Genomic DNA, 57011 nt, shown 5'->3' on the forward strand with positions numbered 1-57011 from the left:
ACGTAGTCCCGAACACCCCATACCAGCGCCTCGTAGACCACCGCCTCGGCGGAGAGCGACGGCTCGATGGCGCCCTCCAGCGGCGTCCAGCGTCCGTGGATGCACTCGACGTCCACTGGGTAGAGCCCGGTGTCGAAATGCGGCGCCCGCGACATGAGATCGCCGTTGCCGTCGAAGGCGCAGGAGCCGCCGTCGTAGACCACCTCGTCCTGGCCGCCGGCCATGTTGCAGTAGAGGATCGGCAGGCCAGTCTCGGCAATGCGGTCGCGCAGGACTGAGGCCCGGGCACTGCCCTTGTACTGATCAAAGGGCGAGGCATTGAGGTTGACGATGAGATCGGCACCGGCGGCGGCGGCCTGACCCACCGGCCCGGCATGCCAGGCATCCTCGCAGATGGTCACGCCCACCCGGCATCCCGCCACGTCCACCACGCAGGGCGCATCACCCGGGGTGAAATAGCGCAGATCGTCGAAAACCCCGTAGGTGGGCAGTTCATGCTTGGCGTAGTGGGCAACCACGGCGCCGTCCCGGATGACCAGGGCGGCGTTGTGCAGGTGCCCGGCCTCAAGCCGCGGTGCGCCGACGATCACCGTGATGCCGCGGGTCTGCGCGGCGATCCGGTCGAGGCCCCGTTCCACGGCCGCGATGAAATCCGGGCGCAACAGCAGGTCATCCGGCGGATAGCCGGTGAGCGTGAGCTCCGGGAAGAAGACCAGTTGCGCACCGAGGCGATCCCGCGCCTCGGTGGCCGCCGCGATCACGGCATCGGTGTTGCCCGCCACATCCCCGACGAGGAGGTTGAGCTGGGCCATTGCAAAGCGCAGGCGCTCGTTCATCCGAGCAGGATGCCTCCCCCGGTCATGGGCTGCCAACCCGTTGGCAGCGGGTGTCAATCAGCCGGTGAACGCGTCGCTGACGCGCTGGCCGATCTCCGCCGGTGAACGCACGGTGGCCACACCGGCCTTCTCCAGCGCCCCGAACTTATCCGCCGCCGTACCCTTGCCACCGCTGATGATGGCGCCGGCATGGCCCATGCGCTTGCCGGGAGGCGCCGTCACACCGGCGATGTAGGCCACCACTGGCTTACGCACATGCGCCTGGATGTACTCCGCGGCCTCTTCCTCGGCGGTACCGCCGATCTCGCCCACCATGACAATGCCCTTGGTCTGGCGATCGGCCTCGAACTGCTCGATGACGTCGATGAAGCTCATGCCCTGGATGGGATCGCCACCGATGCCCACGCAGGTGCTCTGGCCCATGCCGATGTCGGTGGTCTGCTTGACCGCCTCGTAGGTCAGGGTACCCGAGCGCGAGACGATGCCGATGGAGCCGGCTTTGTGGATATGGCCTGGCATGATGCCGATCTTGCACTCGTCCGGGGTGATGATGCCGGGGCAGTTGGGGCCGATCAGCGTGGCGTCATAGAAGTCCAGCGCGGCCTTCACCTTGAGCATGTCGAGGACCGGGATGCCCTCGGTGATGCAGGCGATGACCTTGATGCCCGCCTCGGCGGCCTCGAGGATGGCGTCGGCGGCGAAGGCCGCCGGCACGTAGATCATCGAGGCATCGGCGCCGGTGTCGTCCACCGCGTCACGCACGGTGTTGAACACGGGCCGCTCGAGATGCGTCTCGCCGCCACGACCCGGCGTGGTGCCGCCGACGATATTGGTGCCGTAGGCGATGCACTGCTCGGCGTGGAAGGTGCCCTGCTTCCCGGTGAAGCCCTGGACGATGACCTTGGTGTGCTTGTCCACCAGAATGCTCATGAGAATTCCTCGTCTGCTGTCCGGGTTGCGGGATCAGGCGCTGACCGCGCCGACCACCTTTTCTGCGCCGTCGGTGAGATCGTCGGCGGGGATGATGTCGAGGCCGCTCTCGGCGAGCAGCTTCTTGCCCTGCTCGACGTTGGTGCCCTCGAGCCGGACCACGACCGGCACGTTCACGCCCACCTCCTTGACCGCGGCGATGACGCCCTCGGCGATCATGTCGCAGCGGACGATGCCGCCGAAGATGTTGACCAGGATGCCCTGCACGTCGGGGCTCGCCGAGATGATCTTGAACGCCTCGGTGACGCGCTCCTTGTTGGTGCCGCCGCCGACGTCCAGGAAGTTGGCCGGCTCGCCGCCATGGAGCTTGATGACGTCCATGGTGGCCATGGCCAAACCGGCGCCGTTGACCATGCAGCCGATATTGCCGTCGAGGGTGATGTAGTTGAGGCCGTGCTCGGCGGCCTGCACCTCGGTCTCGTCCTCCTGGCTGATGTCGCGCATGTCGGCGATCTCGGCCTGACGGTTGACCTCGATGGCGTTGTCATCGACGTTGATCTTGGCGTCCAGCGCCAGCAGCTCGTCATTGCCGGTGACGATGAGCGGGTTGATCTCGATGAGGCTGAGGTCGCGGTCTTCGAAGCAGCGGTAGAGACCGCTCATGATCTGCGTGAGCTGCTTGATCTGCGCCGGTGTGAGACCCAGCGCGAAGCCCATCTGGCGGCACTGGTAGGGCTGTAGCCCCGCCACCGGATTGACGCGCACGGTGATGATCTTCTCGGGCTCAGTGGCGGCGACCTCCTCGATGTCCATGCCGCCGGCGGCGGAGCCCATGAAAACGACGCGCTTGCTGGCGCGGTCGACCAGGGCGCCGAGATAGATCTCGCGGGCGATGTCGAGGCCCTCCTCGATCATCACCGCGTTGATCGGCATGCCGTGCTCATCGGTCTGGTGCGTGACCAGCCGCGTGCCGAGCATCTCCTCGGTGTACTGCGTGACCTCATCAAGGCTTTTGGCGATCTTCACGCCACCGGCCTTGCCCCGGCCGCCGGCGTGCACCTGGGCCTTGACTACCCAGACCGAACCGCCGAGCTGCTCGGCCGCGGACTTCGCCTCGGCAGCGGAACGGGCCACGAAACCCTTGGGGATGGGAATGCCGTACTGGCTGAAGATGTGCTTCGCCTGGAACTCGTGAAGGTTCATGGACGCTCCGCCTCCTCGAATAAAATTGGCAGCATTCTCCACGATTCGCCGGGCCGATTCAAAAAAATGTCGCACTGCAATGTAATGGCGCCGTCCGGCCCCGGTGGGGCCGGCATCGAGACCGCCATCGAGACCGCCGTCCAACGGCGCCAGACCGCCACCGATCCAGACTGTGACCCAGCCCGCAATTCCGGGCCCCTGCCTCCGGCCCAATACAACCCGCGGGCCATCTCCTTCCGCCCGCGCATCAACACGGAGGTCCATTCATGCGGAATCGACAGAAGGGTTTCACGCTTATCGAGCTGATGATCGTAGTCGCCATCATCGGCATCCTCGCCGCCGTTGCCGTCCCCGCCTACTCGGATTACACGGTGCGGGCGAAGGTGACGGAGGCAATAACGGCCGCCGGCGCCGCCAAAACCAGCGTGGCGGATTACTTCTATGCGAACAGAGAGCTGCCTACTTCGAATACGGAGGCCGGTTTGGGCAGTGACTACTCAACAGACCTCATTAGCAAGATTTCTGTGAGGGATGGTTCGGCGACGAACGTTGCCGCGGGAACAATCATGATCGATTTCAAAGAGATTCAGGATGTTATCCCCGCTAATAGCAGTCTCGTCTTCATACCTGACACATCTGGTAACAACCTAAGCTGGACGTGCAGCGCGACAACCGGTGGTGGCGATCTCCCTGCAGAATATGCTCCCGCCAATTGCCGTCAGGCCAGTAACGACGGCACTTAAATCGCTCGCTCAGCCGTTCCGATCAGCCTGGCTATGAGCCCAACTCGCACCGGTGGCGCGATTCCGGCAGAAGGGGTCGCGCCGCCGGCGCCACCATGGAGGTGAGCGATGCTCTGGCCGAGGCGTCGCACACGATCCATCCGCACGGTAACTCCACACGATGACTCCGTACGCTAATGCCAAGAACGGTGCCGGATGACCATTTGCGTAGCCGGTGGCCTCATCGCGGCCGTGGCGATGTGTGTAAAGCGTGTGTATCGGGCATGTGCAGCCAGCCGGAGAGCCCTTCACTCATTACCCTGTCACGTGCAGCCTGCCCGACTCACGCGATCTACACGACCTGCACGACCTGCGCGACCTGCGCGCCACGGCAACATTGGCAGTGTCATGCTCGAGACGCTGATCGCGCTGCCAGTCGTTCTGGTACTCGGTCTATCCGTCGCACAGTGGGCGTTCATTCACGAGGCGCGGGCGGTGCTCGACCATGCAACCCTCATGGCCGCACGGGCCGGCGCCCTCAACAGCGCCGACATGGGGGCCATGCGCAACGCCTTCGCACGAGCGATCACGCCCATGGAACTCCCCAGACCGACCACCAGCGCCTTCGAGACCACGTTCATCCGGCAGGCCCTCCCGGACAGCCGGATCAACCTTGAGCTGCGCCTCCTCAATCCCACGCAGGAGGCGTTCAGCGACCATGCCCGCCGCGATCGGCAGGGCCGTCGCTATCTGCCTTACCGCCGTCTCGACAGGGCATCGACGCGTCGTGGCCGTCGCAGTGGTCTGAACATCCAGGATGCCACCCTGCTTCGCGTTCAGGCCCGCTTCGGTTACGAGCTCAAGGTGCCCTATGCCAATGCGTTCATCCTCCAGGCCGTCCGCGCGGCAACCCGCTGGACCAAAACGTATAGCCCCCGCGAGCGCCTGATGCTCGCCAACGGACGACTGCCCATCGTGACCACCGCCACGGTGCGCATGCAGAGCCGCGCCTACGCCGGCCGGCAATACCCGCGACGCGCCGATCTGCCCCGCATACGCGAAAAACGGCGGCAGACGCGCTGAACAAGGCGTTAATCCCTGCAGGATTCGGGCCATATCCGGGGTTTTCCCGTTTACTTGACCCCCGTCAACAGGCCGGGCTAGCGTAAAACCCGACTGTCACAATTCTGTGACGGCTGCCAATCGGCAAGTGACCGGCATTCCGCCGTCACCCGACACAGCAACAAGGAGACTTATACATGAAGTCATCCGCCATCTTTACGCGTGCCGCGGCCGGTGCGCTGGCAATGGGCCTGTCCACGGCCGCCTTCGCCGACACCTGGCGATACGCCCACGAGGAGTTCGAGGGCGACGTCCAGGACGTCTACGCCATGGCCTTCAAGGACTACATCGAGTCCAACTCCGACAACACCGTCGAGGTCTACCGCTTCGGCGAGCTGGGCGAGTCGGACGACATCATGGAGCAGGCCCAGGCCGGCATCCTCGAGTTCGTCAACCAGTCGCCGGGCTTCAGCGGCGCCTGGCTGCCTGCGGCGCAGATCTTCTTCGTCCCCTACCTGCTGCCCACCGATGAGCAGACGGTGCTGGAGTTCTTCGACGAGAGCGAGGCGATCCACGAGATCTTCCCCGAGCTCTATGCCGAGCACGGCCTCGAGCTGCTGAACATGTACCCCGAGGGTGAGATGGTCGTCACCGTCGACGAGATCGTGACCAGCCCCGAGGACTTCGATAACAAGAAGATCCGGGTCATGACCAACCCGCTGCTCTCGGAGACCTACAACGCCTTCGGTGCGACGGCCACGCCGCTGCCCTGGGGTGAGGTCTATGGCGGTCTGCAGACCGGCGTGATCGACGGTCAGGAGAACCCCATCTTCTGGATCGAGTCTGGCGGCCTCTACGAGGTCTCCCCGAACCTGATCTTCACGGGGCATGGCTGGTTCACCACCGCGTCGATGGCCAATAAGGATTTCTTCGACGGCCTGCCCGGTGATGAGCAGCAGCTCATCGTCGATGCCTCCGATCACGCCTATGACGTGACCATGGAGCACATCCAGGGTCTGGCCGATGAGTCCCTCGACAAGATCCTTGCGGCCTCCGATGAGGTGACGGTCACGCGGCTGACCGACGAGCAGATCGAGGCCTTCAAGGCCCGTGCGCCACAGGTCGAAGAGGCCTACCTCGAGATGACGGGCGAGAACGGTGAAGTGCTGCTTGAGCAGTTCAAGGCCGATCTCGAGGCGGTTCAGAGCAACTGATCAGCCGCCTGATGACCGTCGGTTCGGAGGGGGTGCGGTCCGCACCGCGGACCCGCCCCCTCTCTGTTTCCAGGGGGGCCTGTCCGGATGAGTGTTGAAGAAGACGAAGCCGCCGAGAAAGCCTATCGCTCGGACCTGCCAGGTCCCCTTGGGCTGCTCGACACCTTTCTGGCCCGCCTCGAGGCGGTCATCCTGGCTCTGGGTGTCCTGCTCATGGCCACCAACACCATCGCCAACGTGGTCGGGCGCTTCGCGCTGGGTCAAAGCATCTTCTTCTCCGGCGAGATCAACCGCATCCTGATCATCATGATCACCTTCGCGGGCATCGGTTATGCCGCCCGGCACGGCCGCCACATCCGCATGTCGGCGATTTACGACGCGTTCCCGGTGTATGGACGCAAGGTCCTGATGATCGTGATCGCCCTGTTCACCTCGGCGACCATGTTCTTCCTGCTCTACTTCTCGGTCTGGTACATCATCGATGTCCGCGAGAGTGGACGCGTCCTGCCGGCCCTGGGCTTCCCGATCTGGACGATCTACGTCTGGGTGCCGCTGGGTTTCGGGATCACCGGCATTCAGTACCTCCTCACCGCCATCAAGAACCTGCGCGAGAAGGACGTTTATCTGTCCACCGCCATGGTCGATGGCTACAGCGATACCGAGACCGAGGTGTAGGCGATGAGCATCATCATGTTCAGCGCGATGGTCATCCTGCTGCTCCTCGGCTTCCCGATGATGGTGCCGCTGATCACCGGCGCCGTGATCGGTTTTACGATGATGTTCGGCGGCTTCGGCCAGATGGAAACGCTCATCCAGCAGGTGCTGGCGGGCATCCGACCGGCCTCGCTGATCGCCGTACCCATGTTCATCCTCGCCGCGGACATCATGACCCGCGGCCACTCCGCCGAGCGGCTCATCAACATGGTCATGAGCTTCATCGGCCACATTAAAGGCGGCCTGGCGGTGAGTACCGCCGCCTCCTGCACGCTGTTCGGCGCGGTCTCGGGTTCCACCCAGGCCACGGTGGTCGCCATCGGCTCGCCGCTCCGCCCGCGCATGCTCAAGGCCGGCTATAAGGATCCCTTCACGCTGGCACTGATCATCAACTCCAGCGACATCGCCTTTCTGATCCCGCCGAGCATCGGCATGATCGTCTATGGCGTGATCTCGGAGACATCGATCGGCGAGCTTTTCATCGCCGGCATCGGCCCCGGCCTCATGATCCTCGCCATGTTCTCGGTCTACTGCATGATCTATGCGCGGGTCATGGACGTCCCCACCGAAGAGAAGGCGAGCTGGGGTGAACGCCTCTCGGCGGTGCGCCAGGCGCTCTGGCCGCTCGGCTTCCCGCTGATCATCGTCGGCGGCATCTATGGCGGCGTCTTCAGCCCCACCGAGGCGGCGGCGGTCTGCGTGCTGTACGCACTGATCCTCGAGTTCGTGGTGTTCCGTTCACTCAAGGCGAGCGAGATCTGGTCCATCGCCAAGTCAACGGGGCTGATCACCGCGGTGGTATTCATCCTGGTCGGGGCCGGCAACGGCTTCTCCTGGATCATCTCCTTCGCCCAGATCCCGGATGCCGTACTCAGTGCGGTGGGGATCAACGAGGCGGGACCGGTGGGCGTGCTCATCGCCATCTGTGTGGCGTTCTTCATCGCCTGCATGTTCGTTGACCCGATCGTTGTCATCCTCGTGCTCACGCCCATTTTCATGCCGGCGGTGGAAGCCACGGGCCTTGATCCGGTGCTGGTGGGGATACTCATCACCCTGCAGGTGGCCATCGGCTCGGCGACGCCGCCGTTCGGCTGCGACATCTTCACGGCCATTGCCATTTTCAAGCGGCCCTACATGGAGGTGATCCGCGGGACACCGCCGTTCGTGCTCATGCTGGTGGCAGCGGCGGCCCTGCTGATCATGTTCCCGCAGATCGCCCTGGGGCTGCGCGATCTGATGTTCAACTAGGGGCGGCGAATGGCGGTATTCAATCGAATCCTGGTTCCCGTGGATGGCTCCAGTGGCGCAATTAAAGCGCTCGAGAAGGCCATCGGGCTGCAGCGGCTCACCGACGCCGAGATCCTTGTGATCTGTGTGTTCAAACACCACAGCCTGCGTGAAGCATCACTCTCCATGGTCCGGCCCGGGCGGCTGGACCTGCCCGATGACGCACTCAAGGAGTACGCCACCGACATCGCCATGTCAGCCAAGCAGTACATCATCGATCACGATGTACCCAAGGAGCGCCTGAGAGCCTTCGTCAAAGGCGGGCGGCCGGCGAGCACCATCGTGCAGTTCGCCCGCCAGCGCGAGTGCGACTTGATCGTGATTGGTGCCCAGGGCACCACGGACGAGGCGAGCGTGCTGCTCGGCAGCGTCGCCCATCGCGTGGCCGGCGCGGCTCACTGTCCGGTGCTGGTGGTCTGATCAGCCGATGGCGAGGAGCACGCCGGCGGCGACCAGCGCCAGCCACACATAGAGGGTGCGCCGCAACAGCGCATGTCCATCCGCCACGGCATCGGCGGTGAGATCCCTCGGCGCCCCGGCCCGCGGAATACCGAGCGCGGCCAGCCCGGTCTCGGCCAGCCGGCGCGGCGCTTGCTCGCCGGCGGTCTGCTCCCAGACGCCCCAGGCACCGCCAAAATGCCCGGCAAGGGCAAGCGCCAGGGCCATCAGCCGATCCGGCAGCCAGTCGAGCAACGCCACCAGCGCACCGGCGCGAGCGCAATAGCCTGGGCCGGCATTGTCATGACAGTCGCCAAATCCTCGTGCCAGCACCGCCAGACGATAGCCGAATGCTCCCAACGGACCGAGGAGCACGAACCAGAAGATCGGTGCGAAGAGCCGGGTCCGTGCCCGAAGCACCAGATGCCCGGCGGCGGCCTCGGGCATGTCCTCGAAGGGCATCTCACCGGCCTGCCCACCGGATAGATCATTCAGCGCCGCCGCGGCGGCCGCCTCGTCGCCACGGCGCCAGGCGGACGTGAAGGCCGCCACCTCGGTCTCCAGCGTCTCGCCTCCACCAAAGGCAAAGCACAGCGCAGCGATGCCGAGCACCAGGCCCGGCAGGCCGAACAAGGCATCCCCCAGCGACCACTGCAGCAGTGCCACCGGGGCGAGCAGCGGCACGAGGAGCAGCGCCAGTCCACCGGCATGATTCCAGCCACGCAGCGGCATCAGCCGAGCCTGCAGCCAGGCCGCATAGCGATAGAATCCCCGGGCGCTACGCCAGCCACCCGGTGACAGGTGGCTGTTGATGAGGAGCGCGACGATGAGCGCGATCAGTTTCACGTCGCCAGCACCCGGCGCTGGGTGATGGGTCGGGTAATGCCGAGGTTGCGCTGCAGCCGCCCCCAGTCGAAATCCGGGCCGGGGTCGCTCTTGCGCCCCGGAGCGATATGGCAGTGCCCTACCACGCGATCGGAACCGATCCGGGGATAGACCTCACGAAGCAATCGAATGACCGACTCCAGCCGCTCGTACTGGATATCCCGAAAGCCGGATGCATCGGTCCCCTCCAGCTCGATGCCAATGGAGAAGTCGTTGCATTCGTGGCGGCCCTGGAACACCGACTCGCCGGCATGCCAGGCACGCTCGTCAAAGGAGACGAATTGGGTCAGATGCCCATCCCGGGCAATCAGTAGATGCGCGGATACCTGCAGGCCTGCCAACGCCGCGAAGCGCGGATCATCGCGGGTATCGAGCTGATTGGTGAAGAGCTTGCCGATATAGCCACCGCCGAACTGTCCGGCCGGCAGGCTGATGCCATGCACCACGATCAGCTCGGGCTCACTGCGCTTCGGTCGCGGGCTGCGATTGGGTGACTCCATGAAAGAAACGCCGGCGATCAACCCGGTTGACGCATCGACCTGCATCCAACTCCCCTTCCTCGGTAAGACCCGCCTGACCAGCGGATGATAGCATCCTGCGTTGAACAGGCATCTGCGGGATCGAACCATGCCCCCACCGGCCACCAACACCAATCGCCTCGGCGGCGCCACCAGCCCCTATCTGCGCCAGCACGCCGATAACCCAGTGCACTGGCAGCCCTGGGATGAGGCCGCCCTTGCCGCCGCCCGCGAGCGCGATTGCCCGATTCTGCTGTCCATCGGCTACTCGGCCTGTCACTGGTGCCATGTCATGGCCCATGACTGCTTCGAGCATCCCGCCATCGCCGAGCAGATGAACCGCGATTTCGTCAACATCAAGGTAGACCGCGAGGAACGCCCGGATCTCGACCGCATCTACCAGACCGCCCATCAACTGCTGGTGGGACGCGGCGGTGGCTGGCCCCTGACCGTCTTCCTCACCCCCGAACAGGTGCCCTTCTTCGCCGGGACCTACTTCCCGGCCGAGCCCCGCGAGGGGATGCCCGGCTTCGGCGATGTCATGGACCGCATCATTCGGGTCTGGCAGGACCATCGCGACGAGATCACCGAGCAGAATGCCGATCTGCAGCGGGTCATGGACCGGTTGAGTGCGGGCACCGCCGGCGCCGGGCTGCCCGGTAGCGATGCGCTGGAGGCCGCCCGCGTGCAGCTCGGCGAGCGTTTCGATCCGGCCCACGGCGGCTTCGGTGATGCGCCCAAGTTCCCTCAGCCGGTGGCACTGGAGCGGTTGCTGCGCCATTACGCCCGCAGTCAGCAGCGCGGCGAGGCCGACCGCGGCGCGCTGCACATGGCCTGCCACACCCTGCGGCGCATGGCGCTCGGCGGGATTTATGACCAGGTGGGTGGCGGCTTTGCGCGCTACTCGGTGGATGGCGAGTGGATGATCCCACACTTTGAGAAGATGCTCTCGGACAATGCCCTGCTCATCGGCGCCGCCACCGACGCCTACCGTGCCACCGGCGACCGGTTTTTCCGCCGTATCGCCCGCGAGACCGCCGAATGGGCCCTGCGCGAGATGCAACTGCCAGAGGGTGGCTTCGCCACCTCGCTGGATGCCGACACCAGCGCCGGCGAGGGAGCGTTCTACCTGTGGACCCCCGAGGAGATCCGCGCCGTCGTCGATGCCGAGGAGGCCGAGCTGGTCATCCGCCGCCTGGGCCTGGACGAGAAGCCCAATTTCGAGGGGCGCTGGCACCCCCAGGTGCACATGGCGTTCTCGGAGCTTGCCAAGGCCCTCAAGACCCCACGGGAGACACTCGTCGAGCGCTGGAAATCCGCCCAGCAGAAACTCCGCGCCGCCCGCGACCAACGCGAGCGCCCCGGCCGCGACGACAAGGCGCTGACCGCCTGGAATGCCCTGATGATCCGCGGCCTCGCCCGGGCCGGCCGTTTCCTCGATCTACCCGAACTCATCGACAGCGCCGAGCAGGCGGAGCAGTTCGTGCGCGAGCATCTCTGGCGGGACGGTCGGTTGCTGGCGAGCTGGCGTGACGGACATGCCGATCTCCCGGGCTATCTCGATGATCATGCCTTCATGCTCGCCGCGCTCATCGAGCTGCAGCAGGCGCGCTGGTCCGCCGGCCGGGCCGACTGGGCCATGGCGTTGGGGGACGTCCTGCTCGAGCAGTTCGAAGACCCCGAGGCCGGCGGCTTTTATTTCACCGCCGCCGATCATGAGCGACTCATCCAGCGCCCCCGGGCCTGGACTGATGACGCGCTGCCGGCGGGCAACGGCGTCGCCGCCCTCGCCCTCAACCGGCTCGGCCACTGGGTCGGGGACCAGCGCTATACGCAAGTCGCGGAACGGGCGGTGGCCGGCGCCGCCGACGGCATCGACAAGGCGCCCGCCGCCCATTGCGCGGTGCTCGACGCCCTCGATGAACTGCTGGCGCCGCCGGAGCTGGTGATCATCCGAGACGAGGGCGCCGGCGCCGAGACTCTCCGCGAGGTGGCCGAAACCGGCTACCACCCCCAGCGGCTGGTCTTCATGCCGGGGGCCGGCGAGTCGGCGGCGGCCGCTCCGGCGGATGGCCATGGCGCCTGGGTCTGTCGCGGACATGCCTGTCTGCCGGTGGCACGAACCCCCGCCGAACTCGGCGATCGGCTCGCCGAGCGCGATTGATGCGCCACCAGGCCCGTCCCGCACGGGCCTGACACGCCCCCACTGTCTCGCTTCCGCCACACAGGGCCGGCGGCCCGTTGCCATTCCGCAACGGATGTCGTGCGGAAGACTGAAAAATGTCATACGACTGTCATCGAAACCTCATCGACTCGTCACATCTTCCGGGCATTGTCACGAGCAGTCGCGAACGCGGCCAACGCGGCCGGGTGTCGCGCCAACGCAACGACACTGTCAAATGAGGAATCACGTGATGAAGCACGCATCCAAGCTGGCCTTTCTCGCCGCTGCAGGCATGGCCACCGCCGGCGCCCAGGCCGCCGATTTCGAAATCGCCGAGGGCACGACACTCACCCTCGGTGGCGAGGTGGTGCTGAACTACCTCTATGAGAAGTACGACAACGGCGACAATGACACCAAATTCGTCGACGATGGCTCCCTGGTGATCCTGGGCGGTAGCCATGACCTCGGGAACGGCATCACGGCCTACGTCGAGACCGAGTTCGAGTACAACGCGCTGGGTAACAACGATGACGTCAAGCGCGACGCCAGCATCCTCGGCTTCACCGGCGAGTTTGGCGAATTTGCGGTGGGCGCCAGCGACAACGTGTTCGAGGATCTGATCTCCGACGCGGTGGATCCGTTCGAGAACGCCACCCTCGACCAGGTCAGCCTGACCGACGAAGACAGCATGGTCACCTACTACAGCCCCGATATGGACGGATTCTCCTTCCGCCTGCAGGGCCGTCACAATAATCGTGGCAAGGGCGAGAGCGCGGAGATCAGCCTAATCGGCGCCGCCGAGTACGACTTTGGGCCGGTTGCCGTGGCGGCCGCATACGACAGTCGCGGCTCGGTCAACTCCGGTGACAACGAGTTCAAGTCGCAGGATCATGTCGTCGGTCTGGCGATCACCGGCCAGCTTACCGAGCGTCTGGAGGCCAGCGCCCGGTTCGCCCAGGAGAATGACCAGGCCGGTAACGACAAGGACTTCACCGCCATCGCCATGGTCTACAACTACGGCGGCGGTGATCTCTACGGTGCCGCCCAGAACTATGACCCGAGCGGCGGTGACAGCAGCACTCAGGTAGCGGCGGGCATCAATTACGACATCGCCGACAGCCTGATGATCTTTGCCGAGTACGGTGATCTGGATCGCAAGCTCACCGATGGTGATATCGTGGACGCTGACACTAATAAGCTCGGCGTCGCGGGTCTGGTCTACGAGTTCTAATCCAACTCGACGTCAGTTCCGACTCGAACCGTCCGCCGGCAGAGACCGGCGGGCGGTTTTTCTTTTTCAGAGGTCCAGCTCACCCTGACCCGGTGTCTGCCGGCGCTTGCGCCGCGGCCGCTCGGGACTTGGCGTGCGGCTGGCGTGTTTGTGGCGTACCCGATCGGACTCGCGCCGCAGATCGCGACTGGCGCGATGGGCCTTGATCCGCTCGCGGGCCTCGCGGGCAGCCTGCTCGTGATCCACCACCGGCTCGGGATAATCGCGGCCGAGTCGGACCCCGTAGCGCTGCTGAAGCCCGGCGGGCATGCGCCAGGGCTCGTGAATCCACTCCGCCGGCACCGCGGCGAGCGCCGGAATCCAGTGACGGATGTAGTCGCCGGCGGGATCCTGATCGCGGGACTGTTTGACCGGATTGTAGATCCGCAGGGTGTTGATGCCGGTGGTGCCGGACTGCATCTGGAACTGGCAGTAATGGATACCCGGCTCGTAGTCGGTGAACAGCCGGGCGAGCGCCCGCGCCGGCTCGCGCCAGTGCAGCCACAGGTGATAACTCGACACCGCCACCAACATCGCGCGCATGCGAAAGTTGATCCACCCCTCGGCGCGAAGCTGGCGCATGCAGGCATCGACGAAGGGCAATCCCGTGCGCCCCTCGATCCAGGGAGCGAGCCGGGCCGGGTCGGTGTTCGTCTCATCCCGCAGCCCGTCATAGCCGCGATGCATGTTGCGGTACTCGATCGCGGGCTCGTCCTCGAGCTTCTGGATGAAGTGACAGTGCCAGTGCAGGCGCGACTCGAACGACTTCAGTGACTGCGCCCAGCGCGAGCGGGGAGCCGCGGCGCGGACCTCGGCCCAGCGACGCCGGTGGGTCTGCACGATCTCGCGCAGCGAGAGCGTGCCGTAGGCGATATGCGGGGACAGTCGCGAGCACACCCGCCACGCCGAGACCGGGCTCGCCATGCCCTGGCGGTAGGTCTCGGCGCGCTCGGCGAGAAAGCTCGCCAGCAGATCCTCGCCGGCGGCACGACCGCCGGTCTGCCGCCCGGGACAGGGCGTGCGCCCGACCCCGCGTTCGGCGGGCAGGGCCTGCGGGTCGAGGGCGTGGGCGCGGATCGCTGCACCGGGCTCAACCGCCTGGGCCTGCGCGGGCCGTGCCACGGGGGAGGCCTTCATGCGCCGCTCCCAGTGCCCGGCCCATTCATCGCGACTGGCGAGGGGACGCACCACGCCGAACTGCGGCGTCTGCTCAAAGGCGACACCGGCGCATCGGCACCAGGCCGCGACGGCCCGGTCACGGCGGTAGGTCCAGCCGTTGCCGGTCTCCTCGTGAGCATGGATGGCAGAGAAACCGATCCCGGCATGCAGCCACTCGAAGACCGCGGGTAGTTCGGCCTCGAACACCCAGAGCCGCAGGCCGAGCGCCTGCAGGGCCGCATCGAGTTCGCGCAGGCTGTCGCGGATGAATGCCCAGTGGCGGAATGCCGTATCCGGCTCCGCCCAGTAGCCGGGCTCGATGACATACACCGGCAGCACCGGGCCCGCCGCCACCGCCCGGGCGAGCGGGGCATGATCGGCGACGCGCAGGTCGCGCTTGAACCAGACGAGCTGCGGGCTCATCGCCGGCGTTTCCGCCCACTGGGCACGGCCCGCGGTGTCTCGGCCGCGCCCTCGGTTTCGGCCAGCCGGCGGTTGCGGCGACAGCGCTCCGAGCAGTAGCGCACGTTCTCCCAGTCCTTCGCCCACTTGCGCCGCCAGTTGAACTCGCGGCCGCAGACCGGACAGGTCTTGCTGGGCAGCTCGCCGGGCATGGCCGAGCTAACCCTCGCGGGCGGCACTGGCCGCATCGATCCGCGCGGCCAGTGCCGCGAGCCCCTGGCGCAGGGGCGCCTGCCAGTCATCGGCAAAGCCGGGATCATAGCGCGCTGTGTCCATCGGACCTCCGATTGTTGCATCCACCGTCATGCCAACGGGGCATTGGGAACGTTCCATCACCCGGTTAGTATGCCGCCTTGACCCCGGTTTCGGAGACCCCGCCACCCATGGCCCAGCGCCGCTATACCCTCACCCATGATCGACCCGGGCCCGAGGACCGATTCTTCGTCGAGGCCCTCGATCCGGCCCAGTGGGCGCCGGCGGCGGGCGGCGACTGGCACACCCGCTGGCAGGTGGGCATGCCCCGCCCGGAGACCTTCGCCCGGGTCATCGGCGGGCGCAGCATCAATCACATTCCCGGCAACCATTGCCTGACCGTGAAATCCGCTCTGGCGGACACCCTCGCCGGCCTCACCGGGCGGCTTGCCGCCATTCATGGCGAGGACAGCCCGATCGTCCGGCGCAGCCGATTCACCCCGCAGACCTTCTGCATGCCCGATGATCACGCCCGCCTGCTCGCCAAGGCCGCCGCCCATCCGAGGCGGCTCTGGCTGCAGAAACCCGCCAACGGTGCCCGCGGCGAGGGCATCCGGGTGCTCCGCGACCCTGCGGAGGCCCCGACCGGCGAGGACTGGGTGGTCCAGCACTACCTCGATGACCCGCATCTGATCGACGGGCGCAAATACGTCCTGCGGCTTTATGTCCTCATCAGCAGCACCGAGCCCCTGCGGGTCTACCTCTACCGGGAGGGCTTTGCCAAGCTCGCCTCGCATGCCTACACGCTGGATGACCTCGCCGACCCCTTCGTCCACCAGACCAATCCGGACATCAATGCCGGCAATACCGGCATGGCCGAACCGGTGGTCTTCATCGAGCTGGCCCGCTATCGCGAGCGCCTGCGGGCCGAGGGCCGTGACCCGGAGGCCTTGTTCCGCCGTCTGCGCGAACTCATCACCATCACCGTCATCGCCGCCCGCGAGACCCTGCGCAGTGCCACGCTCGCCACCGGTGCCGACCCGCAGGGCTGCTACGAGTTCCTCGGCCTGGACTGTCTGGTGGATGCCGACATGAATCCCTGGCTGCTCGAGTGCAACCTGAACCCGTCGCTGGGCGTTTACGCCGGGGCGGGCGGCGGCGGCGATGCCGAGGGTCGCATCAAGCGGGCCATGGTCCATGACCTGGTCTCGCTGCTGGGACTGAACGCCCCCGACCGACCCCGGGCCGATGCGCGCGCCGAAGCGGGCCCGCTCGCCGCCGCGGCAGATGCCGAGCTGGCGGCGGCCGGCGACTTTGAGCGGATCTTCCCTGACGCCGACGCCGCGCGCTATTGGCCGTATTTCCCGGCGCCGCGGCCGGCGGATCTGCGCCTCGCCGGGGCGCTTGCCGACACGGCCATCAAGCCACCGCCACTGCGGCCCTGGCAGGTCGAGGAGGTGTTCGGTGATGACGGGCTGCGGCTTTTCGCCACCGAAACCGGGCAGTGGCTTGCGCCCAATCCTACCGCGGCACTGATCTGGCTGCATGTCGCCGACGGCCTCGACCCCCTTGGCATCGCCGCTGAGCTCGCCGCGCTGCCCGGCGCCGGAAACCGCGCAGCGATCGAATGGGATGTGCTCACTACGCTCGCCGACTGGGCGCGCGACGGACTGCTACGACAGGTCAGCGCCTGGCGAGTGCGTCGGTGATCGCCATCAGTCCCTCCGCGCAGTCCGCGGTCAGCCGCCCGCTCGCCTCGGCATCTCCCCGGGTGATGCCCAGACTGAGCAGATAGACGGGCTTACCAGCGGCGGCCGCGGCACGGACAAACCGGTAGCCCGACCAGACCATCAGCGACGAACCCACCACCCAGAGCGCCGGCGCCGCCGCCAGTGCCGCGAAGGCGCGCTCGACCCGGGCTTTCGGGACCGTCTCGCCAAAGAAGGTGACCGCCGGCTTGAGCAGGCCGCCACAGGCCTCGCAGGCCGGCACCACGAAACGGCCATAGTCGACATCACCGAGTTCGACATCGCCGTCCGGTGCCGTCTCGCGCTGCTGTGCGGCCTCGGCCCAGCCGGGGTTGGCCGCCTCGAGCTGATCCTGGTGGCGGGCGCGTGGAATCACCCGGCCGCAGTCCAGACACTCGACCCGATCGAGCCGGCCATGCAGATCGAGCACCGCCGGGCTGCCGGCGGCCTGATGCAGACCGTCGACGTTCTGGGTAATGAGCGGGCCGACAATGCCCTGGCGGGCCAGCCGGGCCAGGGCACCATGGGCGTCGTTGGGCCGCGCCCGCTCCACGGTGCGCCAGCCCACCAGGCTGCGGGCCCAGTAGCGCTGGCGGCCATAGTGACTGCCGGTGAACTCGGCAAGCTGCATGGGTGAGCCGCGCTTCCAGCTCCCGGCATGGTCGCGGTAATCGGGAATGCCGGATGCCGTGGAGACGCCGGCACCGGTGATCACCATTGCCGGGGCCCGGCACGCCAGGGCGTCCGCCAGTTCGGCGGCGGACAGCTCAATGGCCGGTTCGGGCAGAGGCCGGGCACTCGCCACTGCGATGGAACTCCTCGCGTCGAAAAACCTCAATCACCGCACAGGCCGAGCCCCGCGGTCAACCGCGGGCGGATGCCGCTACGCTACAATGCCGTGGTCGCACCGATCACCTGACCGGCGCACCCAGCAACGAGAGGTCACCCTTGCTCGCACCCCTTCACCCAGCCCGTCCCGACGGCGTCGCCATGATCTTCATCCTCGGCGTCATCACCGCCTTTGCGCCGCTGTCCATCGATCTCTACCTGCCCGGCCTGCCGCTGATCGAGGAAGACCTCCGGGTCAGCGCGGCACTCACTCAACTGAGCCTGTCGCTGTTCTTCGTCGGGCTGGCCAGCGGACAGTTCCTGTACGGACCGCTGGCCGATCGCTATGGACGTCGTGGACCGCTGCTCGCCGGCATTCTCATGTATCTGGCGGCGACGCTGGTCTGTGCGCTCGCGCCGACCATCGAGGTGCTGCTTGGCGGGCGCCTGGTACAGGGCTTCGGTGCGGCCGCCGGCCCGGTGATTGCGCGGGCCGTGGTGCGCGACATCTACGCCGGTCGTCGGGCGGCCCGGGTGATGTCGTTCGTGATCCTGGTCATGACCCTGGCGCCGTTGATCGCGCCGGTTCTGGGGGGCTGGCTGAGTGCGGGCCTCGGCTGGCGGGCGACCTTCTGGGCGCTGACCGGTTTCGCACTCCTGTGCACGGCGATGCTCCTGATCGGCCTGCCCGAGACGCACCCGCGCGAGCGGCGCCCGACCGGACGCCTCACGCGACTTTTCCTCGGCTATGTCCCGATCCTGCGGGATCCGCTGAGCCTCGCCTACCTGGGCGCCGGCGGTATGGCCTTCGGCGCGCTGTTCGCCTATGTGGCGGGCAGCCCGTTCGTCTACACCCGCGTCTTTGACGTGCCGCAGGCGCAGTTCGGGTACTTCTTTGCGCTCAACGTCGTTGGCCTGCTGATCGGCAACCTCACCAACGGCCAACTGGTCATGCGCTTCGGCCATCGCCGCATGCTCACCGCCGGCGTGCTGACCATGGCCGTGGCGAGCGCCATCATGCTGGGCATGGCCGCCAGTGGCGTGACCGCGCAGTGGCTGATCACGCCGGTGCTGTTCGTCGCCCTCGCCACGGTGGGGATCATCGCCGCGAACACCGTGGCGGGACTGCTCGACCGGCACCCGGATCATGCCGGCGCGGCCTCGGCGCTGTTCGGCGTCGCCCAGTTCGGTCTCGGCGCCCTGAGCGCCGGGCTGGTGGGGCTGATCGGCGGCCATCCACTGCTCACCATGGTGAGTGTCATGAGCCTCGCCGCCACCCTGGCCGCCCTCTCGGTGATGGTGCTCTGGCAACAGCAGCGCCGCCTGGCGGCGGCGACCTGAGCCATGGCCCGCGAAGACGACCGCATTGATAACCGCATCGCCTGTCTGCGCACCGATCGGCTGCCGGCGACGCTGATCTCCGATGCCGGCTATCACTGCGAGGTCTGGCGCAGCAGCGGCAGCGTGATCCGCGATGGCGAGCGGCAGACGCTGGACCGGGTCATCAAGATCCCGCGACTGCCCATTCCGGCCATTGAGGTGACCATCCTGCATCGCGATCACCAGAGGCTGCAGGCGGCGCTGGGCGACATCGTGCCGCGAACGGTCTACGTGCGCACCGTGATTGATGGCCAGCCCAGTGCCATCGCCATGGCCCCTACCATCCGGCGCTGGTTTGATGTGGCCAACCCCATCAATCAGTCCGAGCTGGCGCCGATGATCGCCCGCGACGAGCGCCTGCACGACGCCCTGCGGCATTTCATCGCCACCGCCGAGCAGTGGTACGAGCGCGAGGATCGGGTCATCGACCTCTACGGGGTCGACAACCTGGTACTCGATCGCAATCACCACCTGCACTATATCGACAGCTTCGGGGTATTCTTTCATGCTGATCTGCTCGAGATCCTGCCGGACCCGGATCCGGGGCTTGCTGAGAGAATCCGGCTGTCCAGGACGCGGCTCGAGTATCTCAATCACCTGCTGGAGATCGCCGATGAATGCGCCTAAAGCCCTGACCCTGGCCATCGCCCTGCTGCTGCTCGGTCTGCTGCCCGCCAGCGTTGCCGCCAGTGCCAATGCCGCCGGCGAGCCGGCATCGCCCGAAGAAGTGGTGCACGAGGTCGTCACCGAGGCGCTGCAGACCATTGCCGAGGAGCGTGACACGCTGGCCACGGACCGGGCAGCGGGTGTCGAGCTCTTCAATGAGCAGGTGCTGCCTTGGGTGGATACCAATCTGATGGCGCGATTCGCCATGGGGCCGGCGGCACGCCAGGCCGATCCGGCGGATATCGAGCGCCTGAGAGCCGCCCTCACCAACCGGGTGGCCAATCTCTATGCCGGTGCCCTGCAGCGCTATGCCGAGGAGGCGGCGGACTTCGCCGAGGAGGGTGAGGTCACACTGCGCACGGTCTCCCAGAGCGACAATCGGGCCATTGTCTCAGCGCAGGTGCGCGGCCCGCATGTCGATGACCTGACGCTGCGCATTCAGCTCTACCAGCGCGACGATCGCTGGCGGGTCTTCGATATCGAGACCAGCGGCGTGAGTATTCTGCTGGTCTTCCGCGATGCCCTGCAGGCGGCAAGCCATGGCGGCGATGTTGATGCCATGATCGCCGCGCTCGAGGAGGGCTCAGTGAATGTCGAGGAGGCCTGGGAGGAGGAAACCGCCGACTCCGCCGATGCCGCAGACTCCTGAGCCAGCCCGGCTTGCCCGGCTCAGTAGCCGGTCATCTCCAGATAGCCGACGCCGGCCGTGCTGCCTGCCACCGCCACGGCGCCCTCCCAGTAGCGCACGGTGGTGGGCATCTCCTGGGCATCAAGACGGGCCTCGATCTGCAGATCCAGCCCCTCGTCTGGCAGTTGTAGCCGCCATGCCACCGGGTAGCGGGAGCCGGTGCGCGGGCTCTCCCAGAAGCGCTGCGGCGTCAGCCGGAAATCCTCGCCGTCGAGCACCCGACTCCCGCCCTCGGCGTCGACCAGGATCCCGGCGGAGTTCGGGTCGGTTCCGCCATTGGTTCGGCGCAGGCGGTAGACCATGAGATCGCGGCCGTCATCGAGCTGGAGGGCGAACCAGTCCCAGCCCTGCTGATTGGCGTCCAGGGCGCTGGTGCTCCACTCCCGATCCAGCCAGGCACTGCCGGTCACCGCCGCGCGCCGGCCATCAAAGCCGACCTCACCCTCGGCGGTCAGCCGGGTGTAGGAGTAGTAACGTGAGGCATTGGCCGGATCCGCGCCTTTGCGGCTGTAGCCGGCATCACCCTGGAGGACATGCGGCTTGGCTGCGGTCAGCGTCAGGTCGACGGCGATGCCGGTATCGGGATCCTCGGCCTGCACGGTGAGCGGGAAAAGCCGGGTTGGCCCCTCACTCTCGATCCGCCAGTCATCGAGCCAGACGCGAACGGGCCGGACACGGGCGCCCGCCAGCCCCAGGGCACCGCGCTGATAGCGCTCCGCGGCCCGGTGCTCGCCGGCGGCGAGATCGGTGACGGCGAAATGCCCCATCCAGGCCTGCCGCGTGGCCCAGTCGCTGTCACGCTCGGCCATGGCCGGGGCCAGCGCCGAGCGGAACAGGGTGAGCTGAAAGCCGTAGGCATCGCCGTTATCGGCGGTGAGGTTGCCGGTGAAATACCACCACTCGGTGCGATGGTCAGGATGGGCGCCATGGTCGGCCGGGAATTCCAGCGGCCGCGGTCCAGTGACCCTGGCGAAGGCATCGGCATCCGCCGTCGGCCCCATGACCTCGGCGAGGTTCTGGGCCTCCGGCGCGGGACCAGCCTGATCAAAGGCAAAGCGCACCACACCGATCATGAGCCCGCCGGCCAGCAGCGCAAGCAGCCCGAGAAGACCGGGATCCATCCGTCGCATCATTCCCCCTTGAGTCCTTCGGCGAGGCGCAGGCGGGCCGCCCGCCAGGCCGGATAGAGCGCGGCGAGCAGCGCGGCGATCACCGCCAGTGCCACGCCCTCGAGCACCGGACCCGCCTCGAGTTCAAAGCCCATGGTCCAGCCATAGGCCCGGCGATTGATGACAAAGACCAGCAGCGCGGCGAGTGCGATGCCGAGCGGCACCGCCCAGAGCCCGGCAATCAACCCAAGCAGGCCACTCTGTCCGCCTACCAGACCGGCCAGACCGCTGCGGCCAAGGCCGATGGCCCGCAATACCGCGAATTCCCGTAGCCGGTCGAGCTGCAGTGCCATGAGCGCGGAGACCACACCGACGAAGGCCACCAGCCCGGCGAGCCAGCGCAAGACCTCGGTGATGGCAAAGGTACGATCAAAGATCACCAGCGACTGCTCGAAAACCGCGGCGTTGTCGGTCACTCGAGCGCCGGGCACGCCGGCCAGGCGGTTCTCCAGCCGCTGGACCATCGCATCGCGCCCGGCATCCGCCCCGGCGTGTACGCCGATACCGGCGAGTGCCGGATCGTCGTAGAGGTCGAGGTAGAGTCCGCGTCGCATCAATACCGCCCCGGTGGGCGAGGCATAGTCGCGATAGATGCCGGCGACATGGAAGTCGACCCGATCGCCGTCCACCGGCAGGCTGAGGGTGTCGCCGGGCGCCAGATCGCGGCGGGCCGCGAACGGCTCGCTGACCAGTACGGCGCGGTCATTGGCGTAGCCCTCGAGCGCTGTATCGTCCGCTGGACGGCGGATATCCACCGCCGGCGTCTGCCCCGCCGGCAGACCCAGCGCCCAGATCGTCACCGGACCGTCCGCCGTCGCCAGTTCCACCCACTGCGAGCGACTGACGAAATCCACCGCCGGGAGTCCGGCCAGGTGATCGGCCTGGGGATCGGTCAAATCGCCAGGTGCCGAGATATAGAAGTCCGCCGCGAGCGAGCCATCCAGCCAGTCGATGACGCTGGCCCGGAAGCTCGCGATCATCACCGCGACGCCGATGACCGCCGCCACCGCGACGGACAGCGCAGCAACGGCAACGCCAGTGCGGCTCAGCGACGCCACCGCTCCCTCGACGATCAGTCCACCCACGGGCCGGCCGCGCATCAGCGGCCGCAGCAGGGCCCCGGTGGCCAGGATCATCGCGGGCGCCAGCAGCGCGGCGCCGAGAATGAGGGCAAACAGCCCGACGAATGCCGGCACTAATCCCGAGCTCAGCGCGATCATCGCCGCGCCGAGCACCACCACCACGATCCCGCTCCAGCCGCCGCGGGTGGCGAGCTGTCGGGCCCGTGTCTCGAGATCCGCCCGAGAGAGCGCCGCCCGCGGCGGGGTGGCCGCCGCCTCGCGCGCCGGCGCCAGGGCGGCCCCCACCGAGCCGGCGAGGCCGACCAGCAGGCCCGCCGCGAGGCTCCAGGGGGAGAGGACCAGCTCGCCGGCGGCGCGCTCGAAGTACACGTCATTCACGGTCTGCAGCACCAGTCCGACCAGGCCATGGGCAAGGGCAAACCCCAGAACAAGCCCGATCAGGGTGCCGACGATGCCGATCAGCAGGGCATCACCGAGAATCTGCAGGAGTATCTCTCGGCGCTGGACGCCCATTGCCCGGAGGATGCCGATGGTGGGGCGTCGTCGAACCCCCAGGAAGCCCAGCGTGTTGAACACCAGGAACGCACCGACCACCACCGCCAGCAGCGACAGGGCCGTGAGGTTGATATGGAACGCCCGGCTCATCTGCAGGACGGACTGCGCACTGGCTGCCGCAGGGACGATACGTGCGGCATCAGCAAGTCGCGCCGCCAGGTCTTCAGCACGCGCATCATCGATGATCAGGTCGATGCGATCGAGCCGTCCGGTCTGCCCCAGTAGCGACTGGGCCGCGGCAATATCGGCCAGCAAAAGCCCGCGGCTCTGGTCATCGGGATCATCCACCACCGCCACCACGGTGACCGGTTTGCGACGGCCGTTGATGCTCAGCGCCAGGGTATCGCCGGCGGCGACGCCCAGCCGCTGCGCCTCGCCACTGCCGAGGGCCACGGCATCGTCACGCAGCAGGAGTGTATTGAAGGCATCCCCCAAGGCATCACCGCCGCCCAGCGGCCGCTGGAACGGGCCCTCGGCGAAGGCATCCAGGCCCAGCAGTGTAAGCGGCCGCTCGTCGGCATCCGCCAGCGTCACGCCGCCCTGCACCACCGGCGCCGCCTGCCGCACGCCGAGCTCGGTGCGCAGGCGGGTGTAGAGCGCCTCATCAACACCACCGGGCCCGGCGACGACCTGATGCGTGGCCCGCCCGGTCACCGACTCCAGCGACACCCGCATTGCCTCGCGCGCCGAATGATTGGCCAGGTCCACCGCCACCACCACCGCCACGGCGATGGCCACACCCAGTATGGCGAGCCCGGTCTGCAGGGGATGGCGGCGCAGATCAGCGCGGCCGATACGGCCGAGCAGGCGAGTCATGGCGCAGCGGCCTCCACGAGCCGGCCATCCCGGATAGTGAGCAACTGATCGGCCAGCCCGACCACCTCGCGGGCGTGGGTCACCATGATCAGCGTGCGCTGCTCGGCGCGGCAGAGTGAGTCCAGCATCGAAACCACCCGTTCGGCGTTCTCAAGGTCGAGGTTGCCGGTGGGCTCGTCGGCCAGGATGAAGTCGGGCTCATGGATCAGCGCCCGGGCGATGGCGACGCGCTGCTGCTCGCCGCCGGAGAGCCGGTCGGGCCAGTCCTCACCGCGGCCCTCCAGCCCGACCCGCTCGAGCCACTCTGCGACTCGCCCGTCATCCGCCATGCGGTTCAGGCTCAGGGGCAGGCGCAGGTTGTCGGCCACCGACAGGGTGGGAATGAGGTTATAGGCCTGGAAGACGAACCCCATGCGGTGGCGGCGCAGGGCCGTCAGCTCGCGATCGGCGAGCCCGGCGAGGTCAGTACCACCGATACGCACCACGCCCGCGCTCGGCCGGTCCAGGCCGCCGAGCAGATTGAGCAGGGTCGACTTGCCGGAGCCGCTGCGGCCGACCACCACGACAAACTCGCCGGCGCGGATCTGCCCGGACACCCTGTCCAGCACCCGGCGCCGCGGCGTCTCGCCGTACCAGCGGCTGAGCGACTCGAAGGCGATATCGGCCATGCGGCCCCCTGTTGAATGAGTGATGCGTTAGCGTGACAGAGCCGGTGTCATCGCTTCCAGTCCGGCCTCTGTTATCCTCGAAGACCGAAAATCGCCGGAGTAATTCCATTATGACCGACTCCGAGGAGCCAATCGTCGGCCCGCGCCTCTACCAGGTGCCAGAGGGGGATGACCGCGAACGGCTGACCTGTCCCGAGTGCGGCTTCATCGCCTACGAAAACCCGCGCATCGTCGTAGGCGTGGTCGCGCGGGCCGAGGACGAACGCATCCTGCTCTGCCGCCGGGCCATCCCGCCGCGTATCGGCTACTGGACCCTGCCGGCGGGCTACATGGAACTCAACGAAACCGCCGAGGCGGGTGCCTGCCGCGAGGCCTGGGAGGAAGCCCGGGCCCGCCTCGAGCTCACCGGCCTGCTCGCGGTCTACAGCCTGGCCCGCATCCATCAGGTCCAGCTCATCTACCGGGCGATCCTCACCGACCCGCACGTCGAGGCCGGCCCGGAGTCGCAGTCGGTGGGCCTTTTCCACTACTCCGATCTGCCCTGGGACGAGCTCGCCTTCCCGACCGTGGAATGGGCGCTGAAGCAGGACCATCAGGCGCATATGGAAGGTCACGGTCAGGCCTTCGCCAATCTGCAGTCATAAGGAGAACCCCATGGCAACGGCAACCCTGGGCGGCGGCTGTTTCTGGTGTCTGGAGGCGGTATTCCAGCGCCTCGCCGGCGTTAACGCCGTGACCTCCGGTTACGCTGGCGGCCACACCCCCGACCCGGACTACCGCAGCGTCTGCACCGGCCGGACCGGCCATGCCGAAGTGGTGCGCGTCGACTACGACCCGCAGACCATCGACTTCGATACGCTGCTCTCGGTGTTCTTCACCATCCACGACCCGACGACGCCGGATCGCCAGGGCGCGGATGTGGGGCCGCAGTATCGCTCGATCATTCTCTATGAGGACGATGATCAGCGGGCCATCGCCGAGGCGCATATTCAGCGACTGACCCGGGAAGGGGCCTTCCGCGCGCCCATCGTCACCGAAGTCGTGCCGCTGACAGCGTTTTATGCGGCCGAGGACTACCATCAGGACTACTATCGGCAGAACGCGCCGATGCCCTACTGCCAGATGGTGATCGAACCCAAGCTGGCAAAGACCCGGGCCGAGTTCGGCGACCACCTGGCCGACTGAGTGCGCCGTGCGCCGCTCAGGCCTCCTGGACCAGCACCCAGGGGGCGGCCACCACGGCCCAGAGCTCGGGATCACGCGCATGCCAGTCCCGGGCATCGTCGGCGACCGCCCGCCAGACCTGGCCGGCGGTCATCAAGTCCATGACCGTCGCCTCATCATCGCGGACGAAGGCCGCCGCGACGGCGACCAGATCCAGCGCCGGATCCACCCGCACGACCACGCCACGGGCGAAGTGCCGCTCGAGTTCCGTCCAGCGGATACGGCCCGTTTCCGCGTTCAGATGCGTCTCAATGGAGAGTTCAGATTCCGTCATGGCTGACGAGGATACCAATTCCCATGCCTTGCGGGCGTTCGACTCGGCAACACCCGCAAGGTAATCTGCGCCGCCATGAGCGCCCGCGACTGGTTTTTACTGATCATCCTGTCCACCGTCTGGGGCGGATCGTTTTTCTTCTTCGAGGTGGCGCTGCAGACACTGCCGCCGTTCACGGTGGTCCTTGGACGGGTCAGCCTGGCGGCCGCCGCCCTGTTGCTCATCGCCCGCGCCCGCGGTGCGTCACTCCCCTTCTCCGGCACCATCGTCCGTCGTTATCTGCTGCTCGGTGCCATCAGCAATGCCATGCCCTTTTCCTTCATCGTCTGGGGTCAGACCCAGATTCCCAGCGGACTTGCCTCCATCATCAATGCCATGACGCCGATCTGGGCGGTCCTGGTGGGGCTGCTCATCGGTAGCGACGAGCGGCTCACCCCCGCCCGCGCGATGGGCGTTCTGCTGGGATTTGCGGGCGTGGCGGTATTGATGGGGCCCGATCTTCTCCGCGAGCTCGATCCCTACAGCCTGGGTCAGCTCTCGGTACTGGGGGCGACCATCTGCTATGGGTTTGCCGTCCACTACGGCCGGCGTTTCGGCGACACGCCGCCGCTGGTCAACGCCGCCTACATGCTCACGGCCGCCGCGGTGTGGCTGACGCCGGTGACCCTGATCGTCGATCAACCCTGGACGCTTTCCCCGGGCCTGCAGGGGTGGGCGGCCCTGGCCGGGCTTTCCCTGCTCTGTACTGCCTTCGCCTACCTGCTCTACTTCCGCATCCTGGCCTCGGCCGGCGCCACTAACATGTCGCTGGTGACCTTCATCGTGCCGGTGTCGGCCATCAGCCTGGGGGCGGTGTTCCTCGGAGAACGTCTCGAGCCCACGGCCTTCCTTGGCATGGGCATCCTGTTCCTGGGTCTGGCGGTGATCGACGGTCGGCTCTGGCGGTTACTGAGGCACCGCAGGAAAAGCGACCGCCTGACCTCGCGCTCCTGAAGGCCTTCAACCGGCCGAATTCGCCGACTCGGCGTCGGTGGCAGAACCCGGGTCCGGCGATTCCAGCGGCTGGAAAAGCCGCTTGACGGTGTCCGTATCCAGCATGTCGGCACCCGCCCTGCCGGCATCACCCAGAAGCCGCTCGCCCAACTCGGCCTTGTCCCGCTGCAGGGCCATGATGCGGTCCTCCACGGTATCGCGGGTGAGCAGGTGATAGACGAACACGGGCTGATCCTGGCCGATCCGATGGGCGCGGTCGGTGGCCTGGCGCGTCACCGCCGGGTTCCACCAGGGATCGTAGTGGATCACGGTATCGGCGGCGGTGAGGTTGAGGCCCGTGCCGCCGGCCTTGAGGCTGATCAGAAAGATCGGCACCTCGCCGGCCTGGAACCGGGCCACCTGGGCCTCGCGGTCGCGGGTCTCGCCGGTGAGCTTCGCCCAGGTGAGGCCCCGCGCCTCGAGAGCGGTCTCGATGAGCGCGAGCATGCGGGTGAACTGCGAGAAGACGAGCACCCGACGGCCGGCCTGGCGCAGGTCATCGATGAGCTCCAGCAGCAGATCCAGCTTGGCCGAACTGGTTATGTCGGCCGGCGCATCCTGCACAAGCCGGGGGTCACAACAGGCCTCACGCAGCTTGAGCAGGGCATCGAGGATGCGTACGCGGTTCTGCGGCTGACCCGGCTGGGCCAGCGCTTCCTGGACACGCGGCGCCTGAGCGATTCGGAGCTGCTCGTAGAGATCGCGCTGGCTACCGGTCAGCTCGGCATAGAGCGGGATCTCGGTTTTGGCGGGCAGATCCGAGGCAATGGCCTGCTTCGTGCGACGCAGCAGAAAGGGGGCCACCCGCTCACGAAGGGCCTCGAGCCGGCTGTCGTCGCCCTCCTGCTCGATGGGCCGACGGTAGACCCGCTTGAAGGCCGAGGCATTGCCGAGCAGCCCCGGGGCGACGAAGTCGAACTGCGACCAGAGCTCGCCGAGATGGTTCTCCAGCGGCGTCCCCGTGAGACTGAGCCGCTGGCGGGCCTCCAGGGTGCGCACCGCGCGGGCCGCCTGGGCCCGGGGATTCTTGACCGCCTGCGCCTCGTCCAGCACCAGCAGGTGCCAGGACTGCGCCCGGAGCCGCTCGATATCGCGCACCAGCAGGCTGTAGGTGGTCAGCACCAAGTCATACTCGGCCAGCTGCGCATAGGCGACATGCCGCTGCGGGCCGTGCAGGCGGAGCACGCGCAGGCCGGGGGCGAACTTCTCGGCTTCCCGGGCCCAGTTGAACATCAGACTGGTGGGCACGACCACCAGGCTCGGGGCGCGGGCGCGGCCGGACTCCTGCTCCAGCAGCAGGTGAGAGATGACCTGCAGCGTCTTGCCAAGGCCCATATCATCCGCCAGCACACCCCCCAGCTCGAGCCGGGCAAGGCGCTGAAGCCAGGCCACGCCCTCGCGCTGGTAAGGGCGGAGGACGCCATGCAGCCCATTGGGTGTGGGCACCTCGGCCTGACCGTCAATGCGGTTGATAGCGCGGCCCAGCCGGCGTAGCTCCGCGTCGCCGACCCAGTGCAGGGCGGCCCCCTCGACGTCGTCCAGGGTATCGAGGACCGTGCTGCGCCCCAGCGGCAGCGTCAATCGCCCGTCGCGCAGGCGGGCGGCGGGGTCATAGAGCTCGGTGAGGCCCTTGAGCAGCGGCACCAGCCGGCGGGCCGGGACGGGCACAAGGCGTCCATCCCCCAGGTCCACCAGCAGACTGCTGGCCGGGTCGATGGCATCGAGGTAGGCCGGCGACATCGCCGCGGGGTTGTCATGGATCAACGCCAGCAGCAGCGGCATGAGGGCATGACGCTCGCCATCCACCTCGATATTGAGCGCAAAACTGAACCAGCCGGGCTGCTCGGGCATCCGCTGCACCTCGGCCTGCCAGCGCTCGGCCTCCGCCAGGCGCCAGGGGAAACAGGGCTCGATCACGATCCGCCAACCATCAGCCCGCAGCGCCGGGACATTCTCCGCCACGAACTTGCGCCAGTCGCGGGTGTGGTCGGGCACGAGGCGGCCTTCCGCCATTGCCCCGGCCGGAGACAGGCCGGCATCTGTCAGGCGCTGCCGGGCCCGGGACTCGTCTCTCGGTCTGCGTGGATAGTCGTGCAGCTCGCCGGCCTCGAACACGGAGAGGTCCTCGCCACTGGTCTCCGCACTGACGTAGTGACCCGCGTACTCGAAGCCGAACTCGGCGACGGCCTCGCCTCCCTCACTTCGGCCGGGTCGGTTGGGGTCGCCGAGGCGGGTAAGGCGCAGGACCGGTACCGGCATGACATCGTCGATCCGGCGTCGTCGCGGCGCCTTCGGCACGGGAATCGGTAAATCCCGATCGGCCAGCGCTTCCACGACTGCCGGCAGTTCGGCCGGGGCAACTATCGGCCCGGCCTGGAGCCGGGCCGCGAGCGCGTGGGAGACACCGGTATCGATCACGCCAAAGCCACCCTCCACTGGATCCACCCACATCGGGGGGTGCCCCGTGAGCGCGACGCGATCGTCATCGACCCTGACCGCGAGACGCTGGCTGCCGTCGGCCTGGACCTGCCATGCGAACTCGCCATGCATCGGTCCGGCCTCATGAATGCGCGGCGCATCGCTGGTCCGCCAATGGGCACGGCCAGTCTCGGCGAGGGCCCTGAGTATGAAGCGAAGATCATCCCGCTCAACCGCCTGACCGGTCTCCGGCAACAGCCGCAACAGCCGTCGGTCCGCGGCGCCCAGCAGCCCTGCCGGCGACCGCCGCACGCCGGGGAAGGGCATCAACCGCCCGTAGCCGCCACGACGACGGCGCCGGGCTCGACGCACGGCGACACTCAACTGCCCCTGGGCATCGACATCGAGCAGATAAACCAGGACCTCCTCGTGCCGGCGGGTTGAACCGGTATCGTGGGTGCCGAGGGCGATCGCCTCGGCCTCACCCAACCACTGACAGATGGCTGGGTTGGCCCTGACCATGCCCGCCGGCGCCTTGCGCCCCAGATAATGGAGGAGTGCGGCCACCGCATGTTCGCATCCACCACCCGCGTCACAGCTGCAGAAGGCGGTAACGGGTTTCGGTGATGGCAGGGGATGGATACGGATGTCCACCGAATGGACATGGCGCCGGTCCGCCTGGACGCGGGCGAAGAAACCCTGGCCACCCGGGCTGCAGTCGAGTACGGCCTGATCACGGATCAGCCGCTCACCCGCTTCCAGGGCCTCGCGCGGGAAATCTGCCCAGATGGCCGCTTCGCCACGCGTCGCGATCCATTCCTGCAGGGGGTCGGTCAATGCAGTCACTCCGGCGGTCGCCCATGGACAACCTGACAGCATACCCTCTTCGAAAGTCGTTAGGGTGAAAAGCGACCGCTATCCGCCGCTGACAGGGGGCAGCAGCACGAGTGTCTCGCCTGCGTGGATCTGATCCGTCCGCGAGCGCATCTCATCGCCCACCGCGCAGGCGACCCGTGGCAGGTGGGAGGTCAGCGCCGGATAAGCGGTCGTCAGTGCCTCAAGGACCTCGCCGATGGCGAGCGGCGGCTCGAGGTCAAGCGTTAACACACGGTCGCCCGCGGCCTCGCGGAGGACACCAAAGAGTTCAATTTCCATCGTCGAACCTTCCAGCTTCAGACGCTGACGCTCATTTATCCACAAAAAACCCCGCCAGGGGCGGGGTCCTTTTTGAATGGCTGGGGGACCAGGATTACTCGGCCTGCGGCCTCGCCCTTCGGGCCGACACGCGCTGCGCGCGGTCGTTCTGCTCCCTCACGGTCGCAGTCGAACCTTCCAGGTTCGAACCCTGCTGACCAATTATTCATAAAAAAGGCCCCTCGCGGGGACCTTTTTATGAATGGCTGGGGGACCAGGATTCGAACCTGGGTTGACGGAGTCAGAGTCCGCAGTCCTACCGCTAGACGATCCCCCAAAAACCGTTTTTTAGCGCTTGGAGAACTGGGTGGCGCGGCGGGCCTTGTGCAGACCGATCTTCTTGCGCTCCACCATGCGCGCGTCGCGCGTGACATACCCGGCTTTGCGCAGGCTCGTCTTCAGTTCTTCGTCGTAATTGATCAGCGCCCGGGTGATGCCATGCCGGATGGCGCCCGCCTGTCCGCTGGAGCCGCCGCCGAAGACGCTGACCTTGATGTCCACCTTGTTCGTGGTTTCGGTCAGCTCGAGCGGCTGACGCACCACCATTCGGGCGGTCTCGCGGCCGAAGTAATCATCCAACGGCTTACCGTTGACGATGATGTTTCCGCTTCCCGGACGCATGTTGACGCGTGCCGCTGAGGTCTTGCGCCGGCCGGTTCCGTAATACTGTTCAACTGCCATCGGTCAGTCCGCTCCGATTCAGATTTCCAGCGCCTGAGGCTGCTGGGCATGGTGCTGATGTTCGCTACCGCTGTAAACCTTCAGCTTCTTGATCATCTGGCGGCCCAGCCGGTTCTTCGGCAGCATGCCCTTGACGGCATGCTCGATGGCCCGCTCCGGATGCTCCTGAATCAGCGTCTCGAAGTTCGTCGACTTCATGTTGCCGACGTAGCCGGTAAAGCGATGGTAGGTCTTCTGCTGCGCCTTGCGGCCGGTCACGGCCACCTGCTCGGCATTGACCACGACGATGTAGTCGCCGGTGTCGACGTGCGGCGTGAAAGCCGGCTTATGCTTGCCGCGTAGGCGGAAAGCGATTTCCGAGGCGAGCCGCCCCAGGGTCTTGCCGGCGGCATCGACGACGTACCAGTCGCGCTGCACATTTTCCGCCTTGGCGCTGAAAGTCTTCATGGGTGTCCTGTCTCCGAAGCCGACGCTCCCGAATTAAGATCGGGAATGCTACACAAACCTCTCACGCCAGACAAGCGATGACGGCATGATCCCGGCTAAACGGCCGCACAGAGATACTTGATCTCGAGGAAGTCATCGATGCCATAGCGCGATCCTTCGCGACCGAGCCCGGACGCCTTGACGCCGCCAAACGGCGCCTCGGCGGTGGAGATGAGACCGGTGTTCAGGCCAACGATGCCATATTCCAAGGCCTCGGCGACCCGCCAGCTACGCCCCAGGTCGCGGGTATAGAAGTAGGCGGCGAGACCGAATTCGGTGGCATTGGCCATGGCGATGACCTCCGTCTCGCTATGGAAACGCACCACCGGCGCGATGGGGCCGAAGGTCTCCTCAACCAGCAGCCGCGTATCCGGCTGAATATCGGCAAGCACGGTGGGTTCGAAATAAAGCCCGCCCCGCTCGCTGCGCCGCCCGCCAACGACCACGCGGGCACCCCTGCTCACCGCGTCATCGAGGTGGGCCTGAACCTTGTCCATGGCCGGCTGATTGATCAGTGGTCCAATCTGATTGGCCTCATCAAGGCCCGGGCCAACCTTCATCCCGGCGACGGCCTCACCGAGACGCTCGATGAAGGCATCATGGACACCATCCTGGACGTAGATCCGGTTCGCGCAGACACAGGTCTGCCCGCCATTGCGGTATTTGGCCATGATCGCCCCTTGTACCGCCGCCTCCAGATCCGCATCGTCGAAAACGATGAACGGCGCGTTGCCACCCAACTCCAGCGAGAGCTTGGTCACGTTCTGCGCGCATTGCCGCATGAGGATCCGGCCCACCTCGGTAGAGCCCGTGAACGTGAGCTTGCGCACCTTCGGGTTACGACAAAGCTCGCCCCCCAGCCCGGCCGCATCCGCACCGGTCACGACGTTCAGGACGCCTTCGGGCAGCCCTGCCTCACTGCCCAGCCTGGCCATGGCGGTGGCCGACAGGGGGGTCGACTCAGCGGGTCGACCGACAAAGGTGCATCCCGCTGCCAGCGCCGGCGCGACCTTGCGGGCGATCATTGCATTGGGGAAATTCCATGGGGTGATGGAGCCCACCACACCGATGGGCTGCTTGAGCACCATGATGCGTTTGTCGGGCTGATGACCCGGGATGATGTCACCATAGACGCGTCGCCCTTCCTCGGCGAACCAGCGAATGAAACTCGCGCCATAGGCGATCTCGCCACGCGCTTCGGCAATCGGTTTGCCCATCTCCGCGGTGAGTATTCGGGCCAGGTCTTCCTGATTATCCAGCAACAGGTCATGCCAGCGCATGAGGATATCGGCGCGGTCGCGGGCCGTGCGGGCTGCCCAGGCCGGGCCGGCCTCGTGGGCGGCATCAATGGCCTCGCGCATCTCCGCCACGGTCAGGTCCGCAGCATGGGCGATCACCTCGCCGGTGGCGGGGTTGGTCACGTTGGACTGGTTCTGCCCGGCAACCCACTCACCCGCGATAAATGCACGGGGCTCGAGCAGTTCAGGGCGCACAAGATCAAGCGACATGGGAATGGCTCCCGATCACGGGTTGAGGAAACGGCCGATCAATAGGCCGCCTGGTAGATCGCCAGCGCATCGGCCTCGGTGACTTCCCGAGGGTTGTTCACCAGCAGTCGGGTCTGGTTCATCGCGTCGCTGGCCAGCTGCGGCAGCACCGACTCGGGGATATCCATCTCTCTGAGGGTCTGCTGCAGGCCGCAACGCCGGGAGAGCGCCGCCAGCGACTCGCAGAAGGCGCTCGCGCGCTCCAAGCGGTCCAGGGACTCAAGTTCGGGGAATAGGATCGGTGCCAGCTCGGCGTAAATCCCGCCGTGCGTCTCGATATTGAAGCGCAGCACATGGGGCAGGACCAGGGCGTTGGAGAGGCCATGGGGGATATGAAAATGTCCGCCGAGCGGATAGGCCAAGGCGTGGACGGCAGCCACCGGGGAGTTGGCGAAGGCCTGCCCGGCGAGCATCGAACCCAGCAGCATGTCAGCCCGCGCCTCGATGTCCGAGCCGTCATGGACGGCCCGCTCCAGCGCCGGCCCCATCAGGCCCAGCGCCAGCCTCGCCAGATGGCGGGAGACCGGGTTATTGTTGGGACTGGCCGAGGCATAGGCCTCGATGGCATGGACCATCGCATCGACACCAGTGGCCGCCGTGGTCGCTGCCGGCAGCCCGAGCGTGAGTTCGGGATCCAGAAGGGCGATATCCGGCAAGAGCACCGGCGAGACGACGCCCATCTTCTCCTCGCTCGCGGTGGTGACGATGGAAATCGGGGTGACCTCAGAGCCCGTCCCCGCGGTGGTTGGCACCAGCACCAGCGGCAGCCGCGGGCCTTGCGCGTTGCCAACGCCATAGCATTCGTCGAGCGGCTGGTCGCTCGCTGCCAGCAGCGCCGCCAGCTTGGCCACGTCCAGGGACGAACCGCCACCAACGCCGATGACGGCCTCGGCGCCGGCCGTTCTGGCAGCCGCGAGGGCAGCATGGATGACCTGTTCCGACGGATCCGCGGACACCTCGGAGAACAGGGTGACCGCAACGCCAGCATGCTCGAGACTCTGACGGCCACGGTCGACGATGCCTGTGGCCATCATGCCGGGATCAGTCACCAGGAGCACGCGCTCGGCGCCCAGGCCCGAAGTCAGCACCCCGAGCCCCGAAAACTTGCCGTTGCCGAACTGGATGCTGGCGGATGTGTTGAAGATGAAAGGCGTCATGAATCAATACTCCTCGGACTCGATGGCCAACTAGCCGCCGAAACTCCAGATCACCAGAAGGATTACGCCGATGGCTGCCACGGCCGCAATGATCAGGCGCCGAAGCCGCTCGGCCTCGGCGCTGACCCGGTCATGCCGCAGCGACGGTATCTCAGCTCTCGGCTCGATAGCGGGCTGCTCCGGTGAGGCCATGGCCATGCGATAGCCGAGAAACCACACGAGCACGAGGCCGAGCAGCCAGAAGAGGACAGACCAGGCCCAGAGCGAGGGCACGCTGAGGACCCATGCCCCGGTTGCATCGACAAAGGCGACGTTACCGAAGATCGTGCCCGGCCCGACCGCCAGAAACGCCCAGGCGAGCACGATCGACCACGCCAGCGAATTCAGCCAAGGCGGCGTGCGGGCCGCGAAGTGTCTGGCGATGAAAGCGCGGATTTCTTCGGCATTCGCCCTGCGGCCACGATGGCGGCTGACCGCTGAGATCACCATGATCGCGACGACATTGCAGAACAGCCCCCAGCCGGCGGCATGAATCGTCCACGGATATCGACCCCAGGGCAGTTCCAGACCCAGGTAACTCAGGATGTAGATGCCGGCGGCATCGGTGAGGAATACCGCGGCGATGCCAAAGCCGAATCCCACCACCGCCGCCGGCGGCGTGATCCAGCGGAACCACAGCAGCCCGACCAGCGGCCCCATCAACTGAGCCGACAGGGGTAGCGCCATGGCACCCAGCGCGGAGAGCGCCACCGGCGTGAGGAACGCCATCAGCAGCGAGACCACGGCGAGGATAACCACAACAATGCGGGTGAGGTTGACGGTGGCCCGACGCGACAGCTCGCTGTGGAACCAAGGCTTGTAGAGGTGGCGCACGACTGTCTCGGCGGCAACCAGTAGGGCGAGCCCGGCGAAAAGCTGCATACCAGCGACCAGGCCGAAGACAATCCAGACGCTGAACCATGGGGACGTCGCGGACAACAGATCGGCCAGGGTGGCACTCGCCTCTTCGCCGCGGAGCAGGCCGAACGCTCCCAGCAGCCCGCCGAGCGTGATGATCAAGGCACCGAAAAAACCGGCGAGCACCCAGGTCTGCCCCGCCGCAACGCCGGTGGCGCTGCGGCTCGAGAGCAGGATCTTGAACAGCACGGGGCTGCAGGCCACGCCCAGTACCGCCATGCTGGCGCTGAGAATCATCGCCGCACTGCCCGGGTGCTCCAGGAACGCACCACGGCCGAAGCCGGGCACGAACTGCACCACGCCGGCCACGCTGAACCATTGCGCCCCCCGCTCGCCAGCCGACGCCGCCAGCGCATCCATCAACAACAGCGGATCGCCGACATTGGCGAGAATGACACCCCCCAGCGTGAGCGTTGCACTTACCAGTGCGACTGTCTGCAACATCCCGAGGTAGGCCACAGCGCGAAGCCCGCCGATGACCACATAAGCGAACAGAATCAGGGTGAGCAGCGCCCCGCAGAAAAGCGGCGAGAGAGCGCCGGCGGTCATGGCCGAGAGCAGATCGGAGAGCAGCCGCAGCTGCATGCCCGCGAAGGCGACGGCGAACAGCAATGCGATCACCGCGCAGCTCACGGCCAGAAACTCGCTGCCGTAGTAAAGCCGCAACAGCTCGATCTGCGAGGAGACACGGAAACGCTGGGCGACAAACCAGGCCCGCTTGTAGAAGAGCATGCCCGGAATGGCGAGCAGGACACCGGCCTGCAGAGCCGCCACCGATGAGAAACCCCACCTGGCGACGGCATCTGCCGTTCCCAGCAGGAACCATACGGAGACGCTGGCCCCGGCCCCCACCAGCGCACCCATCCACGGCGCGATGGAGTGCCCCGCCGAGAACCAGGTCTCGACATCGTGGTTGGCCACCGCCGACTGACGCGCCCAGAACAGGGCGAGCGCCATGTAGATCAGGGTGAAAAGGCCCAGCCACAGAACCATCGAATCGATCATCGCGCGTCCCCGCCGGCGTCAACGTCAGTGCTGCCCTCGGGCTTGTGATGGAACGTCGAGTAGGCGCCCCGCAAGCCGTACCGGGTGACGAGATAGCTGAGGAAGCCGACCACCAGCACCGCAACCAGACTCAGACAGGCCAGAAAGTCCCGCTCGTCGAGCCGGCCCGTGGCGAATCCGATCACCACCAGGAGCGCGACGACACCGAATGCCGCCAGCCCCAGTGCCGTTTCCCCAGCGGTATAGCCCGTCCGGTAAAGCGCGTTGATGACCATATGCGCCACGAAAGCCGCGATCACCAACAGAATCCCGGCCAGGGCGGTGCCATACTGGTTCGCCTCCAGCCCCTGCAGGAACAGCGCCAGACTGAGCATGCCCAACGCGGTCCAGGTAGAGAACACCAGTACGCTGCGCTCAATGACCGGATTCGTCATTCACCCGTCTCCAGCTACTTGTCGCGCTTCGGCTTGCCGGCCGACTTCGGCCGATCGCTGGCAGAGGTCGGCTCGGTGTAGACCACCTTGGAGAGGTCCTGCAGCGCCTCCGATCGGTGGATGTTGTCCGCCGACAACCCGATTTCGCCCAGCAGCTGATCGACGAAGGGCGCGTGCGAGCGATAGCGGAGCGCGGAATTCACCACCTGATCGGCGAGGTTGCCCTCGCGATCCGTACCGGTGCCGGCACTGCCGGTACCCTCGCCGCTGCCCTCGCCGTCGGAGCGGCCACTGCCGCCACCGGAGAACCCGGGCAGCCCCTCGACGTGCATGATCTTGATCTCGTCGATGCGCTCCATGGGCTTGACGCTCTCGCGAATGATCGACGGCAGGTTGTCCACCAGGCGCCGATGCAGCGCGCTGCGCCGACTGGCATCCGAGCGCAGGTTCTCGGCCTCGTTGAGCTGCGTATTGCCCTCGGCTTCGACGCGGTAGCGCTCGGCCTCGGCAGCGGCCTCGATGCGGACCGCCTCGGCGCGGTCGTTGGCGGCATCCTTCTCCGCCTCGGCCAGCGTGCGCAGACGCATGGCCTCCGTTTCGACATCCTTGGACGTCTCGATGAGCCGGATTTCCTTGTCGCGATTGGCGATTTCCTTGTCACGGATGGTCAGCACCCGCTCCCGGGCTTCGGTCATGGCCGCCCGGGCGCGCTCGGCCTCGGACTGCGCCTCGGAGCGCTCCTGGGACTTGCGGGCAATGGTGATCTCGCGCTCCTGCTCCTCGACATCCAGCGCCTCACGGCGCTTGATCTGCATCGACTCGATCGACTTCTCGGTATCGATGCGGGCACGCTCCACCTGCTCGCGCTCGCGCAGCTTGATCTCCTCGATCTCGCGCTCGCGGGCCGCATCCTCGTGGGCGATTTCCGCCTTGCGCTGCGCTCGCTGAATGGCGATTTCCGCCTCATGGGCGCGCTGCGCAAACTCGGAGTCGCGCTTGATGTCGAGTGACTTGACCTCCGCGTCGAGATTTTTCTGGCGCACGGCCACCGCGGTGTCCTGTTCGATGTCGTTACGCTTCTTGCGACGCGCCTCGATCTGCTCGGTGAGCGCCGTCAGACCATCGGCATCGAATGTGTTGGACGGATTGAACAGGCCGATATCGGTCTGATCCAGCGAGGTGAGCGATACCGACTCGAGCTCGAGGCCGTCCTTCTCCAGGCTGTCGGCCACCTCACGGCCGACGAGCTTGTTGAACTCGTGGCGCTTTTCGTGGATGTCCTGGAGGGTCATGACGGCGGCCGCGCTGCCCATGGCATCCACGAAGCGACCCTGGATGAGTTCCTTGAGCTCCTCCGGGTGCAGGGTGCGGTTACCGAGCGAACGCGCCGCGGTCGCCACCGACTCATCCTCGGGTCGGACCCGCACGTAGAACTCCACCGTCAGCTCGGCACGCATGCGGTCATGCGTGATCAGCGATTTCTCCCGCACCCGGCTGACCTCCAGGCGCAGGGTATTCATGTTGACTTCGGTGATGTCGTGGACGATCGGCAGCACGAAGGCGCCGCCCCCCATGATCACCTTCTCGCCTCCCAGACCGGTGCGCACGAAGGAGATGTCCTTGGTGGAGCGCCGGTACAACCAGTGCAGCAGGTAGGCACCGACCGCGATGATGATCGCGATCAGGATGATGACGGCAATGATGTTCGCACCACTCATGATCTCTGTTCCTCGTTGTCGCCTGCGGCCTGCGTTTGGGAATGCCGCGTTGCCATGATGGCCGTTGCCAGGACTGCCACTCCGAAAGTCATCCGATTGAGGAAGTCAGCCACGTTGTAGGTCACGCTGATCGCTCCTCCGTCGATGAAGCTCCCGAAGCTCATGATGAAATTGCCGAGCGGATAGATCGCCCAGCCCACCGTGACGATCAGTCGCAGCCAGAAGTAGCCGCGGCGGATCGCATCGTGGTCGGATTCGCGCACGGCGGTATCCATGCGCCCGAAAAAGAGTTCGCCCAGGATGTAGAGCCAGAAGGCGAGCCCGATGAGAAAAGCCAGCGCTGCATGCATCAGCTGGGCCTCGCCCAGGTAGCGCACGAAGACCATCAGCACCGCGGCGACCACCAGGCGCCAGAACAGACCGATGCGCTGGCGGCCGGCGGCATTGGCGAAGAAATACAGCGCCAGCACCTGCAGCGGCATGGAAATGATCCAGCCGGCGTAGTGATAAAGAATGGGCACCGACCCCGTGGTCCAGGCCTCGCGGCCCTCGAACATTGCTCCGGCGCCCACGACGGCAGCGCAGGCGCAGAGCGTGACCGTGATCTTCCAGCGCTGGCCGACCCAGGCCGTCCCCAGCAATAGCAGGATGCTGGTGGCCACCAGTCCGAACAGGGCCGCCGAGAAGCTTGCGGCCGTCAGATCCGCCGACTCAAAGACCATCATCACTCATGCCTCCAGTTGTTGTTCATGCGCAGCCCTAGATTTGCGTTCGTATGTGGGGGGAGCGTGCGTAGAGGGCGACCATCGGGAGAATCAGCAGGCCGAAGATGAACTGCTGCCACTCGAAATTGAGGCCGATACCGATCAGGAACGACGCCAGCACCTGGAGGACGAAGACACCGATGACGGTAAAGCCATAGCCGCCCTGCCCCCCCAGCAGCGAGGTACCACCGACCACCACGGCCGCCAGTGTCAGGAACAGATACTGATCGCCCACGCCGATGAACCCCCCGCCCGACCAGCCGAGCAGCAGGGCACCGGTCAGCGCGGAGAAGAAACCCGAGATGGTGTAGGCCAGCACCCAGTACTTTAGCTCGGAGATCATCACCCGGGATGCCGAGACACGATTGACACCGAGCGCGTAGAGATTGCGACCGTAGACGGTGTGACGCATGCCGATCACGAGCACCAGGGCGATCAGCGCCCAGATCACGATGACCGGCGGAATCGGGATCCCGAAGGTCTTGCCGTTCATGGCCGCGAGGTTCGACAGCCACATCGGCACCACCCCCATAACGTTGCCGCTGTAGGCACTGCCGATGGAGGTAAGGATCTGCACGGCGCCCGAGATGGCGAAACCCGTCCCGAGCGTGAGAATGAGCGCCTGTCCCTGCAGCCGGTAGCTGAGCAGCCCGTTGATCAGACCCAGGATTGCCCCGGTCAGCAGGACCAGGCACATGGCCAGCCACGGCGGCACACCCAGACCGATGAGATACAGCATGCCGACATTGGCAGAGCCGATGATGAAAGGAATCGAGAGATCAAGGCCGCCGAGCATCGCCACGAGGGTCTGCCCCACGGCCGCGATACCCAGGAACGAGGCGAACAACAGCATCGACTTGACGTTCCATAGCGAGGCGAAGCCGTCGATCTGCATGGCCCCCACCAGGAAGAGCCCCAGCAGCACCATCAGACCGATGAATGCCGAGCGGTTCTTCTCGAAGAACGGGCCGATGGTTCGGGTAATGACGATGATCGCCAGCAGGATGAGCAGCGAGAGGATGTTCCAGACGTTCCAGAACCCCTCGATGGCGGCCGCCAGGATGAGGAAGCCAAGCAGAATGATCGCGAGCCCGATCAGGCTCGCGCGAAAGCGCAACCACACGAGCCGGAAGGGCCCTGGCCCCTCCGCCGAGGGGCGGCGCTCGAAGCGGAACTGGGTGAGGATGAAACGCCACCCCCAGTAGAAGAGCGCCAGGGTGGCAATGGCATAGAGGATGACGAGCTGGATGTCGGTCCCCTGAACGAGGCCGTAGATCACACCCAGCAGCGTCAGCAGGCCGCCGACACACAGGCCCAGAATACGCCCGGCCAGGCTCAGCTCGGTCGATGCCGCTTCGGACGACGGGGTCATCGCGACGTCTCCTGTTCTTGGGTGGGCGGATCGGAATCGCCGCCCACATCGCTGATGACATAGGCGACCAGCAGCATGAGGGCGGCTGCGATGGCCAGGACCACCACGTTCCAGTCACGTCGCTGTCCGGCAGTGGTGATCGTCACCCGCAGCAGCAGCGCCACTGCGGCCAGCAACAGGACGCCATGGATGAGCGGACGCGCGAATTCCCGCAGCGTGGCCGCCGCTTCGCCGCCATCCGCCACCTCCAGCGGTCCGGTCAGCACCTCGCCGGCCGGCGGGCGCTCGAGCTGCATCATCGCGGGCTGCGATGCGGACTCATCGGTGGCGACGACCGCGTCGGCCGGCGCCCCGGCATAATCGAAAGTGGCATGCATGATCACGCCGAAGACGACAACGCCAAGCACCACGAAGTAGAGCAACGGCGAGAAGCGCCGGATATAGCGCTGCAGCACCGGCAGGAGCAGCGTGACCAGCAGCGAGCCCACCAGGATCGCCCCGTAGGCCAGATCGGTGACGAAGCTCTGGACCATGCCGAAGCTGAAGGTGGCCAGCACATAGGTAATCAGATAGAGATTGATGGCGCCCAGTGCCGAGCCGAAAACGCCCGCCCGACCGCCCGCCAGCGAGGCGCCGCCAAGCACGAGGGCCGTCACCGCGATCAGCGTATAAGTCGTACCCTGGGTGGGATCGCCGGAGGAAATCAGTGCCGTGAAGGTGATCGCCGCCAGCGCCGCGAACAGGCCCGAGATCAGGTGGCCGCCGATGCGCACCAGCGCGATGCTGACACCCGAGGTGTAGGCCGCCCGCTCGTCTGAGCCCATCAGGCGGAGATGGGTGTAGAAGGCCGAGCGGGTGAAGGCCAGCCACGCCAGCGTAGCCAGCACGAGAATCACCAGCACCGGCGAGAAAATCGTGGTTCCCGCGCCCCAAGTGGACATCCACTCCGGGGCGACACCGCCCGGACGCGGCAGGATGACCAGGTTGATGCCGGAGAGCGCAAGGTAGCCGCTCAGCGCGACGATGATCGGCTGGACCCGCACGAACACCACGATCAGCGCGAACAGCAGGTGATAGGCCATGCCCAGCGCGAAAGCAAACAGGAACAGGCTGAACGGATTGGTCAGAAAACCGGCGCCATGCGCGACGATCACGGTGACGTTGATGAACCCGATCAGCGGGCCGATGGAAAGATCCACCGTGCCCCGTCCCGTAATCACCGAGGCCATCAGGGCATAGGTCGCAAGAATCAGCGGCGTCGCGACGATGATCGCACTGCCGATGCCGCTTGGCGTGACCAGCGACGGTGATCGCAGCACCGCGATGATGAGCAGCAGGAAAAACAGCGAGATCGGGACGATCATGAAGGGGTTGGAACGCCCGCCGCCGCTGGTCTCCACTGCCTCGGGCAGGTTGCGCTCCGTGACCGTGGCCATCAGCCTTCAGCCTCCGGTGTCATGGGGCGTCGCGAGAAATCGACGACCCGTACGGTGCCCTGCTCGGCGCGACGAATGATGTCGTCCGGCGTCTCCACCACCCGGATCGGCGGTACGGCAAGCGATTCGTCGTCGTACTCGACATGGCCGGTCGCCGCCGAACGCGGCGCTTCCCGCGGCGCCTCCGCCTCGACGCGGGCATGCAGCGGCGAGAGTCCATGACGACTGGCCAGACCGCCGCCGTCGGTCTGACCGAACATCGATTCCAGGATGGTTTTCGGCTCGAAGCCGCGCCCGTCGAAGGCGTCGAACGGCGCGCCGTCGCGGAACACGATAATGCGGGTGGCGAACCCTACGAACTCCTCGATCTCCGAGGAGAGGTAGATCACCGACTTGCCAGACTCGGCGAAGGCCCGGAGCTGCCGATAGAGCTCGGTCTTGGCCCCGACATCAATGCCACGGGCGGGATCGTTGAGCACGATCAGGTCCGGGCGCATGGCAAAGCCGCGGCCGATGAGCACCTTTTGCTGGTTGCCGCCGGACAGCGAGGTGATGCGATCGCTGTGCTGACCGAACTTGATCAGCAGGTTGTCAGCCTCGCGATCGAAGATGGTGCGCAGCCCCGCCCAGTCCACAAAACCCAGCACGCCGCCGCGCCGCTTCTCGCGGTAGAGCGGCATGACCAGGTTCTCCATGATGGACAGGCGATCGAAGATCCCTTCGCGCTTGCGATCGCCGGAGACATAGACCACCCGGCTGCCGACGGCGTCGGCCAGGCGCCGGATCGGCTGCGCGACCCCTTCGCGGTCGTAGGCGAGAATCTCCCCGGCCAGCGGCGGCTGCACCCCGGAGAGTGCGCGCACGAAGTCATCCTGGCCCTGGCCATCAAGTCCGACGATGCCGATCACCTCGCCCCGGCGCACCTCCAGATCGAAGCGGCGTGCCCCCGGCCATAGCTGCAGACCGCGGGCCTGCAGCGCCAGCTCCTCGACCTCGGGCATCGGCGCCTCGTCATGGGATTCGCCGGTGCCCTGATCCTCGCCAGTCATGAGGGCCAGCAGGTTTTTCTCGGTGATCGCCTCGCGCTCGAGGACGCCGACATCGCGCCCGTCACGCATGACCGTCGCCCGGTCGGCGATGCGCACCAGCTCGGCGATGCGGTGCGTGACGATGAGGATCGTCGTGCCGCGATCGCGTAGCTCGCGCATCTTGGTGAACAGGCGCTCGGTACTGTCGAAGTCGAGCGCCGCCGAGCTTTCATCCAGGATCAGGATGCGCGGCTCACTGAGCAGCCCGCGGGCAATGGTGATCCACTGCTTGAGGCTCAACGGCAGTGTTCCGGCCAACGCATGGGGGTCAACCGTCTCGCCGGACAGATCCCGCATCAGCGCGGCGGCACGACGCGTCTTGTCACGCAGGTTCAGCCTCTTGGTGAAGAGCCGGTCGGCCCCCATGAAGATGTTGTCCACCACCGAACTCTCATCGGCGACCAGCACCTCCTGGTAGACCGTCGAAATCCCGAGCGCGCGGCTCTCCGCGGGGGTCGCCGGCGTCTCGCCGAGCACCGACACCGATCCGGCATCCACGGGCAGAATGCCGGAAACCACCTTGGCAAGCGTCGACTTGCCGCAGCCATTGCCGCCCACCACCGCATGGATCTCACCGGCACGCGCCGAGAAACTCACTCCATCCAGCGCCCGGGTCGGGCCGAAGTGCTTGCGCACGTTCTGTAGTGAGATCGTCTCGCGCCTGACGGCAGGCTTCGGATTGTCAGCAGGACTCTGCATCTCGGTTTCCAGAGATCCCGAGGGGTAGCACCCCCCGGGACCTTCAATACCCCTTTGGTTCAGTCCGAGACCGGATGCGACGCCGGGTCGTACTGCGTCGGATCGGCAGGACGCAGGAAGAACTGATCGATGTAGGCCGGATCAAGCCCCCACCGGTCCGGTCCGACGGCCAGCCACTCGGCACTCTGGACGTTGCAGTCCTCATCCATGACCTCGACGAGATCCTCGTAGGTGAATTCCACCGGATCGACGAGCACCGACTGGATCTTCGGCCCCTGGCCCTGGAGCGTGCGCATCATGATGTGCCAGATGAGCCGGATCTCGTCCTGGGGCGGCCACACCTGATAGGTGGTCGAAATGTAGTCCGGATTCTTGCGCCAGTAGCACAAGGCACCGAGCTCGCCACCGATGGAAGTCGGCACATCCTCGCGGCCGGACTGCTGCAGGGCCCGCAGCACGCCGAGTTCCGCGGCCGACTGCACCGTGATCCCATCCACACCACCGGGGTTCGTGGCGAGCCACTTCTGCACCTCTGCCTGAGCGACCTGGTCGGTCCACATACCGGCGATACTGCCCACTACCTCGATACCATCCGCTTTCGCCAGACCGGCCTTCACGCCACGGTCCTGGCTATCGGAACCGGAGGTGCCGGGAATGCCCTCGACCACCAGCACACGGCCCTCGCCATCGAGCTCATCAGCCATCCACTGACCGATCTCGAAGCCGGCCAACTGATAGTTCACCGACGAGTTCACCGAGTAGGGCGAAGTCAGGTAGCCGGTAAAGGAGAAGGTGGGCACGCCGTTGTCATAGGCGTACTTCACCGACTGATTGAGCGCGGTGGGGTTGGAGCAGCACACGAAGATGGCGTCGACGCCCTGGTCGACGAGCTGGCGCATCTGCTGGATCTGCGTCGAATCGTTCAGGTTCGACTGCGTGACGATGACCTCGTCAATCAGCCCCAGCTCCTGCCAGCGCGGAATGATCTCTTCCTGGAGCTCTCGCATGGCAGCCGCCCGCCATGTGTTACCCGCATAGGAGCTCGCATAGCCAATGGTCCACGGGGGCGGGTTCTCGGCAACGAAGTCCCGATACGCGCTGGCGCCGATCGGCTGCGATGGATCGAGCATATCCGGGTTGTAAAGACGCTCAACGACGGACGGATCCAGCTCGTCGAGTCCTTCAGCCTGGGCTGTGCCAAACGACACCATGCCGGCAAGCAGTGCAGCGGACGCTGCTTGAATGATCTTCATCTCTCGACTCCTCCTCATGAGACCTGAAAACCGGGGGTTGCCCGCCGGGTCAGGTGTAGAAAGAAGACGGCGCTTTTCGCCAGTCTTCCCACTGCACGGGGTCGTGGCCGGTTACGACCATCGCCCCGGTCTTCTCGGCAACCCGGTGGAGCTTTGCCACCGAGTCGGCCGCATCGGCCGAGGACACGACGAGTCCCGGCAATGCTTTGTTGTTCCAGTGATCCACGGTATAGGCGGCATCGATCGCGAGCAGGATCGGGCCGGTGTTCGGCAGAGTGACCAGAAACGACTGATGACCCGGCGAGTGGCCGGGGGTGAAGATCGTCTTGAGCACATCATCGCCAAACAGATCGAAAAAGTCGGTGGTCTCGCCGCCGAGGAACTTCCACTTCAGCCCCGGACGGTCGAAGTCCGCCCGGATATAGGCTGGCTCAGAGAACCAGTGCGGGTTGAATGCGTAGTCGTACTCGACGCGCTGGACAATATGCTGAGCCCTTGGAAACCGCCCGATGGCGCCGGTGTGATCCAGATGCAGATGCGACTGGAGGACATAGCGGACGTCCTCGGGCTCAACCCCGACCGAACGACACTGCTCAACGCAGTCGTCACTCAGATCCATGATCGGGTCGTAGGCATCAACCACCGCGCCCCAGTGGGCGCGCTTGTCGACGGCGACCTCAATGGCATTGCCACCATCGATCACGACGTTACCCATGGGATGCTTGAGCAGATACCAGGGCACGGGGATCTCGAAGTCCTCCTCGCCCTGGTTCATTGCGATCAGCTTTCGCTTGGTGCGCAGCGTGCCGGTCTGGAACATATACAGCTCCACTCCATCACTCGATGCCACCTTGGGTCGCACGGATTCCCGGCGTGGCGCCGGCGCAAGACTGCTGCTGGAGGAAGTGGGCGAGAGCAATGACTTGCTGTCGGTCTCGATCTGCTTGCCGTTGGCGTCGTACTGGATGATCTTCATGTCGAGTTCCCGCCCGGCGTCAGGTGCGCGCCATGATCTGATTCAGGGCTTCCTTCAGGTAAACCCGGAACAGCGCGTGGTTTTCGGACATGGGGAAGTGGCCAATGTCCTCCATTTCGATATACACACCGCCGGGAATCTGGCTGGCCGTCTTTTCGCTCGCCTCAGGCGGTGTCAGATAGTCATATGTCCCGGTCATCATCACCACCGGGCAACGACTCGTGTCGATATCCTTGAGCGAATCGCGCATGTCGTGGTCTACCGAATAGAAATGCAGATCGCCGCGGAACACCTCCGAGCCCTGGGTGTAGTAGTGCCAGGTCAGCCAGCGATCCATATCGGGACTCTGCGGGGCCATGAGATCCCAGGTGCCGCTGGCGCACACCTGCGCGGCATTGGCATGGGGATGACGCCACCAGTCCAGGTAGAAGCCCGGGGCGTGATCCGCGGCCTCCACGGGAATGACCGCACGGAAGCGATCGGGATAGTGCAGTGCCAGCTGCAGCGCCACGTTGCCGCCGAACGACGATCCCATGAAGATCGGGTTGCGCAGCTCCAGCGCATCGCAGAATGCGACGATGAATTTCATGAAGTGGTCGGCGGTGAGCCGGTATTCAGCGTTCCACCATTCCCAGTTGTGCGGCGGATCCGACTTGCCATGCCGCGCCAGGTCATAGGCGATCACGTCGTAGTTCTGGGTTATCTCGGCATCTTCTAGCAGGTCCCGCCACTGATGGTTATGGCAACCGGCCGTGTGCTGGCAGACCAGCGGGATGCCAGTGCCATTGCGCAGATAGAAGACCTTGTACTCGGAGCCGTCCACCTCGATGGTCACGTAGCGTCCGACAACCGGAGAATGCTTGGCCATGGGGATCTCCCGTTATCCCGTTGGAAGGTAATGCTTGAGCCGCAGGCGACTGTCGCCGGATCAGACCGGCACACCGACCTTGCGAAGAAGCTCGAACTGGACGGTGAAATTGCGCAGGTTCTGCATCAGCTTGAGCTGATCGCCCTCAATGCGCAGATCACGCTGGAAGCTGCAGGACCAGATGCCGTGGTACATCGGTTTCGGGATGGGGCGGGCGAACTCCCGCCAGGTGGCCGCCGAGGCCCGGAGCGCAAAATCCCAGGGATCAAGTGGCCCCGGGTCGATGTTCATGCGATAGACCTTGCCATCGAGCATTTCGACGATGACGCCTGCCTGCTCCATATCGAACAGGTAGCGGCAGGTGAAATACTTCGCCATGGCGGCGATGGTGGGGTTGTTATCAGACGCCTCGCTGAACTTGAGGGCCCACTCGCGGATATCCTGTGGCATTTGCGTTCACCGCCGGCCCTGGCTGGAGGAGCTGGACTGCTCCCCTCGATCCTGGCGCCCGACGCGGCTCTCCTCCCCGACGCTGTGTTGTTATGGCAGGGCGACGCCACTTGCATCCTTAGTGGCCCCTGGCGCTCCTCAACCGTCCGTGGAGGGAATCCATCATTCGTTGAAAATATTAGATACCACCCACGATTTCAGGGTGTCAAGCATCTCAAACAGAAGAGGCGAAAAAATTAAAAGGAAGGCGGAGTGCAGGCGCTGATCACCACACACTCTTCATCTTCGAGATTGCGGAACCGATGCGGGCTTCGACTGCTGAAGGCATAGGACTCCCAGGGCCCGAGCACCCGGCGCTCTTCTCCCACGGTGATCTCGACATGCCCCGAGATGACAACGCCGGCCTCCTCGCCTTCATGGCGATACATGACCCGGCCGGTATCCGCGCCGGGGAGGTAGCGCTCGACCATCATCTGCAGCGTGGACTCGCTACGGCGACCGACCCGCCGGAAATCAAGCGGCCCCTCGGTTACCGGAACCAGCTCATCGGACCGGAAGAAGACCTTGCGCTCCGGGTCCTCCCCGACATCGAAGAAGTCGGTCAGCGACAGGGGCACGCCATCGAGTACGCGCTTGAGCGACGCCACCGAGGGGCTGGATTGGTTTTTTTCGATCAGCGAGATCGTCCCGTTTGTGACGCCGGAGCGCCGCGCCAGCTCACGCTGGGAGAGCCCGCGGGCTTTGCGGATCTCACGCAGGCGCCCGCCGACATCCAGTCCCGCCGGTGGTGTCGCGGCCGATTTCCCTTTCGTTTTTCGGCTTTTATCAATCGCGTCCTGACGACTGCTCACTGCCCCTGCCCCCTTATCCGGGCCATGCTTAAGCGTTAATTATTATATGCACTTAACGGAAAATGCGAGACATGACCGTTCAATCCTCCACCACCTCGTGACTGTGCGTCACCGCGCAGGCCTTGGCGAGCATGAGGGAAGCCGAGCAGTATTTCTCGGCGGAGAGCTGCACGGCGCGCGCGACGGCGGCGGCCTTCAGCCACTCTCCCCGGACCCGGAAATGCAGATGAATCGCGGTGAACACCTTCGGCGGGGTTTCCGCGCGCTCAGCCTCGACATCGACCTCGCAGCCGGCGACAGGATGCCGGCCACGCTGGAGGATATGCACGACATCCACCGCCGAGCAGCTCCCCAAGCCTTGTAGAAACAATTCCATGGGCCGCGGCCCTAGATCACGTCCGCCGATATCCGGTGGCCCATCCACCGTTAGTCGGTGACCACTCCCCGATTCGGCCTCAAAGGCCATCCCATCCAGCCAGCGTATATGCGCTTTCACCGCGTCACCCCCATTTCCAGACCCCTCCATATGGGTCATGCATTTTCTCAACGCCTCAGTATAACTTCCGGCCTCCGCACGACCGAAAAACCATCTTCAGGCGACAGGGAGGTCACATGTCACCCGAGAGCGTTCGATTCTTTCAGCGCCCGGCCATCATCGAACTGCTGCGTCACTGCCGGCGCAGCCGCTACCGTGCCCGCTCAACGGTCGTCCATCAGGGCACGTACGGCGATCGTCTCTATCTCATTCTCCGCGGCTCCGTGAGCGTCGTGGAGGAGGACGAGAACGGCCGCGAGCTGATTCTCGCCTATCTCAACCCCGGGGATTTCATCGGCGAGATGGGACTGTTCGGTGATGCGCCGACGCGCAGCGCCTGGATTCGAACCCGAACCACCTGTGAGCTCGCCGAGGTCAGCTACGAGCGGTTCGCGCGGCTGCAGGCGGACCACCCCTACATCCTGCATCCGGTGGTCGAGCAGATGACGCGACGCCTGCGTGACACCAGCCGGCGATTTCGCGATCTGGCGTTCGAAGATGTTCGCGGGCGTGTTGAGGCCACGCTGCGCGAGCTCGCCACACAGCCCGATGCCATCACGCACCCCGATGGCATGCAGCTCCGGATCACCCGCATCGAACTGGGCCGGCTGGTGGGCTGCTCCCGGGAAATGGTTGGCCGGGTACTGCGCGACATGGAGGCCGACCGGCTGATCTCGGCCCGCGGCCGGACCATCGTCGTCCACGAGGCGCGCTGATCAGCCAAACAGCTCGGCGAGCTTGTCACCGGGGGAGTCGGCGCGCATGAACGCCTCACCCACGAGGAAGGCATGTACGCCACCGGCGCGCATGGTGGCCACCGCTTCAGCGGTATGGATACCGCTCTCGGTGACAAGCCGCACCGATGAGGGCACCCGATCCGCGAGACGGACCGTGGTCTCGATATCGGTCTCGAAGGTCCGCAGATCGCGGTTGTTGATCCCGACCAGGTCCGCCTCGAGGGCGAGGGCGCGATCGAGTTCGAGCTCGTCATGCACCTCGACAAGTACGTCCATGCCAAGCGACTCGCCAAGCGCATGGAGTTCACGCAGCTGCGTGTCACCGAGCGCCGCCACGATGAGCAGGATGCAGTCGGCGCCCAGCACCCGGGCCTCGTAGACCTGGTAGGGATCGAAGATGAAGTCCTTGCGGACCACCGGGCAGCCACAGGCCGCCCGCGCCTGCTGCAGATGCTCGTCGGCGCCGAGGAAGAAATCCGCCTCAGTGAGTACTGACAGGCAGCTGGCACCGCCACGCTCATAGCTGCGGGCGATGGCCGGCGGGTCGAAGGGATCGCGCAGCACGCCCTTGCTCGGCGAGGCCTTCTTGATCTCGGCGATGACGCCGGCCTCCCCTCGAGCGATCCGTGCCTCCAGGGCCGCCCGAAAGCCGCGCGGCGCCGGAGCTTCCTCGACACGGGTGGCGAGGGCCTGCAGCGTCACCTGTTCGCTGCGCTCGGCCACGACCCCGGCCTTTCGGGCCAGAATGCGACGAAGGATATCCGGCGTATCGTGACCACCGCTCATGCCGAGTCTCCCAGACCACGACTCGTGGCGACGAATTGATCAAAGCGTTCACGGACAGCGCCGCTGGCCAGCAGTTCGCCAGCCCGCTTGACGGCATCCCCAAGGTGATCCTCAAGCCCGGCGACATGGATCGCCGCGCCGGCATTGAGCGCCACCAGGTCGGCAGCCGGCCCGGGCAGGCCGTCGAAGATGGCCTTGATGATCTCAAGGCTGCGCTCCGCGGAGTCCACGCGCAGCGGCTCCAGAGACGCCGACGCCAGGCCGAAGTCCTCCGGTCGAACACGGTATTCCCGTACCTCGCCATCACGCAGTTCGGCCACGCGGGTCGGCGCGGCGATGCTGATCTCGTCCAGGCCGTCCTCGGAGTGGACCACCATGACCCGCTCGCTGCCGAGCATCCGCAGGACATCAGCGATGGGACGGACCCAGCGCGCGTCATACACCCCGAGCAACTGGTTCGGCGCACCCGCCGGATTGGTCAGCGGCCCCAGCAGGTTGAACACCGTCCGCACCCCCATCTCCTTGCGCGGTCCGATGGCATGGCGCATGGCCAGGTGGTGCTGCGGCGCGAAGATGAAGCCGACACCGACCGCCTCGATGCACTCGGCCACCGCCTCGGCGTCGAGGTCGAGACTGGCCCCGGCCGTCTGCAGCAGATCGGCACTGCCGGATGAGCTGGAGACCGAGCGATTGCCATGCTTGGCCACCCGTCCGCCGGCGGCGGCCACCACGAAGGCCGTCGCCGTGGAGATATTAAAGGTGCCCCGGGCATCACCACCGGTGCCGCAGGTGTCCACGAGATGCGCATGATCCACCGTGACATGGACGGCAAGCTCACGCATGACGCCGGCGGCCGCGGCGATTTCGGTGACGGTTTCGCCTTTCATGGCAAGTCCGATGAGGAACCCGCCAATCTGCGCCGGTGTCGCCTCGCCGGTCATGATCCGCCTCATGACCGCGGTCATCTCGGCCTCGCCGAGATCGCCCCCGTCCATGACCCGGCGTATGGCTGCCTGGATTTCCATTCTGAATCTCCTCCCCTGTCAGGCCGCGGCCGCCGGCCGGGCCAGGAAATTGCGCAACAGATCATGCCCCGTGCGGGTGAGGATCGACTCCGGATGGAACTGCACCCCCTCGATATCGAGCTCGCGGTGGCGGATCCCCATGATCTCCTCCATGCCGCCGTCGTCCAGCTCGGTCCAGGCGGTGATCTCCAGGCATTCCGGCAGCGTGCCGGCATCCAGCACCAGCGAGTGATAGCGCGTCGCCTCGAGCGGCTCGGGCAGTCCCTGGAACACACCCCGGTCGAGGTGATGCACCCATGAGGTCTTGCCATGCATCACGGTACCGGCATGAATGACGTCGGCGCCGAACGCCTGGCCAATCGCCTGGTGACCCAGGCAGACACCGAGGATCGGCAGACGACCGGCAAGGCGTCGGACCACCTCCAGCGACACGCCCGCCTCGTTCGGGGTGCAGGGCCCCGGGGAGAGCACGATGCGCTCCGGCCGCAGGCGCTCAATCTCATCGACAGTGATCGCATCGTTGCGATAAACCGCCACGTCGGCGCCCAGCTCGCCCAGATACTGCACCAGGTTGTAGGTGAACGAGTCGTAGTTATCGATCATCAGCAGCATGGCACCCCCCTGATCAACTCTGGTCGAGGCCGGCTTCGGCCATGGCCACCGCACGGAACAGCGCGCGGCCCTTGTTCACGGTCTCCTCCCATTCCGCGGCGGGATCGGAGTCGTGCACGACACCCCCACCGGCCTGGACATGCACCCGGCCGTCCTTGATGACCGCCGTTCGGATGGCGATGGCGGTGTCCATATTGCCCGACCAGGAGAGATAACCCACCGCGCCGCCATAGACGCCGCGTTTGACGGGTTCGACCTCGTCAATGATCTCCATGGCACGGATTTTCGGTGCCCCGCTCAACGTGCCGGCGGGATGCGTGGCGCGCAGCAGATCCATGGGCCCGAGCCCGGCGCGCAACCGGCCGGTCACGTTGGAGACGATGTGCATCACGTGGCTGTAGCGCTCGATGGTCATGCGATCGGTGACCCGCACGGAACCCAGCTCACTGACCCGGCCGATGTCATTGCGCCCCAGGTCGATGAGCATCAGGTGCTCGGCACGCTCCTTGGGGTCGGCAAGCAGATCGGCCTCCAGGGCGCGATCCTCCTCGGCACTCTTGCCACGGCGCCGCGTCCCCGCGATGGGTCGGACCGTGGCCTCACCATCCTCAAGCCGCGCCAGGATCTCCGGCGAGGAGCCCACCACCTGAAAATCACCGAAATCCAGGAAGAACAGGTACGGCGACGGATTGGTGCAGCGAAGCGCGCGATACAGATCCAGTGGCCGGCCATGGTAGTCCGCGCTCATGCGTCGCGACGGCACCACCTGCATACAGTCGCCATCGACGATGTACTGCCGGATCCGCTCGACCATGGCCTCGTATTCATCGCGTTCAATGGACGAGTCGAAATCCTCCTCAGCCACGACTCGTGGCGGCGTAGGCCTGGCGTAGGCCAGCGCCTCGCCCCGCAGCCGCTCGGCCAGTGCCGCAAGGCGCGCCTCGCCACGCGCCAGCACCCCTGCTTCGGACGGATCGACATTGACCACCAGATACAGCCGGCCCGCCAGATTGTCGAACACCAGGACCTCTTCCGACTCCATCAGCAGGATATCCGGAACGCCCAGCGTGTCGGGGTTGGGGCAGTCGGCGAGGCGTGGCTCGATATAGCGGATCGTGTCGTAACCGAAATAGCCCACCAGACCGCCCAGGAAGCGCGGCAGGCCGGGCATATCCTCGGGTGGCGCCGCGCTCACCGCCTCATGACGCGCCTCGACCCAGGCCAGCGGATCATCGACCACCGCTTCCGCCATCTGTTCGCCATCCAGCCATGTCTCGATCCGATGACCGTGGATGCGGTACTGACGCCGGCAGGGCAATCCGATGATGGAATAACGGCCCCACTTCTCGCCGCCCTGCACAGACTCGAACAGATAGCTGCCGGCCGCGGCCGCCAGCTTCAGGTAGGTAGAGAGCGGCGTATCCAGATCAGCGAGCAGCTCGCGGACGAGGGGGATCCGGTTGAAACCCTCACGGGCATACTGGGTGATGGTGTCTTGGTTCATGGCGCCATCCGGTTGGACTGTGACAGCGCTGCCAGGCGGTCGGCCAGGGCCGGAACGGTCAGAGTCAAGTCTGCCGGATGCTCCGCGAAAACTGCATCGTCGCCCGGATACCCGTAGGGCACCCGCACCAGCAGGGCACCGGCGGCATGGGCCGCATCACGGTCGGCGGCGGAGTCCCCCACATACAGACACCGCTGGATATCGACCCGCAGGGCCTCCGCGGCGTGGACCAGCGGTGCCGGATCGGGTTTCTTGACCCCGAGCGTATCGCCACTGACCAGGGTGGCGAAGCGCCCGGCGATGCCCAGCGCCTCGAGCAGCGGCTGCGTGAAGGCGCCGGGTTTGTTGGTCACCACCGCGAGCGGGAGATCCAGTACGGCCAGCCGAGCAAGGCCGTCCGCAACGCCGGCATAGAGGACGCTGCGCTCGTGCAGGCAATCGCGATAGTGGACGAAAAAACGCGCCAGGGCGGCCTCGGTCTGTGGAGGTTCGGCGGCGATCCCGCGCCGGCCGGCGAGCGCACGGGCGACCAGCCACCGGGCCCCGTTACCGATCCAGTTGCGGACCCGGTCCTCGTCGATTGCCGGGCGGCCGAGATCGGCGAGACATCGATTGACCGCCGTGGTCAGGTCGGGCGCGCTGTCCACCAGCGTGCCGTCAAGATCGAACAGGACAGCGTCGGGGAAGAACAGGTTCACGATTCGGCCCGGGCCGCCCGCTCACGCATCTCGGCGATCACCGCGGCATAGTCGGGCCTGCCGAAGATCGCCGAGCCGGCGACCACCGTATCCGCGCCGGCCGCCACCACCGCATCGATGTTGTCCGGGCCGACGCCGCCATCCACCTCCAGACGAACCGGGCGCGGCTGGGCGTCGATCAGCGCGCGGGCCTCGCGCAGCTTATCGAGGGTGCCGGGCAGGAACTGCTGGCCGCCGAAGCCGGGGTTGACCGACATCAGCAGGATGAGGTCGACCTTGTCCATGACATAGCGCAGGCAGTCCAGCGGCGTCGCCGGGTTGAACACAAGCCCTGTCTGGCAGCCCTGATCGCGGATCAGCTGCAGGCTGCGATCGACGTGGTCACTCGCCTCGGGATGAAAACTGATCAGACTCGCCCCGGCGGCGGCGAAATCCGGAATGATCTGGTCGACCGGCCGCACCATCAGGTGGACATCAATCGGCGCGCTGACACCGTGCCGGCGCAGGGCCTGGCAGACCACCGGCCCGAAACTGAGGTTGGGCACATAGTGGTTGTCCATGACATCGAAGTGCACCCAGTCGGCACCCGCCGCCAGGACACGATCAACCTCCTCGCCCAGGCAGGCGAAATCGGCGGCGAGAATGGAAGGGGCAATGACAAGATTCTGCATGGCCAGAATTCTAGCAGACCACTGGCTCAGACGCCGCGCGGGGTGAGCCCGGTGAGAATGGCCCGGCGTACCGCCGCGAAGTCCTCGCGGCCATGCAGGCGGACAAGCTGCAGCGCGCCCTGGGCCGCCGCCATGATCACCCTCGCCTGATCGCCGGCATCGCCTGGGAAGTCCAGCCTGCCCTCAAGCCGCCCGGCATCAAGCGTGGCCGTCAGCCAGTCGGCCAGATCATCCCGCAGACCTTCCGCCTCGGCACAGGCCTCGGCCGGCAGACTGGCGTATTCCACACCGGCCACCCCCAGCGGGCAGACCCGTTCGCCTTCGATGTTCCGCGCCTCGAGGTCGAGGAACCGGCCGACCTGCTCCAGTGGCCCATAGCGACTGTGGCCCATCTGCTCCCGCCACCAGGCAAACTCGACGCGGTAGCGCGCGAACACGGCGCTCACCAGATCGGATTTGGAAGGGAAGTGGTAGTGCACCGCACTGCTCTGGATTTCCAGCGCATTGGCGATCTGGCCAAAGCTGAACCCGTGATAACCCCGCTGCTGCAGCCACTCGGCGGCCAGGCGCAGGATACGCTGGCGCATCTCCCCGCGGGGACGTCGCCGGCTGGGGACCGGCATCAGGCCCCGAGCGCCAGTTCGGCCAGGTTACAGGGCCGGTGACGGACATTCAGCTGGTCGGCGAGGATGCCGTTCCAGCCGTCGCGACAGGCCCCGGTGGACCCGGGCAGCGCGGCGATCAGGGTGCCATTGGCAATGCCCGCCACGACGCGGGACTGCAGCATGGATGTGCCGATGCTCTCCCGGGAAATCTGCCGGAAGAGCTCGCCGAAGCCCGGTATCTCGCGATCGAACAGCACCCGGACCGCCTCCGGGGTGACATCCCGCGCCGTAAACCCCGTCCCGCCGGTGGTCATAATGACCTGCACCGATGCATCGGCAATCCAGGCGGAGACCATGCGACGAATCTGGTAGCGGTCATCGATGACGATGTCCCGCGCCGCGATGCGATGCCCGGCCGCGGTGGCAAGGTCTGCCAGGGTGTCGCCGGAGCGGTCATCGGCCGGCCCGCGCGTATCCGATACGGTCAGGATGGCAAGGTCCAGGGGAACAAAATCGCGCTCTGCGCTCACGGGGCACTCCGCTGAAAGGATTGGAACAGGCTTGTTGAATATCAAGATAACGCGCCGCTGCCGGGCCACCAAGCCTGTACAATGCACAGCTCAGTCGAACGCATGGGTCATCGCATGGAATCCCGCAAGATCGCCGTCGTCGGCGCCGGTGTAGCCGGCATTGGCACGGCCTGGCTGCTCGCGCAGCGTCACGAGGTCACGCTGTTTGAGGCCAATGACCGCCTGGGCGGGCACAGCAATACGGTCGCCTGCGACCTGCCCGAGGGCGAGATCCCGGTGGACACCGGCTTCATCGTCTACAACGAACCCAACTACCCCCAGCTCTCGGCGCTCTTCCGGCATCTTGACGTGCCCACGCACGAGTCGAACATGTCCTTTGCCTTCGCCGCCACGGACATCGACCTGGAATACGCGGGCAGCGGCCTCGGGACGCTGTTCGCCCAGCGACGCAACCTGCTACGGCCGCGTTTCTGGGGCATGGTACGGGATATCCTGCGCTTCAATCGCGAAGCCAACGAGCGCCTGGCCAGCGGTCGCGGTCACGATCTGAGCCTGGGCGAACTGCTCGATGAGCTGGGCATGGGGGAGGCGTTCCGGCGCTACTATCTGCTGCCCATGAGCGCGGCGATATGGTCCTGCCCGCAGGACGTAATGCTGCGATTCCCGGCCCGCTCGTTTCTGCGGTTCTTCTACAACCACGGGCTCATCCAGCTCCGCGACCGTCCGCAGTGGCGCACGGTCGCCGGCGGCAGCCGCGAGTACATCCGGC

Annotated in this window: 56 protein-coding genes and 1 tRNA gene (2 of these 57 only partly in view); 17 read left to right on the forward strand and 40 right to left on the reverse strand. The window is 66.0% G+C overall.

All coding sequences use genetic code 11. From position 1 onward, the window contains the following. The 3 genes in view from V6X30_RS06550 to sucC are tightly spaced (at most 57 nt apart) and all read right to left on the reverse strand, a layout consistent with a single transcriptional unit that may run on beyond the window. A protein-coding gene (locus V6X30_RS06550) for an NAD+ synthase (protein ID WP_367983818.1) crosses the window boundary here: on the reverse strand, window positions 1–836 show its 5' portion. Its footprint begins 799 nt before the window's first position; 836 of the gene's 1635 nt are visible here — the first part of the coding sequence; its start codon is at window positions 834–836; its stop codon lies off the left edge, out of view. Window positions 837–893: 57 nt separating this feature from the next. After that, a complete protein-coding gene (sucD, locus tag V6X30_RS06555) occupies window positions 894–1766 on the reverse strand; it encodes a succinate--CoA ligase subunit alpha (protein WP_367983819.1) in 873 nt (290 codons plus the stop codon). 33 nt (window positions 1767–1799) lie between these two features. Next, entirely contained in the window at window positions 1800–2969 is a 1170-nt protein-coding gene (gene sucC / locus V6X30_RS06560; RefSeq protein ID WP_367983820.1) for an ADP-forming succinate--CoA ligase subunit beta, read from the reverse strand. A gap of 266 nt (window positions 2970–3235) precedes the next feature. On the opposite strand from sucC, the gene V6X30_RS06565 reads away from it, so the two are divergent. From V6X30_RS06565 to V6X30_RS06590, 6 genes are all read left to right on the forward strand, one after another. After that, the gene (locus tag V6X30_RS06565) at window positions 3236–3712 is read left to right on the forward strand and encodes a pilin (protein WP_367983821.1); all 477 of its coding nucleotides are present in this window, start codon (window positions 3236–3238) and stop codon (window positions 3710–3712) included. Window positions 3713–4099: 387 nt separating this feature from the next. Next, window positions 4100–4774 carry a hypothetical protein gene (locus V6X30_RS06570; protein WP_367983822.1) on the forward strand — a complete coding sequence of 225 codons (675 nt, stop codon included), beginning with the start codon at window positions 4100–4102 and terminating at the stop codon, window positions 4772–4774. Window positions 4775–4950: 176 nt separating this feature from the next. Continuing rightward, window positions 4951–5967, forward strand: coding sequence for a TRAP transporter substrate-binding protein (locus V6X30_RS06575; protein WP_367983823.1), 1017 nt, complete (start codon window positions 4951–4953; stop codon window positions 5965–5967). An 87-nt stretch (window positions 5968–6054) separates the two neighbouring features. Next, window positions 6055–6642 carry a TRAP transporter small permease gene (locus V6X30_RS06580; protein ID WP_367983824.1) on the forward strand — a complete coding sequence of 196 codons (588 nt, stop codon included), beginning with the start codon at window positions 6055–6057 and terminating at the stop codon, window positions 6640–6642. A gap of 3 nt (window positions 6643–6645) precedes the next feature. Continuing rightward, entirely contained in the window at window positions 6646–7929 is a 1284-nt protein-coding gene (locus tag V6X30_RS06585; protein WP_367983825.1) for a TRAP transporter large permease, read from the forward strand. A 9-nt stretch (window positions 7930–7938) separates the two neighbouring features. Continuing rightward, a complete protein-coding gene (locus tag V6X30_RS06590) occupies window positions 7939–8388 on the forward strand; it encodes a universal stress protein (RefSeq protein WP_367983826.1) in 450 nt (149 codons plus the stop codon). Here V6X30_RS06590 and ampE read toward each other — a convergent pair whose 3' ends face one another. Then, entirely contained in the window at window positions 8389–9252 is an 864-nt protein-coding gene (gene ampE, locus V6X30_RS06595) for a regulatory signaling modulator protein AmpE (protein ID WP_367983827.1), read from the reverse strand. After that, window positions 9249–9836 carry a 1,6-anhydro-N-acetylmuramyl-L-alanine amidase AmpD gene (gene ampD / locus V6X30_RS06600; RefSeq protein WP_367983828.1) on the reverse strand — a complete coding sequence of 196 codons (588 nt, stop codon included), beginning with the start codon at window positions 9834–9836 and terminating at the stop codon, window positions 9249–9251. The genes ampE and ampD overlap by 4 nt, the downstream gene beginning before the upstream one ends. An 82-nt stretch (window positions 9837–9918) precedes the next feature. Between ampD and V6X30_RS06605 the strand changes: the two genes are divergently transcribed. Together V6X30_RS06605 and V6X30_RS06610 are read left to right on the forward strand one after the other, a co-directional pair. Continuing rightward, complete coding sequence (locus tag V6X30_RS06605; RefSeq protein ID WP_367983829.1) at window positions 9919–11973, forward strand: thioredoxin domain-containing protein; 2055 nt, start codon at window positions 9919–9921, stop codon at window positions 11971–11973. Between the two features lie 250 nt (window positions 11974–12223). Further along, on the forward strand, window positions 12224–13204 hold the full coding sequence (locus tag V6X30_RS06610; RefSeq protein WP_367983830.1) for a porin: 981 nt from the start codon (window positions 12224–12226) through the stop codon (window positions 13202–13204). Window positions 13205–13270: 66 nt separating this feature from the next. Here the strand turns inward: V6X30_RS06610 and V6X30_RS06615 are convergent, their stop codons facing one another. Continuing rightward, window positions 13271–14824 (reverse strand): FAD-binding domain-containing protein, encoded by a 1554-nt coding sequence (locus tag V6X30_RS06615; protein WP_367983831.1) that lies wholly within the window; start codon window positions 14822–14824, stop codon window positions 13271–13273. Then, window positions 14821–15015 carry a DUF2256 domain-containing protein gene (locus V6X30_RS06620; RefSeq protein ID WP_367983832.1) on the reverse strand — a complete coding sequence of 65 codons (195 nt, stop codon included), beginning with the start codon at window positions 15013–15015 and terminating at the stop codon, window positions 14821–14823. Before V6X30_RS06620 ends, V6X30_RS06615 begins: the two co-directional genes overlap by 4 nt. Before the next feature lie 231 nt (window positions 15016–15246). Between V6X30_RS06620 and V6X30_RS06625 the strand changes: the two genes are divergently transcribed. Next, the gene (locus tag V6X30_RS06625) at window positions 15247–16764 is read left to right on the forward strand and encodes a hypothetical protein (RefSeq protein WP_367983833.1); all 1518 of its coding nucleotides are present in this window, start codon (window positions 15247–15249) and stop codon (window positions 16762–16764) included. Here the strand turns inward: V6X30_RS06625 and V6X30_RS06630 are convergent. After that, window positions 16739–17608, reverse strand: coding sequence for an NAD-dependent protein deacetylase (locus V6X30_RS06630; RefSeq protein ID WP_367983834.1), 870 nt, complete (start codon window positions 17606–17608; stop codon window positions 16739–16741). The genes V6X30_RS06625 and V6X30_RS06630 overlap by 26 nt on opposite strands. A 143-nt stretch (window positions 17609–17751) precedes the next feature. Between V6X30_RS06630 and V6X30_RS06635 the strand changes: the two genes are divergently transcribed. From V6X30_RS06635 to V6X30_RS06645, 3 genes are read left to right on the forward strand one after another with little or no spacing between them, the layout of a single operon-like run. After that, window positions 17752–18972 carry a Bcr/CflA family multidrug efflux MFS transporter gene (locus V6X30_RS06635; protein WP_367983835.1) on the forward strand — a complete coding sequence of 407 codons (1221 nt, stop codon included), beginning with the start codon at window positions 17752–17754 and terminating at the stop codon, window positions 18970–18972. Window positions 18973–18975: 3 nt separating this feature from the next. Then, the gene (locus V6X30_RS06640; protein ID WP_367983836.1) at window positions 18976–19638 is read left to right on the forward strand and encodes a hypothetical protein; all 663 of its coding nucleotides are present in this window, start codon (window positions 18976–18978) and stop codon (window positions 19636–19638) included. After that, complete coding sequence (locus V6X30_RS06645; protein WP_367983837.1) at window positions 19625–20326, forward strand: MlaC/ttg2D family ABC transporter substrate-binding protein; 702 nt, start codon at window positions 19625–19627, stop codon at window positions 20324–20326. Before V6X30_RS06640 ends, V6X30_RS06645 begins: the two co-directional genes overlap by 14 nt. 20 nt (window positions 20327–20346) lie before the next feature. On the opposite strand, the gene V6X30_RS06650 is transcribed toward V6X30_RS06645, so the two are convergent. From V6X30_RS06650 to V6X30_RS06660, 3 genes are read right to left on the reverse strand one after another with little or no spacing between them, the layout of a single operon-like run. Further along, a complete protein-coding gene (locus V6X30_RS06650; RefSeq protein ID WP_367983838.1) occupies window positions 20347–21486 on the reverse strand; it encodes a lipocalin-like domain-containing protein in 1140 nt (379 codons plus the stop codon). 8 nt (window positions 21487–21494) lie between these two features. Further along, on the reverse strand, window positions 21495–23987 hold the full coding sequence (locus V6X30_RS06655) for an ABC transporter permease (protein WP_367983839.1): 2493 nt from the start codon (window positions 23985–23987) through the stop codon (window positions 21495–21497). Further along, window positions 23984–24655: an ABC transporter ATP-binding protein gene (locus tag V6X30_RS06660; protein ID WP_367983840.1), complete on the reverse strand. Its 672-nt coding sequence runs from the start codon at window positions 24653–24655 to the stop codon at window positions 23984–23986. The genes V6X30_RS06655 and V6X30_RS06660 overlap by 4 nt, the downstream gene beginning before the upstream one ends. 110 nt (window positions 24656–24765) lie before the next feature. On the opposite strand from V6X30_RS06660, the gene V6X30_RS06665 reads away from it, so the two are divergent. Beyond that, entirely contained in the window at window positions 24766–25299 is a 534-nt protein-coding gene (locus tag V6X30_RS06665; RefSeq protein ID WP_367983841.1) for an NUDIX hydrolase, read from the forward strand. Window positions 25300–25309: 10 nt separating this feature from the next. After that, the gene (msrA, locus tag V6X30_RS06670; protein WP_367983842.1) at window positions 25310–25840 is read left to right on the forward strand and encodes a peptide-methionine (S)-S-oxide reductase MsrA; all 531 of its coding nucleotides are present in this window, start codon (window positions 25310–25312) and stop codon (window positions 25838–25840) included. Window positions 25841–25856: 16 nt separating this feature from the next. Here msrA and V6X30_RS06675 read toward each other — a convergent pair whose 3' ends face one another. After that, entirely contained in the window at window positions 25857–26153 is a 297-nt protein-coding gene (locus V6X30_RS06675) for a DUF2288 family protein (protein WP_367983843.1), read from the reverse strand. 75 nt (window positions 26154–26228) lie between these two features. Here V6X30_RS06675 and V6X30_RS06680 point away from each other — a divergent pair, with 75 nt between their 5' ends. Next, a complete protein-coding gene (locus tag V6X30_RS06680; protein WP_367983844.1) occupies window positions 26229–27146 on the forward strand; it encodes a DMT family transporter in 918 nt (305 codons plus the stop codon). Between the two features lie 6 nt (window positions 27147–27152). On the opposite strand, the gene V6X30_RS06685 is transcribed toward V6X30_RS06680, so the two are convergent. The 20 genes from V6X30_RS06685 to V6X30_RS06780 form a co-directional block, all read right to left on the reverse strand. Beyond that, window positions 27153–30440, reverse strand: coding sequence for an SNF2-related protein (locus V6X30_RS06685; protein ID WP_367983845.1), 3288 nt, complete (start codon window positions 30438–30440; stop codon window positions 27153–27155). Between the two features lie 78 nt (window positions 30441–30518). Further along, window positions 30519–30758, reverse strand: a complete 240-nt coding sequence (locus V6X30_RS06690) for a MoaD/ThiS family protein (protein ID WP_367967208.1) — start codon at window positions 30756–30758, stop codon at window positions 30519–30521. 242 nt (window positions 30759–31000) lie between these two features. Continuing rightward, window positions 31001–31074: transfer RNA gene (locus V6X30_RS06695), tRNA-Gln, on the reverse strand. A gap of 11 nt (window positions 31075–31085) precedes the next feature. Beyond that, entirely contained in the window at window positions 31086–31478 is a 393-nt protein-coding gene (rpsI, locus tag V6X30_RS06700) for a 30S ribosomal protein S9 (protein WP_367978162.1), read from the reverse strand. A gap of 18 nt (window positions 31479–31496) precedes the next feature. Beyond that, window positions 31497–31925, reverse strand: coding sequence for a 50S ribosomal protein L13 (rplM, locus tag V6X30_RS06705; RefSeq protein ID WP_367983846.1), 429 nt, complete (start codon window positions 31923–31925; stop codon window positions 31497–31499). A gap of 95 nt (window positions 31926–32020) precedes the next feature. After that, window positions 32021–33472 (reverse strand): NAD-dependent succinate-semialdehyde dehydrogenase, encoded by a 1452-nt coding sequence (locus V6X30_RS06710; protein WP_367983847.1) that lies wholly within the window; start codon window positions 33470–33472, stop codon window positions 32021–32023. A gap of 38 nt (window positions 33473–33510) precedes the next feature. Then, on the reverse strand, window positions 33511–34668 hold the full coding sequence (locus V6X30_RS06715) for an iron-containing alcohol dehydrogenase (protein ID WP_367983848.1): 1158 nt from the start codon (window positions 34666–34668) through the stop codon (window positions 33511–33513). A 30-nt stretch (window positions 34669–34698) separates the two neighbouring features. Then, window positions 34699–36630 carry a hypothetical protein gene (locus V6X30_RS06720; RefSeq protein ID WP_367983849.1) on the reverse strand — a complete coding sequence of 644 codons (1932 nt, stop codon included), beginning with the start codon at window positions 36628–36630 and terminating at the stop codon, window positions 34699–34701. Beyond that, the gene (locus tag V6X30_RS06725; RefSeq protein WP_367983850.1) at window positions 36627–37064 is read right to left on the reverse strand and encodes a hypothetical protein; all 438 of its coding nucleotides are present in this window, start codon (window positions 37062–37064) and stop codon (window positions 36627–36629) included. Before V6X30_RS06725 ends, V6X30_RS06720 begins: the two co-directional genes overlap by 4 nt. A 14-nt stretch (window positions 37065–37078) precedes the next feature. After that, the gene (locus V6X30_RS06730) at window positions 37079–38782 is read right to left on the reverse strand and encodes a flotillin family protein (protein WP_367983851.1); all 1704 of its coding nucleotides are present in this window, start codon (window positions 38780–38782) and stop codon (window positions 37079–37081) included. Then, window positions 38779–39507: a bacteriorhodopsin gene (locus V6X30_RS06735; protein WP_367983852.1), complete on the reverse strand. Its 729-nt coding sequence runs from the start codon at window positions 39505–39507 to the stop codon at window positions 38779–38781. Before V6X30_RS06735 ends, V6X30_RS06730 begins: the two co-directional genes overlap by 4 nt. 34 nt (window positions 39508–39541) lie before the next feature. Continuing rightward, window positions 39542–40918: an ABC transporter permease gene (locus V6X30_RS06740; RefSeq protein WP_367983853.1), complete on the reverse strand. Its 1377-nt coding sequence runs from the start codon at window positions 40916–40918 to the stop codon at window positions 39542–39544. Continuing rightward, on the reverse strand, window positions 40915–42354 hold the full coding sequence (locus V6X30_RS06745) for an ABC transporter permease (protein WP_367983854.1): 1440 nt from the start codon (window positions 42352–42354) through the stop codon (window positions 40915–40917). The genes V6X30_RS06740 and V6X30_RS06745 overlap by 4 nt, the downstream gene beginning before the upstream one ends. Beyond that, window positions 42354–44141: a sugar ABC transporter ATP-binding protein gene (locus V6X30_RS06750; RefSeq protein WP_367983855.1), complete on the reverse strand. Its 1788-nt coding sequence runs from the start codon at window positions 44139–44141 to the stop codon at window positions 42354–42356. Before V6X30_RS06750 ends, V6X30_RS06745 begins: the two co-directional genes overlap by 1 nt. A gap of 59 nt (window positions 44142–44200) precedes the next feature. Continuing rightward, entirely contained in the window at window positions 44201–45394 is a 1194-nt protein-coding gene (locus V6X30_RS06755) for an ABC transporter substrate-binding protein (RefSeq protein ID WP_367983856.1), read from the reverse strand. 49 nt (window positions 45395–45443) lie between these two features. Beyond that, window positions 45444–46370, reverse strand: a complete 927-nt coding sequence (gene attM / locus V6X30_RS06760) for an AttM family quorum-quenching N-acyl homoserine lactonase (protein ID WP_367983857.1) — start codon at window positions 46368–46370, stop codon at window positions 45444–45446. A gap of 19 nt (window positions 46371–46389) precedes the next feature. After that, window positions 46390–47238 (reverse strand): alpha/beta fold hydrolase, encoded by an 849-nt coding sequence (locus tag V6X30_RS06765; protein WP_367983858.1) that lies wholly within the window; start codon window positions 47236–47238, stop codon window positions 46390–46392. Between the two features lie 60 nt (window positions 47239–47298). Further along, complete coding sequence (locus V6X30_RS06770) at window positions 47299–47688, reverse strand: hypothetical protein (RefSeq protein ID WP_367983859.1); 390 nt, start codon at window positions 47686–47688, stop codon at window positions 47299–47301. A gap of 236 nt (window positions 47689–47924) precedes the next feature. Next, window positions 47925–48539 carry a cupin domain-containing protein gene (locus V6X30_RS06775; protein WP_367983860.1) on the reverse strand — a complete coding sequence of 205 codons (615 nt, stop codon included), beginning with the start codon at window positions 48537–48539 and terminating at the stop codon, window positions 47925–47927. Window positions 48540–48618: 79 nt separating this feature from the next. Then, the gene (locus V6X30_RS06780) at window positions 48619–49035 is read right to left on the reverse strand and encodes an OsmC family protein (RefSeq protein WP_367983861.1); all 417 of its coding nucleotides are present in this window, start codon (window positions 49033–49035) and stop codon (window positions 48619–48621) included. 116 nt (window positions 49036–49151) lie between these two features. Here V6X30_RS06780 and crp point away from each other — a divergent pair, with 116 nt between their 5' ends. After that, window positions 49152–49790, forward strand: a complete 639-nt coding sequence (gene crp, locus V6X30_RS06785; protein WP_367983862.1) for a cAMP-activated global transcriptional regulator CRP — start codon at window positions 49152–49154, stop codon at window positions 49788–49790. On the opposite strand, the gene trpC is transcribed toward crp, so the two are convergent. Genes trpC through moaB form a run of 8 tightly spaced genes read right to left on the reverse strand, consistent with a single transcriptional unit; the run spans window position 49791 to window position 56242 of the window. Further along, window positions 49791–50597, reverse strand: coding sequence for an indole-3-glycerol phosphate synthase TrpC (gene trpC, locus V6X30_RS06790; protein WP_367983863.1), 807 nt, complete (start codon window positions 50595–50597; stop codon window positions 49791–49793). After that, a complete protein-coding gene (gene trpD, locus V6X30_RS06795) occupies window positions 50594–51622 on the reverse strand; it encodes an anthranilate phosphoribosyltransferase (protein WP_367983864.1) in 1029 nt (342 codons plus the stop codon). Before trpD ends, trpC begins: the two co-directional genes overlap by 4 nt. 18 nt (window positions 51623–51640) lie before the next feature. Next, window positions 51641–52234, reverse strand: coding sequence for an anthranilate synthase component II (locus tag V6X30_RS06800; RefSeq protein ID WP_367983865.1), 594 nt, complete (start codon window positions 52232–52234; stop codon window positions 51641–51643). 13 nt (window positions 52235–52247) lie between these two features. Next, window positions 52248–53738 carry an anthranilate synthase component I gene (gene trpE, locus V6X30_RS06805; protein WP_367983866.1) on the reverse strand — a complete coding sequence of 497 codons (1491 nt, stop codon included), beginning with the start codon at window positions 53736–53738 and terminating at the stop codon, window positions 52248–52250. After that, complete coding sequence (gph, locus tag V6X30_RS06810; protein ID WP_367983867.1) at window positions 53735–54436, reverse strand: phosphoglycolate phosphatase; 702 nt, start codon at window positions 54434–54436, stop codon at window positions 53735–53737. Before gph ends, trpE begins: the two co-directional genes overlap by 4 nt. Further along, entirely contained in the window at window positions 54433–55107 is a 675-nt protein-coding gene (gene rpe / locus V6X30_RS06815) for a ribulose-phosphate 3-epimerase (RefSeq protein WP_367983868.1), read from the reverse strand. Before rpe ends, gph begins: the two co-directional genes overlap by 4 nt. Before the next feature lie 26 nt (window positions 55108–55133). Next, window positions 55134–55730 carry a TetR/AcrR family transcriptional regulator gene (locus V6X30_RS06820; protein ID WP_367983869.1) on the reverse strand — a complete coding sequence of 199 codons (597 nt, stop codon included), beginning with the start codon at window positions 55728–55730 and terminating at the stop codon, window positions 55134–55136. Then, window positions 55730–56242: a molybdenum cofactor biosynthesis protein B gene (moaB, locus tag V6X30_RS06825; protein WP_367983870.1), complete on the reverse strand. Its 513-nt coding sequence runs from the start codon at window positions 56240–56242 to the stop codon at window positions 55730–55732. The genes V6X30_RS06820 and moaB overlap by 1 nt, the downstream gene beginning before the upstream one ends. Before the next feature lie 114 nt (window positions 56243–56356). Between moaB and V6X30_RS06830 the strand changes: the two genes are divergently transcribed. Further along, window positions 56357–57011 carry the start of an NAD(P)/FAD-dependent oxidoreductase gene (locus tag V6X30_RS06830; RefSeq protein ID WP_367983871.1) on the forward strand. The gene runs 686 nt beyond the window's last position, so 655 of the gene's 1341 nt are visible here — the first part of the coding sequence; it begins with the start codon at window positions 56357–56359; its stop codon lies beyond the right edge, outside the window.

It is taken from the genome of Spiribacter sp. 1M189, assembly GCF_040838345.1.
Classification (GTDB): Bacteria; Pseudomonadota; Gammaproteobacteria; order Nitrococcales; family Nitrococcaceae; genus Spiribacter; species Spiribacter insolitus.

Coding starts and splice junctions, on each gene's coding strand:
- V6X30_RS06575 (WP_367983823.1), top strand. CDS start 4,951: ATGAAGTCATCCGCCATCTTTACGCGTGCCGCGGCCGGTGCGCTGGCA.
- V6X30_RS06645 (WP_367983837.1), top strand. CDS start 19,625: ATGAATGCGCCTAAAGCCCTGACCCTGGCCATCGCCCTGCTGCTGCTC.
- V6X30_RS06660 (WP_367983840.1), bottom strand. CDS start 24,655: ATGGCCGATATCGCCTTCGAGTCGCTCAGCCGCTGGTACGGCGAGACG.
- V6X30_RS06640 (WP_367983836.1), top strand. CDS start 18,976: ATGGCCCGCGAAGACGACCGCATTGATAACCGCATCGCCTGTCTGCGC.
- V6X30_RS06565 (WP_367983821.1), top strand. CDS start 3,236: ATGCGGAATCGACAGAAGGGTTTCACGCTTATCGAGCTGATGATCGTA.
- trpE (WP_367983866.1), bottom strand. CDS start 53,738: ATGAACCAAGACACCATCACCCAGTATGCCCGTGAGGGTTTCAACCGG.
- V6X30_RS06735 (WP_367983852.1), bottom strand. CDS start 39,507: ATGATGGTCTTTGAGTCGGCGGATCTGACGGCCGCAAGCTTCTCGGCG.
- V6X30_RS06570 (WP_367983822.1), top strand. CDS start 4,100: ATGCTCGAGACGCTGATCGCGCTGCCAGTCGTTCTGGTACTCGGTCTA.
- V6X30_RS06580 (WP_367983824.1), top strand. CDS start 6,055: ATGAGTGTTGAAGAAGACGAAGCCGCCGAGAAAGCCTATCGCTCGGAC.
- attM (WP_367983857.1), bottom strand. CDS start 46,370: ATGAAGATCATCCAGTACGACGCCAACGGCAAGCAGATCGAGACCGAC.
- V6X30_RS06765 (WP_367983858.1), bottom strand. CDS start 47,238: ATGGCCAAGCATTCTCCGGTTGTCGGACGCTACGTGACCATCGAGGTG.
- V6X30_RS06655 (WP_367983839.1), bottom strand. CDS start 23,987: ATGACTCGCCTGCTCGGCCGTATCGGCCGCGCTGATCTGCGCCGCCAT.
- V6X30_RS06605 (WP_367983829.1), top strand. CDS start 9,919: ATGCCCCCACCGGCCACCAACACCAATCGCCTCGGCGGCGCCACCAGC.
- V6X30_RS06710 (WP_367983847.1), bottom strand. CDS start 33,472: ATGTCGCTTGATCTTGTGCGCCCTGAACTGCTCGAGCCCCGTGCATTT.
- rpe (WP_367983868.1), bottom strand. CDS start 55,107: ATGCAGAATCTTGTCATTGCCCCTTCCATTCTCGCCGCCGATTTCGCC.
- crp (WP_367983862.1), top strand. CDS start 49,152: ATGTCACCCGAGAGCGTTCGATTCTTTCAGCGCCCGGCCATCATCGAA.
- V6X30_RS06720 (WP_367983849.1), bottom strand. CDS start 36,630: ATGATCGATTCGATGGTTCTGTGGCTGGGCCTTTTCACCCTGATCTAC.
- V6X30_RS06800 (WP_367983865.1), bottom strand. CDS start 52,234: ATGCTGCTGATGATCGATAACTACGACTCGTTCACCTACAACCTGGTG.
- V6X30_RS06615 (WP_367983831.1), bottom strand. CDS start 14,824: ATGAGCCCGCAGCTCGTCTGGTTCAAGCGCGACCTGCGCGTCGCCGAT.
- V6X30_RS06590 (WP_367983826.1), top strand. CDS start 7,939: ATGGCGGTATTCAATCGAATCCTGGTTCCCGTGGATGGCTCCAGTGGC.
- sucC (WP_367983820.1), bottom strand. CDS start 2,969: ATGAACCTTCACGAGTTCCAGGCGAAGCACATCTTCAGCCAGTACGGC.
- V6X30_RS06755 (WP_367983856.1), bottom strand. CDS start 45,394: ATGAAGATCATTCAAGCAGCGTCCGCTGCACTGCTTGCCGGCATGGTG.
- V6X30_RS06585 (WP_367983825.1), top strand. CDS start 6,646: ATGAGCATCATCATGTTCAGCGCGATGGTCATCCTGCTGCTCCTCGGC.
- V6X30_RS06620 (WP_367983832.1), bottom strand. CDS start 15,015: ATGCCCGGCGAGCTGCCCAGCAAGACCTGTCCGGTCTGCGGCCGCGAG.
- V6X30_RS06625 (WP_367983833.1), top strand. CDS start 15,247: ATGGCCCAGCGCCGCTATACCCTCACCCATGATCGACCCGGGCCCGAG.
- rplM (WP_367983846.1), bottom strand. CDS start 31,925: ATGAAGACTTTCAGCGCCAAGGCGGAAAATGTGCAGCGCGACTGGTAC.
- V6X30_RS06750 (WP_367983855.1), bottom strand. CDS start 44,141: ATGCAGAGTCCTGCTGACAATCCGAAGCCTGCCGTCAGGCGCGAGACG.
- sucD (WP_367983819.1), bottom strand. CDS start 1,766: ATGAGCATTCTGGTGGACAAGCACACCAAGGTCATCGTCCAGGGCTTC.
- V6X30_RS06745 (WP_367983854.1), bottom strand. CDS start 42,354: ATGGCCACGGTCACGGAGCGCAACCTGCCCGAGGCAGTGGAGACCAGC.
- trpD (WP_367983864.1), bottom strand. CDS start 51,622: ATGGAAATCCAGGCAGCCATACGCCGGGTCATGGACGGGGGCGATCTC.
- rpsI (WP_367978162.1), bottom strand. CDS start 31,478: ATGGCAGTTGAACAGTATTACGGAACCGGCCGGCGCAAGACCTCAGCG.
- ampD (WP_367983828.1), bottom strand. CDS start 9,836: ATGCAGGTCGATGCGTCAACCGGGTTGATCGCCGGCGTTTCTTTCATG.
- V6X30_RS06610 (WP_367983830.1), top strand. CDS start 12,224: ATGAAGCACGCATCCAAGCTGGCCTTTCTCGCCGCTGCAGGCATGGCC.
- V6X30_RS06650 (WP_367983838.1), bottom strand. CDS start 21,486: ATGGATCCCGGTCTTCTCGGGCTGCTTGCGCTGCTGGCCGGCGGGCTC.
- msrA (WP_367983842.1), top strand. CDS start 25,310: ATGGCAACGGCAACCCTGGGCGGCGGCTGTTTCTGGTGTCTGGAGGCG.
- V6X30_RS06675 (WP_367983843.1), bottom strand. CDS start 26,153: ATGACGGAATCTGAACTCTCCATTGAGACGCATCTGAACGCGGAAACG.
- V6X30_RS06730 (WP_367983851.1), bottom strand. CDS start 38,782: ATGAGTGGTGCGAACATCATTGCCGTCATCATCCTGATCGCGATCATC.
- V6X30_RS06690 (WP_367967208.1), bottom strand. CDS start 30,758: ATGGAAATTGAACTCTTTGGTGTCCTCCGCGAGGCCGCGGGCGACCGT.
- V6X30_RS06770 (WP_367983859.1), bottom strand. CDS start 47,688: ATGCCACAGGATATCCGCGAGTGGGCCCTCAAGTTCAGCGAGGCGTCT.
- V6X30_RS06820 (WP_367983869.1), bottom strand. CDS start 55,730: ATGCCGGTCCCCAGCCGGCGACGTCCCCGCGGGGAGATGCGCCAGCGT.
- V6X30_RS06665 (WP_367983841.1), top strand. CDS start 24,766: ATGACCGACTCCGAGGAGCCAATCGTCGGCCCGCGCCTCTACCAGGTG.
- V6X30_RS06680 (WP_367983844.1), top strand. CDS start 26,229: ATGAGCGCCCGCGACTGGTTTTTACTGATCATCCTGTCCACCGTCTGG.
- V6X30_RS06715 (WP_367983848.1), bottom strand. CDS start 34,668: ATGACGCCTTTCATCTTCAACACATCCGCCAGCATCCAGTTCGGCAAC.
- trpC (WP_367983863.1), bottom strand. CDS start 50,597: ATGAGCGGTGGTCACGATACGCCGGATATCCTTCGTCGCATTCTGGCC.
- V6X30_RS06740 (WP_367983853.1), bottom strand. CDS start 40,918: ATGACCCCGTCGTCCGAAGCGGCATCGACCGAGCTGAGCCTGGCCGGG.
- V6X30_RS06725 (WP_367983850.1), bottom strand. CDS start 37,064: ATGACGAATCCGGTCATTGAGCGCAGCGTACTGGTGTTCTCTACCTGG.